The organism is Kribbella koreensis (assembly GCF_039525325.1).
GTDB lineage: Bacteria > Actinomycetota > Actinomycetes > Propionibacteriales > Kribbellaceae > Kribbella > Kribbella koreensis.
In genome coordinates this window covers 437,511-490,392 of sequence record NZ_BAAAHK010000001.1, presented here as the reverse complement: position 1 = coordinate 490,392, position 52,882 = coordinate 437,511, and the positions used below count along the sequence as shown (strand labels likewise).

Genomic DNA, 52,882 nt, shown 5'->3' with positions numbered 1-52,882 from the left:
CCCGGCCCGGCAGGACACTCGTCGTCCGCTGATGTGGCGCCCGGCCCGGCAGGACACTCGTCGTCCGCTGGCGCGGCGCCCGGCCCGGTAGGACACCCGCCAGCTGCCGATGCGGCGCTCGAAGTGGAAGCGCACCCGTCGGCTGCCGACGTCGTGCCAGGGGCGCGGGTGGATGCCGGCCCGGACAGCGGAGTGGGTGACGCCGATTCGTTGGCCGTCGGTGCCGGGATTGCGGGTGCTTCTGGGGTTGAGGCTGACGGTGGAGGGGATTCGCCGGATGGCGGTGCCGAGGTTGTAGTGGGGGCTCCTGTGGGCGGGGTGGCGACTGCTGAGGGTGTGACGGATGGTGCTGAGGCATTGGCTGCGGTGGGGGCTCCCGCGGTTGACGTCGCGACAGTTGAGGGTGTGGCGGGTGCTGCCGGCGCTGGGGCACCGAGGGCAGTGGGGGCTTCTGCGGTTGGTGTAGCGGGTGCTGGGAGTGAGGCTGGTGGTAGGGCGGCGGTCGCGGAGCCGGTGGTGGGGGCGAGTGGGGTTGGGGTGGGTGTTGCGGTGGCGGGGGCTGTCGGGGACGGCGGTGGGTTGTTGGTGGGGGAGTTGGTGGGGCGGGCTGTTGAGAAGGGGGGTCGGCGGTTGGGGAAGGCCGTGCGGATGGTGGAGCGGGGGGAGGAGGACGCGATTCATCAGGTGCGGGTTTCGTGCCGGCGGTTGCGGAGTGATTTGAAGTTGTTCAGGAAGGTGATCGCGGGGGATTGGGGGGAGAAGCTGCGGGTTGAGTTGGCTTGGTTGGCCAATAGTTGCGGGGAGGCTCGGGATCTTGAAGTGATAGCCGAGTTGGTGCGCGACGGGGTGACCAGCGAGGACGACGCGGAGCATGTGGCGACGATTCTGGGGACGTTGACTGCCGGGTTGGAGCGGGCGTCAGGGCAGTCGGCTGAGGTGGTTTTGGGGGAGCGGACCGCCTTGCTGGTCAGGGAATTGCAGGTGGTCGCGGCTGCGCCTGAGCTCAGCGGGTTGGCTGAGAAGACCAGTGGTGAGGTGTTGCCGAAGCTGCTGAAGGCGGCTCGGCGGAAGTTTGAAGCGTCGGCTGAGTTGCTGAAGCCGTGGTCGCCGGATGATGACTGGCATGAGGTGCGGTTGCTGGCCAAGCGGGTCCGGTATGCCGCGGATACGAGCGCGTCGGTGCTTGGTGACGAGGCGCGCGACATCGCAGTACAGGCGGCTAGGTTCCAGGAGTTGCTAGGGCAGCATCAGGACCACTGTGCGGCGGCGGATGCGCTGACGAGGCTCGCACAGGATGCGGCTGCTCAGGGTGATGCGGAGCTGTCGTTCACGCTCGGCCGACTGACCGAGCGGCACCGGGCGGCACGCAAGCCGCTTCGCGAGGAGTTCCTCAACCAGTACCACCGACCCTGAACGACCAGGGCGCTACTAGCTGAGCATCCGGAACAGGAGCCCCACGCGTGGCTTGGGGCCGAATGAGGTCGCCTTCTGGGGCAGTACGGCGCCACGCGCGGCTGAGTGCAGCACCTGGTCCATCCGGGGCGCCACAAGCTCCACAGCGGCCTGCTGCGGCCCGGCGAGGGCTACTGCGTCCGCCAGCGCGTGGTGGAAGGTGATCTCGTCCGCAGGTACTCCCCACGCCGGTAGCAGTTCGCGATGCAGCAGAGCGACTGTAGGAGTCACCTGCCCCTCAGTGGACTGCAGCGTCACCCAAGACGTCCCATCAGTGATCGCTATGCGGTCCGGTACGCCCTCCACGCGACCAGGCAGCACCTGCCAGCCACTCGGCGTACGGGAAGACACCAGGGCCAGGGTGAGCCCCGGTACGACGCGGTGGATCGGGTCCAGCGTCAGCGGGTGCCGGTCGTTGTCGACCAGCATGGCCAGGCCGACATCGGTGCCGTCGCGGTCAGGCTCGCGCCGGTTGCGTTCCAGGTACGCCGCGTAGCGGTGATGCCCGTCGGCGATCAACGCCTCGTGCGTCGCCAGTTCGTCGGCGATCTTGGCCAGGATGACCGGGTCGTCGATCCGCCAGATCCGGTGATGGGCCCCGTTCTCGGTGTCGGCGACCAGCCAGGGTTCACCCGAGCGGGCGTCGTCGACGGCGTCACTGGCCGCCCCACCACCGCCGTACGCGAGCAGGATCGGCTCCAGATCCGCGTCCGTCGCCTCCATCAGCTCGAACCGGTCGTCGACCCACTGCGGCATGACGTCCTCGTGCGGCAGTACCACCCGGCGGGCCGGGTCGAGCGCGAGTGAGCCGACCAGCCCACACAGTACGGCGCCCTGGAACTGCTGCTCGTACACGTAAAGAGCAGGCCGGTGGTCCTGGATCACCACGCCCTCGCGCTGCCACGTGGACAGCCTCCGCGCGGGCTCGTCGTACCGGCCGGGGCCCAGCTCGGGATCGCGTGGAAGGATGAGCCTCACCATGTTGTGGAGATCAGAGTCAGTCAGCCGCCGGACGATGGCGGGTTCCAGTACGTCGTACGGTGGCGAGGTCACCGCGCCGAGCGCGCTCACCTTGCCCGCGACGAACCGCCAGGCCCGCAGCGGGTCGAGCCGCAGGACGTTTGCGGACGCTTCTGACATGGCCGTGATCGTACGGGGGGAAGCATGACCAGGACACAGGAATCGCCCGCCCCACTGTCGGCTTGTGACGAACCGCTCGCCGGCCGGTACGACGTTGCGCTCCTCGATCTCGACGGGGTGGTCTACGTCGGCCCCGACCCCGTGCCGGACGCGCCGGAGAACCTGCGCAAAGCGGCCGCGGAGGGTATGCGGATCGGGTACATCACCAACAACGCGAGCCGGCCGGCCTCCGTGGTCGCCGAGCACCTGGCGTCGTTCGGGCTGGACGTGATCGGCGAGGACGTCGTCACGTCGGCGCAGGCGGCGGCGAAGCTGATCGCGAAGGAGTTCCCGAAGGGGTCGCCGGTGCTCGTGGTCGGTGGCGAGGGGCTGATCGCGGCGCTGGAGGAGTACGAGCTGAAGCCGGTCCGGAGCAGCGACGCGAACCCGGTGGCCGTCGTACAGGGGTTTCATCCCGACGTGAACTGGGTGATGCTCGCGGACGGTGCGCATGCGATCAACGAGGGCGCGAAGTGGTACGCGACGAATCTCGATCTGACGATTCCGACCGCGGGTGGCAAGGCGCCGGGCAACGGGACGCTGGTCCAGGCGGTGCGGGCGGCGGTCGAGGTGGATCCGATCGTGGCCGGCAAGCCGGAGGCGCCGCTGCTCGAGACGAGTATCGAGCGGTTGAAGGCTGAGCGGCCGTTGATGATCGGGGATCGGCTCGACTCGGACATCGCCGGGGCGCACAACGTCGGGATCGCGAGTCTTTGGGTCGCTACCGGCGTACATGATGCTTATGACCTGGCTGCGGCGCCGAAGAACGAGCGGCCGACGTACATCGGGGCCGGGCTGGGGGCTTTGCGGGAGAAGCATCCTGGGGTGACGGTCGACGGCGCGAAGCACAGCTGTGAAGGCTGGACGGCTTCGGTTGTTGACGGCGCAGTGGCTGTGACCGGTGAGGGCAAGCCGTACGACGGGTTGCGGGCGATCCTCTCGGCTGTCTGGGCGGCGGTGGACGCACCGGCCAAGCCGGTTGCGAAGACGGCGGCGAAGAGCGCTGCGCGCGGGCGGCGGCCGTTGCCGAAGCCGGCGCCGGAGCTGGGGTCGATCAAGATCGGCGAGGCGCTGCATCGGGTCGGGCTGGACAAGTAACGCTCGGTATGGGCGGAGGCGGGCTGGTATTGCGGGCTCGGCGCGATACCGTGGCTGGCAACTGAGCCTGACCGGGGCGACGGCGCCAGGACAGACGAGTACGGAGGTTTCTCATGGTGATGGATGCATTGCGCGGCTACGTACAGCTGGCGAACGGCCTGACCGAGGTGACGAAGCAGCGTGCGCAGCAGGCCGCGAAGGCGCTGTTGCAGCAGACCGGCGCGGACGCGCTGACGGCCGGCGTGACCACCAAGGTGAGCGACCTGGCCGAGGAGATCGTTGCTACCAGCAAGAGCAACCGGCAACTGCTGCAGGCGATCGTGGCGAACGAGGTCGAGGGTGCTGTTGCGCGGCTCGGGTTCGTACGGTCCGAGGAGGTCGCTGCGCTGAGCCGGCGCCTCGACGGGCTGGAGCGCGAGCTCGCCGAGGCGAACGACGCGCTGGTCGCCGCCGCTGCTGCGTCGGCTCCTGCTCCCGCGTCGGCTCCTGCGTCGTCGTCCGCGTCCAGGCCGGCGGCGAAGAAGTCTGCCGCGAAGAAGTCCGCGGTGAAGGCGCCGGCGGTCAAGAAGGCCGCGGCCAAGAAGACGTCGGCGGCGCCGGCGAAGAAGGCTGCGGTCAAGAAGACGGCCAAGAAGGCCCCGGCGAAGAAGGCGTGACGTGACCGACCACCCCGGCGAGCAGTTCCCTCCGGCAGTCGACCCCGACGTCGAGCCCGGCCATGACGCCGAGCCCGACGAACAGTCCCACCCCGACTACGACACCGAGCCGGCGCCGGAGTCCCGTACTGCTTGGGTGAACCCAACCCTCCAAGGGCGGCCCCACACGGACCCCTTGCTGGCAGGCTTCACCGTCTACGGCGACCCAACCCGGGAACCCGACCCGGACCCGGACCCGGTCGAAGACACCGAGCAGGCCTTCGAGGCCTCACTCGAGGAGCCGACCCAGCACTCCTACGTGGACGACGGCTCAGACGACTCGTACGACGAGCCGACCCAGTCGTACGAGCCGGATGAGCACCACACTGCCCCAGTACCTTCGCCCAGCGCGGGCCTCCCACAACCGGCCGCATCTTCGTCTGGCCCGGGTTTGCCGGGGCCGGATGCTGTGGCTGAGGAGCCGGCTTCGAATGGGCCCGTAGTACCTGCTGCGTCTGAGCAGCCGCCCCCGCGGCCTGCTGCTCCGGCACCTGGTCCGGCGTACCCGCGGCCGGCGGCTCCGGTGCCTGGGCAAGGTTTTGCTCGGCCTACCCCACCTGGCGAGGGTTTCCCACGACCGGCCGTGCCTTCGTCTGGCTCGGGTTTGCCGGGGCCGGATGCTGTGGCTGGGGAGGCCGCTCCTCGTCCGGGGGTGCCTGGGCAGCCGTTCTCGCGGCCGGCGGCTCCGGTGCCTGGTGCGGCGTATCCGCGGCCGGGGACTCCTGTGCCTGGGCCTGCGGGTGCTCGGCCTGCTGCTCCGGCGGCTGTTGTGCAGGCGGCTGGTGAGGAGCGGGGGGACGATGAGGTGCATCCGTTGGTTGAGGATGTGGTGGAGCGGCTGGAGGGGTTGGGGGAGTTGGCGGTGGGGGAGCATGCGGAGGTTTATGCGGAGCTGCATGAGCGGCTGCAGAGTGCTCTGGTGGAGGCGGACGCCGAGTATGGCGACCGGGGTTGAGTGATCGCGGGGACCGATGGCTAAGGGCGTGAAACGGTCCCGGCTGGATGCTGAGTTGGTGCGGCGTGGGCTGGCTCGGTCGCGGGAGCAGGCCAGTGAACTGGTGCTGGCCGGCAAGGTGAAGGTCGCGGGGACGGTGGCGACCAAGCCGGCGACGGGAGTCGGCGCGGATGCGGCGATCTTGGTCGACACGTCCGAGACCGACGATCCGGGCTATGCGAGTCGCGGTGCGCACAAGCTTGTCGGTGCGTTGGAGGCGTTCAGCGAAGTACAGGTGAAGGATCGGCGGTGCCTGGATGCAGGGGCATCGACCGGTGGATTCACCGATGTGCTGCTGAGGAACGGCGCGGCGAGTGTGATCGCCGTGGATGTCGGCTACGGGCAGCTCGTCTGGGCGTTGCAGACGGACGAGCGCGTGACCGTGATGGATCGGACCAACGTCCGCACACTGACTCTGGAGGACATCGGCGGCGAGCCGGTCGACCTCGTCGTCAGCGACCTCAGTTTCATCTCGCTGACGATCGTGATGCCGGCCCTGCTCACCGTGGTCAAGCCCGACGGCGACCTGGTACTGATGGTGAAGCCGCAGTTCGAGGTCGGCAAGGAGCGGCTGGGCAAGGGCGGCGTCGTCCGGGACCCGGTACTGCGCGCCGACGCGGTCCGCGGCGTGGCCCGGAAAGCGGCCGATCTCGGCTGGGGCGTGGCCGGTGTCGCGGCCAGTCCGTTGCCGGGTCCGTCAGGAAATGTCGAATACTTCCTGTGGATACGCCGTACGGCGCCGCCGCTCGATGAGACGATGCTCCGGACCGCTATCGAGAGCGGCCCGCAGTGACCGCTGCGTCGACAGTCGAAGGGCAGGTCCCCGTGGTCGAGCCGGAGCCCCGGCGCGTGCTGTTGGTGACGCACACCGGTCGCGACCTGGCCGTGGAGGTGGCCCGCGAGGCGCACCGCCTGCTGACCGGCGCCGGCCTGGTGGTCCGGTTGCTGTCCGAAGAGTTCGAGGCGATGAAGCTCGAACCGGTCGAGATCGCCGAGGATCCGGAGAAGGCGGCCCAGGACGTCGAGCTGATCATCGTGCTCGGCGGCGACGGCTCGATCCTGCGCGGCGCCGAACTCGCCCGCCCGCACGGTACGCCGGTGCTCGGCGTCAACCTCGGCCATGTCGGGTTCCTGGCCGAGGCCGAGCGCGACGACCTGGAGCGGATCGTCGACGTGGTCGTCGATCGTACGTACACGGTCGAGGAGCGGATGACGCTCGCGGTCGACGTGTGGCACGACGACGAGCTGATCTTCGACACCTGGGCGCTCAACGAGGCCAGCGTCGAGAAGGCCGCCCGGGAGAAGATGCTCGAGGTAATGGTCGAGGTCGACGGCCGGCCGCTGTCGCGGTGGGGCTGTGACGGGGTGGTGGTCGCGACGCCGACCGGCAGTACGGCGTACGCGTTCTCGGCGGGCGGGCCGATCGTCTGGCCTGAGGTCGAGGCGATCTTGATGGTGCCGCTCAGCGCGCACGCGTTGTTCTCGCGGCCGATCGTGGTGGCGCCGACGTCGCAGCTGTCGATCGAGCTGATCGCGGCCTGGCACGGACGCGGAGTGCTGTGGTGCGACGGGCGGCGGATGGTCGAGGTGCCGCCCGGCGCGCGCATCGTGGTGAGGCGGGGCAGGACGCCGGTCCGGCTGGCGAGGGCGCACGAGGCGTCCTTCACCGACCGGCTCGTCGCCAAGTTCGATCTACCGGTGCTCGGCTGGCGCGGACGCGCCGAGCGCGACCGCAACAGCAGTACATCAGAGGAGAACTAGACCATGCTCTCGGAGATCCGCATCACGGGCTTGGGCGTGATCGAGGACGCCACGCTGGAGCTCGATCCGGGGTTCACGGCAGTCACCGGCGAGACCGGCGCCGGTAAGACGATGGTCGTGACGGGCGTGAACATGCTGCTCGGCGGTCGCGCCGACAGCGGCCTGGTCCGGCACGGCGTCCGGCGGGCGCGGGTCGAGGGTCGGGCGAGCAAAGTACCGAAGTCGATCGTGCAGCAGGCCGAGGACCGTGGCGGCGAGCTGGACGACGACGAGTTGCTGATCGCACGCGAGCTGTCGTCGGAGGGTCGCTCGCGGGCGTTCCTCGGCGGCGCTTCGGTGCCGGTGTCGGTGCTGGCCGAGGTGTCCGGCGACCTGGTCGCGATCCACGGGCAGGCGGACCAATGGCGGTTGCTGCAGCCGGCCCGGCAGCGCGAGACGCTCGACACCTTTGCGGGGAAGCCGGTCCTGGTTCCGCTGGGGGAGTACAGCACGGCGTACCGGCGGCATCGGGAGATCGAGACCGAGCTGACCGAGCTGACGACGCGCGAGCGCGACCGGCTGGCCGAGGCGGATCTGCTGCGCTTCGGGCTCAACGAGATCGCCAAGGCGGAGCCGTTGCCGGGCGAGGATGTCGAGCTCGCGGCCGAGGAGGAGCGCCTCGCGTACGCCGATGGCCTCCGTACTGCGGCCACGACCGCCGCCGAGGCACTCGCGTCCGAGGACCTGGACTCGACGCGGCCGGCCGACGTGCTCGGCCTGCTGGCTCTGGCGAAGCAGGCGCTGGATGGCGAGCGCGAGCACGATGCGAAGCTGGCCGAACTGGCCGATCGCGCGAGCGAGCTCGGGTACCTGGCGGCTGACCTGGCCGGCGAGCTTTCGTCGTATGCGTCCGATGTGGACACTGATCCGGCCCGGCTCTCGGTGGTGAGCGAGCGACGTTCGTTGCTGACGACGCTTGTTCGTAAGCATGGTGGCGAAGAGGGCACAGTCGACGAGGTGCTGGAGTGGGCGAAGCGGTCCGCCGCGCGGCTGGCCGAGCTGGACGGCAGCGACGAGCGCGTCGAGCAGCTCACCGCCGAGCTGGCCGAGCTGCGGGCCCAGCTGAAGGATCTCGGCGACCAGGTCAGTACTGCGCGCCGCGAGGCGGCGGCCCGGCTGGGCGTCGCCGTGTCCGAGGAGCTGAGCGGGCTGGCGATGCCGCACGCGACCCTGACCGTCGAGATCCACGAGACGGCGCCCGGGCCCTATGGCGCCGACGAGATCGAGTTCTGCTTCGCGGCGAACCCGGGGAGCCCGGCGCGCCCGCTGCAGAAGGCGGCCTCGGGCGGTGAGCTGTCGCGGGTGATGCTGGCGCTCGAGGTGATCCTGTCGGACACGCACCCCGTGCCGACGCTGGTGTTCGACGAGATCGACGCCGGGATCGGCGGCCGGGCCGCGGTCGAGGTCGGCAAGCGGCTCGCGCGGCTGGCGGAGAAGGCACAGGTCATCGTGGTGACCCACCTCCCGCAGGTGGCCGCCTTCGCGGATCGTCACGCTGTGGTGCTGAAGAGCGACAACGGATCGGTCACCACGAGTGGTCTGGTCGCGCTCGACGACGATGCCCGGCTGAAGGAGCTCTCCCGGATGATGGCCGGTCTGGAGCACTCCGACGCGGCCCAGGCGCACGCCGAAGAACTGCTCGCTCTGGCGGCCGAAAGGCACAAGAAGCCGAAGAAGAAGACTGGTTCAAAAGGATGATTTAACGCACCGTCACCGGGGCACCGGCTGAAAAGGCGGGCGGAAGGCTCTTGACATGGCAGGATGAGTAAGCGATGAAGCTGCCCAGTCTGCGTCGAGCACGCCCACCTGAACTGCCCGGGACCGCCGGGGTGGTCCGGCTGGATCGCCGTACCAAGAATCTCACCAAACGGCTCAAGCCGGGCGAGATCGCGGTCATCGACCACGTCGACCTGGACCGGGTCAGCGCCGAGGCCCTGGTGGACTGCAAGGTCGCCGCGGTCGTCAACGTGGCCGACTCGATCTCCGGGCGCTACCCGAACCTCGGTCCCGAGATCCTGGTCGAGGCCGGCGTCCCGCTGGTCGACGGGATCGGCCGCGAGGTCTTCTCGGTCCTGCACGAGGGCGAGCGGGTCCGGCTGAACGACGGCATCCTGTACAGGGGTGAGGAAGTCGTCGCGAAGGGCGTGGTCCAGGACAGCGCGTCCGTCGCCCAGTTGATGGACGACGCCCGCGCGGGCCTGTCGACCCAGCTCGAGGCGTTCACGGCGAACACCCTGGAGTACTTGCGCCAGGAGCGCGACCTGCTGCTGGACGGCATCGGCGTACCGGACGTGCACACGGCGATGGACGGCAAGCACGTGCTGATCGTGGTCCGGGGCTACGACTACCGCGAGGACCTGGTGGCCCTGCGGCCGTACATCCGGGAGTACCGGCCGGTCCTGATCGGTGTCGACGGTGGCGCGGACGCCCTGGTGGAGAACGGCTACGTCCCCGACCTGATCGTCGGCGACATGGACTCGGTCAAGGACGAGACGCTCAAGTGCGGCGCGGAGGTCGTCGTGCACGCGTACCGCAACGGCCACGCGCCGGGATCGGAACGGCTGGAACGGCTCGGCGTCGAGTCGATCGAGTTCCCGGCCACCGGCACCAGCGAGGACGTCGCGATGCTGCTGGCCGATTCGAAGGGTGCCTCGCTGATCGTCGCGGTCGGCACCCACAACTCGCTGGTGGAGTTCCTCGACAAGGGACGCTCCGGCATGGCGAGCACCTTCATCACCCGGCTGCGAGTAGGTGCGAAGCTGGTGGACGCCAAGGGCGTCGGCCGGCTCTACCGAAGCCGCGTTTCGACCCTGCAGGTGGTCGCGCTGATCGCGGCCGGCCTGTTCGCGCTCGGCGTGGCGATGGTCGCCATCGGTGCCGACGACGTGGTCTGGTCGATCCTGCGGGCGCGCTGGAACGACTTCGTCTATTGGATCCGGGAGCTGTTCACGTGATCGACTTTCGCTACCACATCGTCTCCATCGTGGCGATCTTCTTCGCCCTCGGCGCCGGTGTGGTGCTAGGCGCCGGACCGCTCAAGGGCACCGGCAGCGACCTGGTCCAGGCCCAGGCCAACAAGGACCGGGCCACCGTCGAGGACCAGCGCGAGCAGCTGCTGCAGACCAAGGCGCTGGACAAGTACCGCGACGACTACATCGCCAAGGTGACCTCGAACCTGACGACCGGCAAGCTGATCGGCAAGCGGATCGTGGTGGTCACGATGCCGAACGCGGACAGCGACATGACGGACGCGATCCAGGCCGCGATCGAGAAGGCCGGCGGCCAGGTCACCACCAAGGTCTCGCTGGACAGCAAGCTGTTCGACCCCGGACAGCGCCAGCTGGTCGAGCCGCTGGTCAACGACCTGGTCACCAGCGACCTGCAGTTCCCGACCGAGAGCAACACCTACCAGCGCGCCGGGATGATCCTGGCCCGCGGGGTGGCCGCCAAGGAAGAGGCCAAGACGGTCGACACCGAGGCGGTCAAGATCATCAACGGGCTGAGCAGCGCGAAGCTGGTGTCGCTCAAGCCGACGCCGAAGGACCGCGGCAGTCTGATCGTCGTGGTGGCCGCCAAGCCGCCGACGCCGGCGCCGGACAACTCGTCGTACAACGAGGCAGTGGACTTCGCCGAGGGGCTCGACTCGGCCAGCGCTGGTGTCGTGGTCGCCGGGATGCCGGAGTCCGCGCAGAACGGCGGGTTCCTCAAGGCGCTGCGGAGCAACGCCGACGCGACCAAGGCGCTGTCGACGGTCGACGTCGCGAACCTGCCGAGCGGGCAGATGACGGTCGTGTTCGCGCTGGCCGAGCAGGCCGGCGGCAAGGCGGGACAGTACGGCGGGATCGATGCGAAGAACGGCGTCGCGCCGTCGGCTGACCAGGTGAAGGGCAACTGAGATGGGTTTGCTGGGTGCGGTGATCTCTGCTGCCGCGACGGCCGGGCTGGAACGCGCCGCGGCGAAGCTGCCGAAGGAGAGCCGGGCGCCGTTCGAGCGGACGAACCACCGGGGCGAGACGGTGACGTTGCTGGAGGGCCCGATCGCGGTGCTCGGCGCGCTGGCCGGAGTCGCTGCTAGCCGGTCAGACGGTCGCGTGAAGGCGGCTGCTTTGCTGGCCGGCTCGGTTTCGGGTGCTGTCGGTGCGTACGACGATCTTGCCGGAGCGACCGAAACCAAGGGGTTCCGTGGGCATCTGACCGCATTGCGCCGCGGCGAGGTGACCAGTGGGGCCGTGAAGATCCTCGGGGTCGGCGCGGCCGGTCTTGCTGCGGCCGCGTTGCTGCCTCGCCGGTCGAAGGGCTTCGGCGCTGTGGTCGAGGTCGTTGCCGATGGCGCCTTGATCGCCGGTACTGCGAACCTCGCGAACCTGCTGGATCTCCGCCCCGGCCGGGCGTTGAAGGGCATCACCGCGGTCAGCGCTCCGGTCGCTCTTGTGGCTGGTGGACCTGCCGGCGCAGTCGTCGGAGCCGCTGTTGCTTCCGCGCCGTCGGACCTCGGCGAGCGCTCGATGCTCGGTGACTGTGGGGCCAACGGGCTCGGCGCGATCACCGGTACTGCGCTCGCGTCCGCCCTGCCGCGTCCGCTGAAGGTGCTCGTGCTCGGTGCGGTCGTCGCGCTCAACCTGGCCAGCGAAAAGGTCAGCTTCACCAAAGTGATCGCGAACACCCCCGTCCTCGACAAGTTCGACCAGTGGGGCCGACGCCCCCGGTGAGCACAGGCGGACCGGATCGCCCGGCCGAGCCCGCCGGTTCGGGCGGAGCGAGTCGCCCAGGTGCGCGGATTGCGCAAGCCGCGCTGTTGGTTGCCGGTGTCACCGTGCTCGCGCGCGTTGTCGGGTTCGGCCGTTGGCTGGTTTTCTCCAAGACCGTTGGCGCCGGCTGCCTCGCCGACGCCTACGCGACGGCCAACCAGCTCCCCAATGTGGTTTTCGAAATCGTCGTTGGCGGAGCGCTTGCCGGTGCGGTCATCCCGGTGCTGGCCGGGCCGGTTGCTCGAGGCGATCGGGCAGCCCAAGGGCGGATCATCGGTGCGCTGCTGACCTGGTCGCTCGTACTGCTGACGCCTTTCGCCTTGCTGGCTTGGCTTTTCGCTTCGCGCTACACCTCCGCGATGCTCGACGCCGGCCCCGAGTGCGGCGGCTCCGGTTCCACCGCCACACGCATGCTGCTGATCTTCGTGCCCCAGGTCTTCGGCTATGCGATCACTGTGGTCGCAACAGCGGTTCTCCAATCCCACAAGCGTTTTGCCGCCGGTGCGGTAGCCCCACTCATCTCCAGCCTCGTAGTGGTCGCCACCTACTTCGCGTTCGCCGCCATGGCTCCCACTGCAGACAGGGCCTCGCAGGGCGCAGCCGACTTGCTTGCCTGGGGCACCACTGCCGGCGTGCTTGCCCTAGCCCTCACTGTCCTGGTCCCGATGCTCTTCCTGCGCCTGCCGATCAAACCGACCCTGCGCCTGGACCCCGGCGTCGGCCCGGTACTACGCAAGCTCGCCGCCGCAGGTCTTGCCGTGCTGGTCGCCCAGCAGCTGGCCTTCGTCGTCACGACCTACCTGGCCAACCATCGAGGCGCAGCAGGAAGCATTGCCGTCTACACGTGGGCCAACGCGGTCTACCTCCTGCCCTACGCAGTACTGGCCGTACCGATCACCACTGCGGTCTTCCCGCGCCTGGCGGCTGCCTACGAGTCAGGCTCAGCCACCTTCGACCTCTATGCCGCCACCTCGACGCGAGCCGTCATGCTCGCCGGGGGAGCCGGTGCCGCACTGCTGGTTGGTACTGCGGTCCCGGTCGCCCGCATCTTCGCCTACAACGACGGACAGGTGCAGGAGGCCCAGGCCACCTCACTCGGCGCAGGACTCGTCGCCTTCGCCCCCGCGATCATCGGCTTCGCAGTACTGATGCATGTCGGCCGGGTGCTCTATGCGCGTCACGCCGGACGCCAGGTCGCAGTAGTGACCGGGGGAGCCTGGCTGATCGTTGCGATCGCCGGGATCCTGCTAACGCTGCAGTGGGACGGTTCTGAGGCTGTAGGAGCACTAGCGGCTGCTATGTCGATCGGTATGGTCGCAGGGGCCGTCGTATTGCTCGTGGTCTTGCGGCGGCTGGCTGGACCTGGTGTGCTCGGTGGGCTGTCCCGCGCGACGCTTGCCGCGCTCGTCGGCGCAGTACTGGCCGGTGCGGCCGGGTGGCTCGTCGCGCTTCCGGCTGGTGACGGCGGCTGGGGCAGTGCGCTGGTGTTCTCGATACTCTCCGGCCTGGCGGTCGTGATCGTGTACGCCGCGGTCGCGGTCGCTCTGGATCGTCCGGACGCCCGAGCGCTCCTGCGCCGGGGTGTGCCAACCGTTGTGGAGGAGACGTCATGAGGATCGGCCTGCTGCTGGCGGAGTCCCGGGGTGGGATCGGGCAGCACGTCGCCTCGCTGGTGCCGCGTTTCCTCGAGGCCGGCCACGAGGTAGTGGTCTGCGCCCCGCCCGGTACTGCCGAGCACTTCGACTTCGGCGACGCGACTGTCGTAGTACAGGCCGCTGGATTGCGTGGCTGCGACGTGATCCATGCCCACGGCTACCGAGCCGGTACTGCGGCCCTGCGCGACCGGGCGAATCTCCGGCCGCTAGTGGTGACGTGGCACAACGCCATCCTGACCACTGGACCGCGCGGCCTCGTCATGCGGCTCGGGCAGCGACTGGTTGCTCGAGGAGCCGACCTGACTCTAGGAGCGTCTAGCGACCTCGTTGAGCTCGCCAAGTCGCTGGGCGCCCGGAAGGTGGAGTTGGCGCCGGTAGCGGCTCCCGCGTTGCCAGAGGCCCGTACGCCGGCTGCCGAGGTCCGCGAGTCTCTCGGGCTTGGGGACGGGCCGCTGGTGCTCTCGGTGGGGCGGCTGGCTCCGCAGAAGGATTACCCGACCCTGTTGTCGGTGGCGGCGGCGGTGGCGTCTGAGCGCCCAGACGTTGTTTTCGCGGTGGTGGGGGACGGGCCGCTCAAGGAGAACCTGCAGGCACGGATCGACGCCGAGGGGCTCCCGGTGCGACTACTTGGGCACCGGAGCGACGTGGCTGACCTGCTGGGGGCCGCTGACGTGTTCTTGCTGACCTCGCACTGGGAGGCGCGGGCGCTGGTGCTCCAGGAGGCAATCCTGGCAGGCGTACCGGTGGTGGCGACGGCGGTGGGCGGCGTACCGGAGTTGGTGGGCGACGCTGCGCTGCTGGCCGCGGCCGGGGATGCAGCGGGACTCGCCGCGGCGGTACAGGAAGTTTTTTCTGATCCGGACAAGGCGGCCGCTATGCGGACAGATGGCCTGAAATTAGCCGCGGAGTGGCCGGACGAAGACGAGGTTGCAAAGAATCTGCTCGACATCTACGCGGGTCTCGTCGCGACCACCGGCTGACAAGAGGTAGCCTTAAAGCCCGTGGACAGAGCTTCGTTCGGGCAGCAGACCAAGCACGTATTCGTCACCGGTGGCGTGGCCTCCAGTCTCGGCAAGGGGCTGACCGCGTCAAGCCTCGGCAGCCTGCTGACGGCACGGGGCATCCGGGTCACCATGCAGAAGCTGGATCCCTATCTCAATGTGGATCCCGGCACGATGAACCCGTTCCAGCACGGCGAGGTGTTCGTCACCAACGACGGCGCCGAGACCGACCTGGACATCGGGCACTACGAGCGGTTCCTCGACCGGGACCTGTCCCAGGTCGCCAACGTCACCACCGGCCAGGTCTACTCGTCGGTGATCGCGAAGGAACGCCGCGGCGAGTACCTGGGCGACACCGTCCAGGTGATCCCGCACATCACCAACGAGATCAAGGACCGGATGCTGGCGATGGCCGGCCCGGACGTCGACGTGGTGCTGCACGAGATCGGCGGCACCGTCGGCGACATCGAGTCGCTGCCGTTCCTCGAGGCCGCCCGCCAGGTCCGGCACGACGTCGGCCGCGACAACGTCTTCTTCCTGCACATCTCGCTGGTGCCCTACATGGCGCCGGCCGGCGAGCTGAAGACCAAGCCGACCCAGCACTCGGTCGCGGCACTGCGCTCGATCGGTATCCAGCCGGACGCCATCGTCTGCCGGGCCGACCGGCCGATCCCGGACAGCGTCAAGCGGAAGATCTCGCTGATGTGCGACGTCGACGTCGAGGCCGTGGTGGCCGCGGCGGACGCGCCGAGCATCTACGACATTCCCAAGGTCCTGCACTCCGAGGGGCTGGACGCGTTCGTCGTCCGCCGCCTCAACCTACCGTTCCGCGATGTCGACTGGACCCGCTGGGACGAGCTGCTGAAGGTCGTCCACAACCCCGCCGACCAGGTCACGGTCGCGCTGGTCGGCAAGTACATCGACCTGCCGGACGCCTACCTGTCGGTCGCCGAGGCGTTGCGGGCCGGCGGCTTCGACAACGACGCCAAGGTCAACCTGCGCTGGGTCCCCTCCGACGACTGCGCCACTCCCGAGGGTGCCCAGCGGCTGCTCGGTGACGTCGACGCGGTCTGCATCCCGGGTGGCTTCGGCGTCCGTGGCATCGAGGGCAAGATCGGCGCGATCCGGTACGCCCGCGAGCACGGCGTACCGATCCTCGGACTGTGTCTCGGCCTGCAGTGCATGGTGATCGAAGTGGCTCGGGACCTGGCCGGACTGACCGAGGCGAACTCGACGGAGTTCGACCCCGACGCGGAGCAGCCGGTCGTCGCGACGATGGAAGAGCAGAAGCACATCGTCGACGGCACGGGCGATCTCGGCGGCACCATGCGCCTCGGCCTCTACCCGGCGAACCTGACCGAAGGCTCGATCGTCCGCAGCCTGTACGGCGCTCCGTCGATCCAGGAGCGGCACCGGCACCGCTACGAGGTAAACAACGCTTACCGCGACAAGCTCGAGACGGCCGGCCTGATCTTCAGCGGCCTGTCCCCGGACCACGAACTGGTCGAGTTCATCGAGCTGGACCGCGCGAAGCACCCGTACTTCGTGGCGACCCAGGCTCACCCGGAGCTCCGCTCGCGCCCGACCAAGCCTCACCCGCTGTTCTCCGGCCTGATCGCTGCTGCCCTGGTCCGCCAGCGCGAGTCGCGCCTGCCGGTGGAGGACCTGACTGCAAAGCCCACTCCCAAGTCCAAGGGATCCAAGCCTGCGGTCGTAGAGACGGCCAAGGCGTGACCACCGACCACCCTGTACTCCGCTTCGGCGCAGGCCTGGCCGACGCGCAGGAGTCGTGGGAGGTCTCGTCGTCGGAGGTAGTGCACTCCACTGGTCGGGTGATCTCGGTCCGCCGCGACCAGATCGTCCCGCCGGGCGGTGGCGAGACCTTCACCCGCGACGTGGTCGTCCACCCCGGTGCTGTTGGGGTGGTGGCGCTGGACCGCGACAACCGCATGCTGCTGGTGCGTCAGTACCGGCATCCGGTGGGCTACCGGCTGCTGGAGCCACCGGCCGGGCTATTGGACGTCGCCGGTGAGGCGTATCAGCTTGGGGCCGAGCGGGAGCTGTGGGAAGAGGCGGCCACCAAGGCTGCTGACTGGCGGGTGCTGGTGGATGCCTTCACGTCCCCCGGGCTGACCAACGAGGCGGTGCGCATCTTCCTGGCGCGTGAGCTGTCGGAGGCGCCGGAGACTTATGACCGGCTTCACGAGGAAGCCGACATGGAGACCGTGTGGGCTCCGCTGGTCGATGTCGTCGGCGCAGTGCTGGCCGGGGATCTCCACAATCCCATCCTGGTGATGGGGGCGTTGTCTGCTTGGGCGGCGCTCAACGGGCCTGGGTTCGACAACCTGCGTCCGGCTGACTCTCCCTGGCCTGCCAAAGACCAGTAGGGCTTCAGGCCGGGGTGCGGAAGGTGCGGCGGTAGGTGTCCGGTGGGACGCCTACTACCCGCTTGAACTGGCGGCGAAGCGTTGTGGCCGTGCCCATCCCGGTAGCCGTGGCCACTGAGTCGATGCTGTCGGTGGTGGACTCCAGGAGCTCCTGAGCACGACGTACGCGTTGAGTCAGGAGCCACTGGAGTGGGGTTTGGCCGGTGACCGCGTGGAACTGGCGACCCAGGTTGCGGGTGCTCATGCTGGCTTGCTTGGCCAGGTCGGTGACCGTCAGCGGCTGATCGAGGCGTTGCTGCGCCCAGGCGATCACGCCGGCCAAGTGGTGATCGCCGGAAGGCTGCATGGGGGTGGCTACGAACTGGGCCTGGCCGCCGGGGCGATGGGGTGGCATGACCAGGCGGCGGGCGACCGTGTTGGCGATGATGGCGCCGTGGTCCAGGTGGATCAGGTGGATGCAGAGGTCGACCGCGGCTGCCTTGCCTGCTGCGGTGAGGACGCTGCCGTTGTCGGTGTAGAGGACGTCAGGGTCGACAGTGGCCTCGGGGTGGCGAGCGGTGAGCTCTGCTGTGTGCGCCCAGTGGGTGGTGGCCCGGCGGCCGTCCAGTAGGCCGGCGGCGCCGAGCGCGAAGGCCCCGGTGCAGAGGGACGCGATGCGGGCGCCTGCGTCGTGGGCTGCGCGGATGGCGTCGACCAGGTCGGCCCGGGGCGGTACATCGACGTCAGCGCAAGCCGGTACGAGCACTGTGTCGGCGGTCGCGAGCTGCTCCAGCCCGTACTCCGGGGCGAGGCTGAACGGCCCGATGTCGACGAGGCCTGGGCCGCAGAGCTGTACGTCGTACCAGTCCTCGCGCGCCAGCTCCTCCGGTGGCGTCCGGAAGATCTCGTAGGCCACTGCCAGCTCGAAATGCAGCAGGTGCCCGGCCGTCGCGATCGCGATCGTGTGCATGTCCGAAAGTGTACGCATGATGTCGTTTCGGACTCTCACTGATTGGGTCCGACCCCGGCCAGAGTGGAGGCATGCAGAACACAGTGGTGGTCTACGGCGCGACCGGTCACACCGGCCGCTTCATCGTCGCGGAGCTGGTCCAGCGCGGCTTCGTCCCGATCCTGTCCGGACGTGATGCCGGGCGGCTCGAAGTACTGGCCAAGGAGTACGACGGCCTGGCCGTCCGCCCGGCGACGGCGGACGACCCGGAGTCGCTGGACCGCGCGCTCGACGGCGCCGCCGCAGTCATCAACGCCGCCGGCCCCTTCGCCGTGACAGCAGGGCCAGTGGTCGAGGCCGCTTTGCGCGCAGGCATCCCGTACGTCGACGTCGCGGCGGAGATCGAGGCGAACACGGACATGTTCGCCGACTACTCAGAAGCAGCAAAGGCAGCCGGCGTTCCCGTAGTACCGGCGATGGCCTTCTACGGAGGCCTGGGCGACCTGCTCGTCTCAGCAGCCATGGGCGACTGGACCAGCGCCGACGAGGCCCACATCGCCTACGGCCTGACCAGCTGGCACCCCACCCCAGGCACTCGCAACGCTGGTGCCGTCTCCCACGGTCGTCGCGGGGGCCGCCGTCTGCGATTCAGCGATGGTCGGCTGCAGCACCACGATGACGAGGCGGTGCAGGAGGCGTGGAACTTCCCGGAGCCGCTGGGTCTGCGCCAGGTGATCGCCGAGTTCACCATGGCCGACGTAGTGACCGTCCCGAGTCACCTGGCGATCCCGCTGGTTCGTACCTACATGTCCGTCGAGGCTGCGAAGGACCTGTTCAACGAGGACACGCCTGAGCCGGTAGCGGTCGACACCGAGGGCCGCTCGGACCAGACCTTCGTAGTGGACGTCCGAGTCCGCGCAGGCAACGCAGAGCGCCGCCTGACCGCCCACGGCCAAGACATCTACGCCACCACAGCCCCACTGGCCGTAGAAGCGGTCGACCGCATCCTGACCGGCCGCACTCGGACCACCGGCGTCGCTTCAGCCGGCGCGATCTTTGATGCCGAGGGCTTCCTCCGGGCGCTCGCACCCACGCTGACCGTCAACTAGAACGCGGCCGCCGGGGGAGTCCCGGCGGCCGCGTCAGTAGCTGTTGTTCAGAAACTCAACCGGAGAGCCCGGAGGATGTCGGTTTTGCGGTTGGGGGTGCCGTCTACCGGTGCCGGGTCTTCCGGGGTGGGCTTGACGCCGGCGGCGGCTACCCGGTCGAGGGCCTTGAGACCGAGGCGGTCTACCGAGCCGAAGACGGTGTAGTTGGGGCGGAGGCGGGAGTCGGCGAAGACCAGGAAGAACTGGCTTCCGTTGGTGTCCGGGCCGGCGTTGGCCATCGCCAGGGTGCCGCGGGCGTAGACCTTGCGGGTGCCCGTGGTGTCGCCGGGCCACGGCGGCAGGTCGGTCGGGAGTTCGTCCTTGTACGAGTAGCCGGGGCCGCGTTCACCGGTGCCGGTCGGGTCGCCGCACTGGAGCACCTTGAGGGTGTCGTAGAGGGTGAGCCGGTGGCAGGTGGTGAAGTCGTAGAAGCGGCTCTTGGCCAGGTGCAGGAAGCTCTGCACCGTACAGGGCGCCTTGGCCCGGTCCAATGACAGCAGCATCGGGCCCTGGTTGGTGGCCAGCAGCACCTTGACGATGCCCTTGTCCGGCGTGTGCTGGGGGTCCGGCGGCAACGACACCGGCCGGGGCGACGGGTCGTCCGGAGTTGCCGTGTAGCCGCACGGGCCGGTGGTCGACGTGGTGACCGCTGTAGGTGCAGCAGAGGCCGCGGGCTGGGCCAGCGCGGTGGTGGTCGGGGCCAGCAGGCCCACGATGGTCAGCGCCGCGCCGGCGATGACTCTGGTGGCTCTCATCGATCGTTCTCCTTCAGGGCGTTCGGGATCAGCCGGTGGCCAGCGTGAAGATCCGCAGGTCGCGGTTCTTCGGCAGCGTCACGCTAACCGGTGTCTTGCCTGCCGGGAAGGTGAACGGCGCGGTGGCGAAGATGTGGGTGGTGACGTTGTCCTTGCCGCCGCCTGCTTCGTTGCGGTACGGCGTGGTCGCGACGATCAGGTTGCCGTAGTGGATCGTGTCGCCGCCCCCACCGAGGGTCCAGTCGCTGAACGACAGGTCGATCGGTGCCGTGCTGCCGTCGGAGTACGTGAGCGTGGCGGTCGTCTGCTGGTTGCCGTTCACCGCGCTGCCGACGAAGGACAGCTTGGTAGCACCCGCCGGGACACTCAGATTGAGCAGCTGCCCGTCCGCCGGCACGTTGTCGGGATCACCAGCCGGTACTGCGGGCCAGGTGAACGTCAGGCCCTCCTTGGTGACCGTGGCGCCCGGGACGAGTCCGGCCGCGGCGAGTGCCTGGCGGGAGTAGCTGACGCCACCACCGTCGTAGTCGGCCTCGTTGTGGTCGCCTGCGTCGTCAGAGGCCGCTACACCTTCCCGGAGTACGGAGAAGGAGTTCGGCTCGCCAACAACGACCGTGAAGCCCAGCCGGGGCAGGGCGGTGCCGTCTGCTGCTTGAAGGGCCACAGTGACCGAGTAGCGGCCGTCCGGAGTGCCTGCGGCCGCTGAGATGGTCACTGGTGCACTGCCAACGCCACTGACTGGGTCCACGGTGAATGTGCCACTTGCAGGTGACGCGGTGAGTCCGGCCGGCGTTGTCACGGTGTACTTGACGCTGCTCGCGTTGCCGTTCAGCCGGTGAGCAGTGATGGCCACTGGGCCGCTAGTGGAGCCGGGAGCGACCACTAGCCGGCTGGTGTCGGTAGAGGTCTGGTACGGGATCTCACCGGTACGCCACGAGCGGGGTGCGTCCTTGGCGGCGCTACCCCAGACAGTGTTGGGCGTAGTACCGAGGTGGAAGTCGAGTGTGCCGCCGTGCTTGACGAAGTCCTCGTCCAGCCACGCCTTGCTCGAGTTCTCGCCGTTGACGCTCAGGCTCTGGACGTACTGCGCCGGCGCCTCGGGTGCGGTGATCTCGATCGACTTGCCGTGGTCGCGGTGGATGATCGCGTGGGTGAACGTCGGTGCGCCCACCTGCAGGTCCGCGCGACTCGGTACGTCGGGGTAGAGGCCTAGTGCGGTCCACACGTACCAGGACGACATGGCGCCGAGGTCATCGTTGCCGGGGATGCCGCCCGTGGTGGTGTTCCACAGCTGCGTCATCGCCTGCCGAAGCGTCTCCTGCGTCTTGTACGGCTGGCCTGTGTAGTTGTAGATCCAGGGCGTGTTGATCGACGGCTCGTTGTCCATCTCGGCGTGCAGGTCACCCGAGTGGGTCAGCGCCCAGTTGCCGTTCGGATCCTTGAAGAACGCGTCGAGCCGCTGGCTGGCCTTCGCCTGCCCACCCATCGCGTCGAACAGCCCGGCGCGGTTGTGCGGGATCATCCAGGTGTACTGCGCGCTGCTGCCCTCGGCGAACCCGTCACCGGTCGCCGGCTCGAAGCCCGGCCAGGCGCCGTTCTCGTCGCGGTTCTGGATGTAGCCGCCGTTGTCCGGGTTGAACACGTTCTGCCAGTACTGCGACCGCTTGAGGAACTGGTCGTACGTCTTGCTGTCATTGGTCTTCAACGCCAGCTGTGCGATCGCGAAGTCCGCAGTGGTGTCCTCGAGCGTCTCGACCGCTCCGCCCCACGCGTTCGACTTGGTGGGGATGTAGTGCAGCGCCAGGTACTTGTCGAGCGACGGGCGCTGGCCGATCGACATGACCGGCTTGCCTGCGGAGCTGAGGTCCTTGGCGGTCGGTACGGTCGCAGCCTTCACCAGCGACTTCAGCGCGTCGCGGGCGTCGAAGTTGGTACCACCGAACGCGTAGATGCCTGCCACTGCAGGGGCGGCCGGGTCACCGGTCATTACCGCAGTACTGCCGGAGGCGTGCGTCCAGCGGTCCCAGATGCCGCCGTTCTGGTTGGCCTGGTTGAGCAGCGACTGGGCGATGTCCCCGGCCTTGCGCGGCTCGATCAGAGTCAGCAGCTGGACCTGCGACCGGTAGACATCCCAGCCGGAGAAGGTCGCGTACTGCGCTTGCTGCACGCCCTTGACCCGGTGCTTCTGCTGGTCGAAGCCCCAGTACTCGCCGTTGACGTCGCTGAAGAGGTTCGGGTGCAGCAGTGCGTGGTACAGCGCGGTGTAGAAGGTGGTGCGCGCTGCGGGCGTTCCGCCGTCAACCTGGATTTTGTTGAGCTGGTCGCGCCAGGCTTGCTTCGCCTGAGCCGCTGTGGCCTCCAGGGCCGTGCCGGTCGGGTTCTCCGCCGTCAGGTTGGCCTGCGCGTTCTCCTTGCTCACGTAGGAGATACCGATGCGCATGTTGACCGTCTTGGCGTCGAAGCCGACGTACCCGCCGGAGCCCTTGTTGGCGGGCATCCAGCCGTCCGGCCCGTACGTCGTACCGCCCTGGGCGCTCGTGCTGCCCGGGCTGACGGTGGTGTCCTTCCAGGTACCCGTCTTGGCGAAGGGCTGGTCGAACTGGGCGACGAAGTGCAATGTGTAGTAGCTGTGCCGTCCGACCGACGCCAGGTAGCCGCAGAAGTTGCCGGCGGTCACCGAGCCGGTGATGGTCCGGGTGGCCGGGTCGATCGAGATCTGGGCGTCGCTGCTGCCCACCTCGGAGTTGGAGGTCCGGAAGAGCAGCGATGAGGCCTTGTCGGCCGGGAAGGTGAACTTGGCCGAGCCGGTGCGCGGTGTCGCTGCCAATTCGGTAGTGATGCCCGAGTCGAGTCCCACTTTGTAGTAGCCGGGCTTGGCCACCTCGTTGGCGTGGGAGAACGTGCTGGCGTAGGTGGCGTCCGTCGCGTCCGATTGGGGAGAGGTGGTGACCTCACCGGCGTACGGGAAGATCGGGATGTCGCCGGAGCCGCCGGCGCACCCAGTGCCCGACATGTGGGTCAGGCTGAAGCCGCGGATCTTCGTGGCGGAGTACAGGTAGCCACCAGGCGCTGCGGTGCGGTACGCGTTGCCCCTGGTCGTCTCCGGGCTGAAGGAGAACATCCCCTGCGGAGTGACCGCGCCGGGGAAGACATTGCCCGCGTTGGTGGTGCCTATGAGCGGGTCGACATGGTCCGTCGGGTCCAGCGAGCTTGCGGTGATCCGCGACGACCCGATGACGTTGGGAGCGCGCAGGCCGGGTGGAGCGGTGTCAGGGGTGGCCGTGGTCGGCTGAGCCTTCTTGCCTGGACCAGGGCTTGGTGGCGCCGGACTAGGCCCGGCGAGTGCTGAGGTTGTCAGCGAGACGGCTGCGATCAAAGACCCAGCCAGTACTACGGACGCGCGGCGGCGCAGGGCGGATTTCTTCAAGGGGTTCCCCACCTTCGACGTCGATTCACGGGCGGCGTGACATCGTTGTCAGCAAGAAATACCCGAGCGGCCGACCACCGTCAAGGGATCGGCCCACTATCCGCGACAGTCCGACCCCGGAGCGCTACCTCCCGATCAGAGGTCGTAGGCGGGTTCGTGGTGCGGCTGGTACAGGCCGAGATCGCCGCCGCCGGGGAGGCGGATCGTGGTGAGGATGCCCCAGCGCGCTTCCTCCGGCGGGTCGGGGAACTCCACCCCGCGGGACTCCAGGTCGGCGATCGTCTCGGCGAGGTCGTCGCACATCAGGAACAGTTCGTGCGAGCCGCTGCCTTCTGCCGGATGGACGGCGACCTCGGCCGGCGGCAGTTTGAAGATCAGCCAGCCGTGCCCGGCGTCGACATGCGGATAGCCGAGGACGTCGCGCAGGAAGGCCCGGTCGGCCTCGGCGTCCTGGCTGTAGATGATGACGTGCGCTCCGTTGATCATTCCCCGACTGTAAGGCGGACCGGCATTCCCGTATGGTGCACGAGAATGTTCGGAATCGATGGTCGAGAGGGGCCGGATGCTGGGGAAGAAGTGGTTTGCGGTGGGTGCTGCGGCAGGGCTTGTGCTGGGGACGGTGCCTGGGACAGCGGTAGCGGCCGGGGCGCGGTGCAGGTCCGTCGAGGTGCCGGTGGCGATGAGTGCGGGGGAGCCGTTGACCGCGAAGATCGCGGGGACTCTGTGCCGGCCGCGGGGGCGGGATCGTGGCGTGCTGCAGGTGCTGCTCCCGGGCGGCGGGTATGACCGGACCTACTGGAGTTGGCGGGGTGACCCGCGCGGACCGTCGTACGTAGAGGCGATGAATCGGGCGGGGTACGCGACCCTCGCACTCGACCGGATCGGGACGGGGAAGAGCTCCGCGCCGCCGAGCACGGCCTTCGCGCCGGACAGCCAAACCTTCACGATTCACCAGGTACTACGGGCGTTCCGCCACCAGCGGATCGTCCTGGTCGGCAACTCGCTCGGATCCACGGTCGCCCGGATGATCGCGATCCACCATCCGGCCGACGTGGACGGTCTGATCCTGACCGGCGAATCGAGTACACCCAACTGGTCGGCCTTCGAGCAGCTCGGCGCCGACTACATCCCGGCTACGCAGCACCCGTTGCTGGCGGGGCGCCGGCTGGACGACGGGTACGGAGCATTGCGCCCTGGCGTGCGCCGGAGCTGGTTCTACTACGGCCCGGCCGCGGCCGACCAGGTGGTGGCTCGCGACGAGGCCAACCCCGAGCCCGACGTCTTTCCGACCGACCCGGAGTTCGGCTCGGTCCTACTCAACCGCAAGATCAAAGTCCCCGTACTGGTCGTCGTCGGCCGCCATGACCGCCTGATCTGCGACACGGGCGCTGGTGGCTCCGACTGCTCCAGCTCAGCCACCCTGCTGGCCGGCGAGCGCCCGTACTACGCGCCGAACGCCGACCTCCAAGCACTGGTCGTGCCCAACACAGGCCACGTCCTCAACCTCCATCGCACAGCACCAGCCCTCTACTCGTTGCTCGCCCAGTGGGCTCAGCGGCACCTCTAGGCGCTAGACGCCCTTGCCGAGCGGAGCACCTGACCGCTCGGCGAGGGCGGCCGCCACTGTGCGGGCGTTGGCCTGGAACTCGTCGGCCGGGATGGATGGGAGCAGGTCGTCCCAGGCGGCGATCATGGCGCCGCGGAGTTGCATCATGCCGAGCGGCCTGGCCAGGAACCAGACGTGGAAGTGTTCGCTGCCGTCGCCCCAGCGGTTGAAGTGGGTGCGGCCTACGCCGGGGATCTGGCGGATGGCGCCGGCCGTCCGCTGGATCATCGGGCCTAGTGTCGCGGTCAGCTCGTCAGGCAGGTTGTCCAGCCGGAAGTGCTCGCGGGGCACCATCAAGGCAACCATCGGCAGTCCGGTGGGCTGGAAGGCCTTCAGCACCCACTGGTGGTCAGCCCAGATCGCATCCTTCTCCGGGTCGACGCAGGTCGGGCAGGGGGTGCCGCCGGGCTCGCCGGCGCGTGGTGGCTCGGGGAGTACCGGGTCGGCGAGTGGAACTACTTGGAGATCGCCCTCGAACGGGAAGAACGGGCCGCCCAGCAGGGGATCGGCAGCCATGCGTTCGCCGTACGGGAGCCGGCGGTGATAGTCGCTTGGGTACTCGTTCATGCCCGAAGGCTACGGTCGGAGCATGTCAATTCCTGAGCTGGCTGAGGTCCTGGGGTTGGAGCGGCATCCGGAGGGTGGGTGGTTCCGGGAGACGTGGCGGTCAGAGGTGTCCTTCCAGCCCGACGGGTACGACGGGGAGCGGGCCAGCGCCACCGCCATCTACTTCCTGCTGGCGCCGGGGGAGGAGTCGCGCTGGCACCGGGTGCGGTCGGCCGAGATCTGGCTCTGGCACAGCGGTGGGCCGCTGACGCTGGACCTCGGCGGCACCGGTGAGGATCCGGGCGAGCCGGACCCGATCACGCTCGGGCCGGATGTGAAGGCCGGCCAGCACCCGCAGGCCGTAGTACCGGCGGGTGCTTGGCAAGCTGCGCGGCCGGCAGGAGATCAGCCCGTACTGGTCTCCTGCATCGTCTCGCCCGGCTTCGACTTCGCCGACTTCACCCTGCGTTAGATCAGTACGGTCGCCAGCGCCTCGTAGCCCGGCAGCAGGTCGGGGCCTTCCTTGCCGAGTTGCTGGATGACGACCTGGTCGGCACCGGCATCCAGGTGTGCCTTGAGGCCCTCAGCGATCTCCACTGCGGTCCCGTGCAGCACCAGTGCGTCGACCAGGTCGTCGCTGCCGCCGTCGGCCAGGTCGTGGTCGCTGAAGCCGAGTCGCTTGAGATTGCTCGTGTAGTTGCTCAGCTTGAGGTAGGTCGCCAGGTAGTCGCGAGCAACCGCCCGGGCGAGGTCGTCGTCGGTCTCCAGCACCACCTTCTGCTCGGGCGCGAGCAGTACGCCGGCGCCGAGCGTCTCCCGGGCCTGCCGGGTGTGCTCGGGGGTGGTCAGGTACGGGACTGCACCGGCGGTCCGCTCAGCGGAGACCTTCAGCACTCGCGGGCCGAGTGCGGCAAGCACTCGCCGGTCCACCGGGACCTTGCCGTCGTCCAGCGCGTCCAGGTAGTCGACGATGGTCTCGTAGGGCGTCTTGTACTCGCCTGTGTGCTCTCGGTGCCCGATCCCGACGCCCAGCACGAACCGTCCGGGGTGCTCGCTCTCGAGCCGGTGGTAGGACTCCGCCAGCACGGCCGGGTCCGCCTTCCACATGTTCACGATGCTGGTGCCGACCACCGCATTGGTGGTGGAGGCGAGTAGCACCTCGGCGTCCCGCAGGTCCTCCGTCGGGGAGCCACCGAGCCAGAGCGTGCCGTAGCCCGCCTGCTCGACCCCGGCTGCGAGCTCGGGTCCCCACTTGTGCGCTTGGTGCCAGACCCCGAACCGTCCCAGATCGACCGCCACGTCGTGCTCCTCTCGTCAGTACGTCTCAAACACAGGCGACTCGGGCGGGCCGTCGTCCCCAGCCTGGTTCTCCTCACCTGGCAACGATGGCAGGTCCAAGCCTACGGGTTTCCCGATCGGGTACCGGGAAGTAGCTGAACGGGTTAAGAAAAGCAGAGCTTCGAAAGAGCGCGGTAAAGATTTAACCGGACTGCCACGCGCGGCCACCGCGCGTCGTTCATCACTAAGACCAACCGGTCGAGTGGTATGAACCCGGCGGGCTTACACTCGGCAGCGACCTGGCGTTCCCAACCCCTCGAAACGCCCGGGCCGCGGACCACAGCGAGGTGGGCCGCCGGCGACTCGGACGCAACCGGCCGAGTCGTCACCTGGATACGGAAGAAGGGCAAGTTGTGAAGGTCGGAGTACCGAAGGAAGTCAAGAACCACGAGTACCGGGTGGCGATCACCCCGGCCGGCGTGCACGAGTTCGCGCGCTTCGGGCACGAGGTTCTGATCGAGCAGGGGGCCGGTACCGGTTCGCTGCTCCCCGATGAGGAATTCGTCGCGGCGGGCGCCCGGATCGTCCCCACTGCCGATGACGTCTGGGCCGAGGCCGAGCTGGTGCTGAAGGTCAAGGAGCCGGTGGCGGAGGAGTACCACCGGATGCGCAGGGACCAGGTGCTGTTCACCTACCTGCACCTGGCCGCCAGCCGCGAGACCACGACCGCGCTGATCGAGTCCGGGACCACCGCGATCGCCTACGAGACGGTCCAGCTCCCCGACGGTTCACTGCCGCTGCTGGCCCCGATGAGCGAGGTAGCGGGCCGTCTGGCGCCGCAGGCCGGCTCGTACCACCTGATGGCCAACGGCGGCGGCCGTGGCGTCCTGATGGGTGGTGTCTCCGGCGTGCACGCGGCCCGGGTCGTCATCATCGGCGCCGGTGTCGCGGGCATGAACGCGGCGGCGATCGCGCTCGGCATGCAGGCCGAGGTGCAGCTGTTCGACCGCAACATCCAGCGGCTGCGGGACGCTGACACGACCTACCAGGGCCACCTGCGCACGGTCGCGTCGAACGCGTTCGAGATCGAGAAGGCGGTCCTCCAGGCCGACCTGGTGATCGGGGCCGTGCTGGTCACCGGCGCGAAGGCGCCGAAGCTGATCAGCAACGAGCTGGTCTCGCGGATGAAGCCGGGCAGCGTGCTCGTCGACATCGCGATCGACCAGGGCGGCTGCTTCGAGGACTCGCACCCGACCACGCACGCCGACCCGGTCTACAAGGTCCACAACTCGCTGTTCTACTGCGTGGCGAACATGCCGGGCGCGGTGCCGAACACCTCGACGTACGCGCTCACCAACGTGACGCTGCCGTACGCCGTGGACCTGGCGAACCTCGGCTGGCGGGAGGCACTCAAGGCCGACCACAGCCTCGCGCTCGGCCTCAACACGCACGACGGCCACGTCACCTACGGCCCGGTCGCCGACGCGCACGACCTGCCGCAGCTGAAGCTCGACGAGGTGCTCGTCTGAGCCGGGAGATCACCCGTGCGGTCAGCTCGTACCTCGACCACCTGACGGTCGAGCGCGGGCTGGCCGCCAACACCCTGGCGTCGTACCGCCGCGACCTGCGCCGGTACGACGCCTACCTGGCGGGCGTGGAGATCGACAGTCTCGGCCGGATCTCCGAGGCGGTCATCAGCGAGTTCCTGATGCGCCTGCGCGAGGGGGACGCCGACAACCCGCCACTGACCGCGTCAAGTGCTGGGCGGACGGTCGTGGCCGTCCGTGGCTTCCACAAGTTCCTGCTGCGCGAGGGGCTGACCGCTGTCGACCCTGCGGCCGCAGTGAAGCCACCTGCTCCTCCGCAACGGTTGCCCAAGGCACTGTCCGTCGATGAGGTCACCCGCATCCTCGCTGCCGCGGCAGGGGCGGAGGCGGAGCCTGCAGTACTGGCTACGCGGGACGCTGCGCTGCTGGAGTTCCTGTACGGGACGGGTGCACGCATCTCGGAGGCTGTCGGGCTGGATGTGGATGAGGTCGACCTCGAGACCGGCACGGTGCTGCTGCGAGGCAAGGGCAGCAAGGAGCGGGTCGTACCGGTCGGGCGTTATGCGCGCGATGCGATTTCGGCGTACCAGGTCCGTGGCCGGCCTGACCTCGTGCAGCGGGGTCGTGGGTCGCATGCCCTGTTCCTCAACGCCCGCGGCGGCCGCCTGTCCCGCCAAAGCGCCTGGACCGTACTACGCCGCGCAGCGGAGCGAGCCGGCATCGCCAAGGACATCTCGCCACACACCTTGCGCCACTCATTCGCCACCCACCTACTGGACGGCGGCGCCGACGTACGAGTCGTCCAGGAACTCCTCGGCCACGCATCCGTCACCACCACCCAGGTCTACACCCTGGTCACCGTCGACAAACTCCGCGAGGTCTACGCAACCTCCCACCCGAGGGCCCTGTCTTCCTCTTAACTAGGCGCGTGGCAGAGCAGAAGACGGCGGACGAGCGGCATGCCAGTTGGTTGGAGTTGTTCTTCGATCTGACGGTGGTGGCGGCTGCTGCGCAGATTTCGCATCGGTTGCATGGGGCGGACAGTGTTGGGCAGGTGGCTGCCTGTGCTGCGATGTACTACGCGATCTGGAGCGTCTGGACTACCACCAGCATCTACGCGAACGTGGCGGGGGAGCGGACTCGGCGGCGCGCGGTACTGCGGACCATGCTCGGTATCGCCGTCATGGCGGCGACGGTGCCGGGGGTGTGGCCGGAGCTGGTTCCTGGTGAGCATGAGGAGCTGAAGGGGCGGACTGCTGTCTTCGTCGTCGCCTTCATCCTCTGCCGGGTTATCGCGTCCAGGTCTGCGGCTCGGGACGGGCAGGTGGTCGCGTTCTGGCCGGCCACTCAGAGCCTGATGGCCACGCCCTGGGTGGTCTCGATCTTCGTGTCGCATTCGGTCGCGTACTGGCTGTGGGGGTTCGCGATTGCAGTGGACATCGCCTTCTCGATGCTCGGCGCCAGCAACCCGCATGCGGTCGAGGAGATGACGGAGCGCGCCCGCAAGCGGCAGGAGCAGCAGGACCGGCAGCAGCAACGCAGACTGGCCCGGATGATCGAGCGCGGCGTCACCCCGGATCAGTTGCCGACCGTGCCGACGACGTACATCTCCGTAGCGCAGGTGGAGCGCGGACACCTGGACGAGCGGCTGGGGCTGTTCGTCATCATCGTGCTCGGCGAGGCGCTGGCCCAGGTGGTGGCCTCCAACACCGAGGAGGCCTGGACCTATGCGGTGATCGCTGCCTCCCTCGCTGCCTTCCTGGTGCTGGTCATGCTCTGGCAGTTGACCACCCTCTACGGCTTCACCCCTGCACCCCGGACCACTGCGCCACTCGAGCCGTGGCAATCCCTCCCGGCCCACCTAGGCGTCACCGCCTCGATCGTGGCCATCGCGACCGGCTTCGGCGCGCTGATCCCGGACGCGGCGCACCACGTCCACGACAAGGATCGCTGGTACCTCTTCGGCGGCATGGCGCTCTACTTCCTCACCAGCCTCTTCGCCGGCCTCGCAGGCAAGGCGCCCCTCTCCTGGTACCTGGGCTGGCTAGCACCCAGCCTGCTGGCCACAGCCGCCATCGCAGTCTTCGGCCATCCCCTGACGGGCTGGGGCCTTGCAGTCCTGGCCTGGCTCATCCTGGGCTGGTTCTCCACCTACAACAGCCGAGAGAGACTCACCCGTGTACTACGAAGACCACGGCCAAGGTGATGTCGTCCTGCTGCTCCCCGGCTGGGGCGGCAGCATCACCGACCTCAACCCGCTCCGGCAGGCGCTAGCGGACGGATTCCGGGTCATCGCTGCCGACCTGCCCGGTTGCGGCCGCTCGGAGCCCCGGACGTACACCGCCGACTTCTACTCCCAGGACGCTCGGGCGTACCTGGCACTACTCGACCAACTCGGCGTCGACGCCACACACCTGGTCGGCTTCAGCGACGGCGGAGAGACGGCGCTGCTGATGGCTGCGCTCGCCCCTGACCGGGCACTGTCGGTAGTGGCCTGGGGAGCCGCGGGCCAGGTCGTGAAGCCGGTCGACGGGTTCGGCCCGCTGATGCGGCTGCTGGACGAGCCGACTGAGCAGTTGCTGCCCCTGGCGGCGTACCTGGCTGAGGCCTACGGTCCCGACCGGGCCCGGGCGATGGCGGCTGGCTGGGGTGACGCACTGCAGGCCATTGCAGCTGTCGGTGGCGACATCAGTTTGTCCCGGGCTGGTGCGATCACCTGCGCGGTACTGCTGGTTATCGGCTCGAGCGACCCGTACTGTCCGCCCGCTGCCGTCCGTGAGCTGGCCGATGCCATCCCGCGGAGCCGGCTGCTCGAACTGGAGAGCGTCGGGCATGACGTTCACCTCGCCGCGCCCCGGCTGCTCACCACCGTCGTGCTCGACTGGCTGGGTGAGCACTGAAACTCGCCGGGACCCCGATGCACGAGAAGTAGGAGCAGTGTGCGATCATTCCGTCACGGTCGGTCACTCTGGCGGAGTGATCGACTCTGCCTGGAAGGTCGGCCGACCCCGCTGCGGAGTGGCTGGTTGAGAGTGCTTGAATGCACGCTTACAGTCGCTGGGATCGCCCGTATCGGTTGAAAGGTTTGACGAGTCATGAACGAGTCGACATTCCCGGGCACCCAGCACCTGTCGTCGTCGACGGAACCGATGTCGTCGACTCCTGACCCGGCGCCCGCCACGCCCCCCGTGACACCTGCACAGACACCCGCCCCGGTGCCGCACCGCACTGTCACACCACCCAGCAACTATGCGGAGATGCCCCGGCCGACGGCCAAGCTCACCGCGGAGGACATGCACCCTGTGAATGACGCGAACGGCGCGAGGGGCAAGATCGGGCCGACCGGACGTCCGCTGCCCGACCTGCCGGACGTCCTGCCGCCGACCCGGCGCGGCCCCGCGCAGGTGATCGCGATGTGCAACCAGAAGGGTGGCGTCGGCAAGACCACGACGACCATCAACCTGGGCGCCGCGATCGCCGAGACCGGGCGCAAGGTGCTGCTGATCGACTTCGACCCGCAGGGCTCGGCCTCGATCGGCCTCGGCGTGCAGCCGCACGACCTGGAGATCTCGGTCTACAACCTGCTGATGCAGCGCGACATCACCCCGGACGAGGTGATCCAGGCCACCAAGGTGCCGAACCTCGACCTGCTGCCGGCCAACATCGACCTGTCCGCGGCCGAGGTGCAGTTGGTCCAGGAGGTCGCCCGGGAGTACACGCTGTCGCGGGTGCTGGAGCCGATCATCCCGCTGTACGACGTGATCCTGATCGACTGCGCGCCGTCGCTGGGTCTGCTCACCGTGAACGCGCTGACCGCGTCGAACGGCATCGTCGTGCCGCTGGAGTGCGAGTTCTTCGCGCTCCGCGGACTGGCGATGCTGACCGACACGATCGGCAAGGTGCAGGACCGGCTGAACCCGAAGCTGGAGATCGTCGGCATCCTCGGCACCATGTTCGACGGCCGCACCACGCACGCCCGGGAGGTGCTCGACCGGGTCGTCCAGGCCTTCGACGAGCGGGTCTTCCACACCGTCATCCGGCGTACCGTCAAGTTCCCCGAGACCACGGTCGTCGGCGAACCGATCACGACGTACGCGCCGTCCTCATCTGCGGCTACCCAGTACCGCGACCTTGCCAAGGAGGTGCTCGCGCGTTGTCCCGCCGGGTAAGCCTGCCAGGTGCCAGTGAGCTCTTCGGGGGCGCGGCACCCAAGCAGACCAGACCCGAGAAGCGCACCACCACTGACGGATCGTCGCTGGCCGACGACCGCCCCGGTCCAAGCGGACGCGGCCGCACGGCCGTGGTCGAGGACCGCAAGTCCAGTGGACGGATCCGGCACGACACGAAGATCACCGTGTACGTGACGGAAGAAGAGCTGCTCGGACTTGAACAGACTCGGCTCGCGTTGCGGGCCGAGCACGGCTTGACCGCCGATCGCGGCCGGATCGTCCGGGAGGCGATCGACGTGCTGCTGGCCGATTTCGTCGATCACGGACCGGACTCCGTGCTGGTGCAGCGGCTTCGGGCCGCGGCTCCGGAGTGAGCCGGCGATGAGCGACGCCGTGGCTCCCGAGGCCTCCACGCCTGCCGTGGAGTCCCCGGAGCCACCGATCGACCTGCCGGGGGTGCCTGATCCGGAGTCGCCGGTGGTGGAGTCCGGCACGGGCTTCAACGTTCACCTGGTCAACTTCGAGGGTCCGTTCGACCTGCTGCTGCAGCTGATCAGCAAGCACAAGCTCGACATCACCGAGATCGCGTTGTCGGTGATCACGGACGAGTTCATCGCGCACATCAAGGCGCTGGGCTCGGAGTGGGATCTGGACCAGGCATCGGAGTTCCTGCTGATCGCGGCGACGTTGCTGGATCTGAAGGCGGCCCGGTTGCTGCCGCAGGGTGATGTCGAGGACGCGGAGGATCTGGCGCTGCTGGAGGCGCGGGATCTGCTGTTCGCGCGGCTGTTGCAGTACCGGGCGTTCAAGCAGATCGCGGCGTTGATGCAGTTGCGGATGGCTGAGGAGGCCAAGCGCTTCCCCCGGGCGGTGGGGATGGAGGCTCGGTTCGCCGATCTGCTGCCTGAGGTGTTGTTGGGGGTTGACCCGGCCGGGTTGGCGGCGCTGGCTGCGCGGGCGTTGGCGCCGAAGGCGGCCGTCGTACCGGAGGGTGTGTCGCTGGCGCACTTGCACGCGCCGGCCGTCACGGTGCGCGAGCAGGCTGTGGTGATCATTGACTGGTTGCGGCGGCAGCGCAGTATGACGTTCCGGATGATGGTGGCGGACTCGCCGGACACGGTGACGACGGTATGCCGGTTCCTGGCGCTGCTGGAGTTGTTCCGCGAGGCGGCGGTCACCTTCGATCAGGAGACGCCGCTGGGGGAGTTGACGATCGTGTGGACTGGTACGGACGAGGGCGACATCGCTGTCGGCGACGAGTTCGACGAGGTACCAGCGCCGGCCGACGAAGACGGCGAAGCCCCGATCGTCCCCGACGAAACCGACTTCCTAGAGCCCGGCGAAGTACTCACCGAGCCCGACGAGCCCGACTCCGACGAGCCCGGGTCCGGTGAGTCCGGGTCCGGTGAGTCCGGGTCCGGTGAGTCCGGGTCCGGTGAGTCCGGGTCCGGTGACGACGCCCGCCCGGAGCCCGTGGACCAGCATCAGCCTGTACCTGAGCCAGACACCGAGCCCGGTTCCGGGCCCGAGCAGCACGAGACGGTGGACCAGTGACCGACAACCAGACCCCGACCGACCTCCAGGCCCCCGCCGACGCCGCCACAGCCGACGCCCTGGACTCGGTCACCACCACCGAAACCGACACCCACCCCGAAGAAGACCCCACCCCAGCCGAACCGCCGCCCACGGACACCCCGTCCGCCGACGAGCCCGCCGACGAAGCACCAGCCGACCCCACGTCCGCCGAGGATGCACCGGCCGACCCCGCGTCCGCCGAGGATGCACCGGCCGACCCTGCGTCCGCCGAGGATGCACCGGCCGACCCTGCGTCCGCTGAGGGTGCGCCGGCCGGCTCCGCGTCTGCCGAGGGTGCGCCGGCTGGCTCTGCGTCTGCTGAGGGTGGGCCGGCCGAGGAGGCTGCCGCCGACGGCGTGCCTGTTGAGGGGGATGTTGGGGCGTTGCTGGATGAGGTGCTGGATGACGTGGTGGTGGGTGAGGATGCCATCGATGACGTCACCATGCGGCGGGCGCTGGAAGCGATTCTGATGGTGTCGGACGAGCCGTTGCCGGTGCTGGCGATGGCGAAGACGGTGGGACGTACGGTCGCCGACGTGTCGGCGGCGCTGGTCGGGCTGTCGGAGGAGTACACCGAGCAGGGGCGCGGGTTCGACCTGCGTGAGGTTGGTGGCGGGTGGCGGTACTACACCCGGGAGGACACCGCGCAGTACGTCGAGGGGTACGTGCTGGAGGGTCAGCAGGCGCGCCTCACCCAGGCGGCGCTCGAGACGCTGGCGGTGGTCGCGTACAAGCAACCGGTCAGCCGCGCACGAGTCTCCGCCATCCGCGGCGTCAACGTCGACGGCGTCATGCGCACCCTGATCAGCCGCGGCCTCCTCGAGGAAGCCGGCCCCGACACCGAGTCGCAGTCCACCCTCTACCGCACCACCTCGTACTTCCTCGAACGCATGGGCATGCAGTCTCTCGACGACCTTCCCGAACTGGCCCCCTACCTCCCTGAGATGGACGACATGGAGGAGGAGTTGGCCGCCCAATCAGCAGCCACCGCCGACCCCACCACCTCCGAGGACACCCCCGAAGACGACAACACCCCCCTCGAAAACGACCTGGCCCCACCCGCCCAACTCCCCATCGAGAACGACGCAGACGACGACTCCGACGACGAGCCGAACGCCGCCCCAGCAGAGTCCGAGCCAACCGACGAAGCTGACGCCGACCGCGCATCCGCCGAGGACGCCGCAAGCGACGTCGAGCTTGGCGACGATGCCGAGCCAGCCGACCAAAGCGGCCCGGCCGACGAAGCCGACACCGAGCGGGACGAGTCGCTCGACGACGAGTCGGTCGTGAAGGCGGAACCGCTTGGTGAAGCCGGCGTTGGTGAGGTCGAGCCTGACGGGTTCGCTGACGACGCTGACGCTGTCGACGGAGCGGGGGCTGCTGGTGACGAGGTCGACGGGGGCGATGCCGAGGGCCTCGCCGCCGAGGACGTTGCAGGCGACTCCGAGGCGGACGACGATGCTGAGCTGGTCGAGCAAGCCGGACGGGGCGACGAGGCGGAGCTGATTGGCGAAGCCGGGGCTGGTGAGGTGGAGCTGGACGATGAGTCGGCTGGCGCTGCTGATGGAGCGGAGATGGCCGGCGATGAGCTTGCTGACGAGGTCGACGGAGGCGGCGCGGCTGGGGCGATCGACGGAGGTGACGCTGAGCGAATCTCCGCTGAGGATGCCGCAAGCGGCGGTGAGCCGGTTGATGAGGTCGGGGCGACGGGCGGAGACCAGTCGGGCGGGGACGTAGCGGACGAGTCGGGCGGTGAAGGTGCGCCGGACGGCGTTGGGGCCGGTGAGCAGAGCGACCTTGACGAGGACCGGGACGGGGCTGGACTGGCCGGCGGAATCGGGGCTGCTGACGAGGTGGATGCGGCTGACGAACCCGCTGTTGAGGGGGCTGGGTCTGCTGCGGTTGGCGTGGGGGACGAGACTGTGGGTGGGCCCGGTTCGGGTGGTAGTGGTGCTAGTAAGAGTGGGTTGAATGACTGACGAGCAGGATCAGGGTGACGGCGTCTCCGAGAGTGGGGAGTCGGGGATCCGGTTGCAGAAGGCGCTGGCGCAGGCGGGGATCGCCAGCCGGCGTGGTTCGGAGATCTTGATCGAGCAACGCAGGGTCGAGGTGGACGGCCAGGTGGTGACCGAGTTCGGTACCCGGGTCGACCCGGCCGTCTCGGTGATCCGCGTGGACGGCGTACGGATTCCGCCGATCACCGCACACGTCTACCTGGTCCTCAACAAGCCGCGCGGCGTCGTCACCACGATGTCCGACCCGCAAGGCCGTCCGTGCGTCGCCGACTACGTGCACGACCGCCCTGAGCGGTTGTTCCACATCGGCCGGCTCGACACCGACACCGAAGGCCTGCTGCTGCTCACCAACCACGGTGAGTTCGCGCACCGGCTCGCGCACCCGTCGTACGAGGTCTCCAAGACCTACGTCGCCGAGGTCGAAGGCAACGTCAAGCCACAGGTACTACGCCGGCTCACCGACGGCCTCACGCTGGACGACGGCTTCGCCCAGGCCGACACCGTCCGCGAGATGACCAGCGTCAAGGGCCGCACGCTGATCCAGATGACCCTGCACGAGGGCCGCAACCGCATCGTCCGCCGGATGTTCGACGCCATCGGCCACCCGGTCAAGCGCCTCACCCGCACCGCGATCGGCCCGGTCCGCCGCGGCAACCTCCACACCGGCGAACTCCGCGAACTCGATGCCAAGGAACTGGGCCAACTCCTCGACCTAGTCGACCTCTGACGACACCCCGAACCGCCACCAAACACCAAAGGCGCCCTACTCCCGAGCACCGGGCGTAGGGCGCCTCTGTTCCGCCACCAGCTAGCGCCTTGGTGTGTGGCGGCGGTCCGGCCTCACTCGCCGTTCAAGTTGCCCGCTTCCGGGGTGTCGAGGAACTGGCGGGAGTAGAAGGCGTCGGAGAAGGTGCCGGTGACCTTGCCCAGCCCCTGGATGACAGTGGCCGTCCCCTTCGCATGGCCGACGGCGTACAGGTAGCCGGTCTTGGTGTCCTTGTCGATGCCGAGCAGCAGCGTCCCCTGCGACCCACACTTCTCCGACACCAGCGTCTCGAACCCCTGCCAGGTACTACCCCGGACGAGCTTCACGACCGGCTTCAGCGGCGAGGTGGTGGGCACTCGGACCGTGTAGAGCCCACCGGCCGCCGTGGTGGCCAGGAAGCTGTCGTACGTCCGGGTCTGGCTGATCAGCGTCATAGCCTTGATCCCGGCCGGCAGCGCCGTCGTGGTCTGGCGGTTATGCCAGCCGCCGGTCCAGCGGATGAGCTGGCCGCTGTCACGCAGGGCGTAGTAGGCGGAGCGGGAGTAGTTGAACCCCTCGGTGTAGTGCGACTGCTCGAAGTACACGTAGTCGACGCCCCAGCCACCGCCCACCTTGGTCAGGTTGACCGTGCCAGGCACGACGTCGCCTGCACCGTCGGTCCAATAGCTCGAGTAGTACATGTCGCTACCGAGCACCAGATGGCCTCCCACCTGCAGCCCAGCCGGTACTACGGGCTCGTACCCGACCGAACTGGCCAGCCTGGCCTTGCCATCCGGGTACAGACCGGCTGGGCCAACGATGGGCGCCCCAGCCGTCGGCGGCTTGGTGGCCTTGACCGAGAACTCCTTGTGGTCACCCCCTGCCGTCACCGTGCTGAGCCCCAGCCCGCAGACGGTTGCCGCGGATTGCGCATGAGCGGTGGCCGGTACCAGCGCGGCGCCCAGCATGGTCAGGCCTGCCAGTGCGGCAACGCCCTGCAAAGTCCTGCGAATCCACATCGATGCCCCCAGGTTCGTTGGTGAGTTCAGGTCTCAAGAGGCTTGATGCGCCTGTGGCGTGGAAGGTTGCGGGGCAACGAAGCGGTGACGGCGCGCCTGAGACGCGACCCGATTGTCGGAACGGGGTCGTAGGGTGGGGACTGTGAACCGGCGAATCTTCGGCCTGGAGAACGAGTACGGAGTCACCTGCACTTTTCGCGGTCAGCGCCGACTGACCCCCGATGAGGTGGCCCGGTACTTGTTTCGGCGCGTCGTGTCCTGGGGGCGGAGCAGCAACGTCTTCCTCCGCAACGGGGCGCGGCTCTACCTCGACGTGGGCTCCCACCCGGAGTACGCGACCGGCGAGTGCGACTCGGTCACCGACCTGATCGCGCACGACAAGGCAGGGGAGCGGATCCTCGAAGGGCTGCTCGTCGACGCGCAGAAGCGGCTGCACGACGAGGGCATCTTCGGCGACGTCTACCTGTTCAAGAACAACACCGACTCGGCCGGCAACAGCTACGGCTGCCACGAGAACTACCTGGTCAGCCGGCACGGTGACTTCGCCAAGCTCGCCGATGTGCTGATCCCGTTCCTGGTCACCAGGCAGCTGATCTGCGGCGCCGGCAAGGTGCTGCAGACGCCGCGCGGCGCGGTGTACTCCGTGAGCCAGCGCGCCGAGCACATCTGGGAGGGCGTCTCCAGCGCGACGACGCGGTCCCGCCCGATCATCAACACCCGCGACGAACCGCACGCGGACGCCGAGCGGTTCCGCCGGCTGCACGTGATCGTCGGCGACTCGAACATGTCCGAGACCACGATGCTGCTCAAGGTGGCCAGCACCGACCTGGTGCTGCGGATGATCGAGGCCGGCATCGTGATGCGCGACCTCACCCTGGACAACCCGATCCGGGCGATCCGCGAGATCAGCCACGACATGACCGGGCGGCGCGAGGTCCGGCTGGCCAACGGCCGCGAGGCGAGCGCCCTCGACATCCAGGGCGAGTACCTGACCAAGGCCCGCGACTTCGTCGACCGCCGCGAGCTGGGCACCCCGGCCGTCGAGCGGGCGCTGAACCTGTGGGAGCGCTGCCTCAAGGCGATCGAGTCCGGCGACCTGTCCGGGATCGAGCGCGAGATCGACTGGGTGATCAAGTACCGGCTGATCGAGCGGTACCGCCAGCAGAACAACCTCGGCCTGGCCAGCCCGCGGGTCGCCCAGCTCGACCTGGCTTACCACGACATCCACCGGCCCCGGGGCCTGTACTACCTGCTCGAGCGCAAGGGCGCCGTCACCCGGGTGGTCGACGACCTGCGGGTCTTCGAGGCCAAGTCGGTGCCGCCGCAGACGACCCGGGCGCGGTTGCGCGGTGAGTTCATCAAGCGGGCGCAGGAGCGCCGCCGTGACTTCACCGTCGACTGGGTGCACCTGAAGCTCAACGACCAGGCCCAACGGACGGTCCTGTGCAAGGACCCGTTCAAGTCCCACGACGAGCGCGTGGAAAAACTCATTGCGAGTATGTAAAAGAAGAGGCTGTGGTGGGGGCACGACGAGCGCGTCGAGAAGCTCATCGCGAGCATGTGAGCTGGCTGTACGGCGTACTCGGGCAACCTGTGAGGCCGCTGGGAGTCTGCTGGACAGCAGTTCGCGACGCTGCGTGACGTGATCGAACGGTGACTGAGGTGCCTGGTCTGCGGCTTGTCCGCGCAGGCTAGGGTGGGCGAGTTCATCTGGCCGTATATCCAGGCGGGCCCGCCGACGGCAGGGCCGTGCCGTGAGATTTCGAGGTGCTCGTTCGTGCGCAAGTTGTTGAGTCTGGTCGCGGTGCTGGCGCTGGGGACATCCCTGGCCGCCTGCGGTTCCGATGATTCCAAGGCCGGGTCCGGAGGCGACTTCGGCAAGATCGGGATCAAGGCGACCGAGGAGTTCGGCAAGAAGCCGACCGTCACCCACAAGGACGGGGATCCGGACAAGACCCTGCAGACCGAGGTCCTCAAGGAGGGCGACGGCCCCGAGGTCAAGAAGGGTGAGCTGCTCACCGCGAACTACCTCGGCCAGATCTGGCGCGACGGCAAGGTCTTCGACAACTCCTACGACCGGGGCGCGCCCTCGTCGTTCCCGATCGGGATCGGCGGCGTGATCGCCGGCTGGGACGAGGCACTGGTTGGCAAGAAGATCGGCAGCCGGGTGCTGATGTCGATCCCGTCCGACAAGGGCTACAAGGAGACCGGCAACGAGCAGGCCGGGATCAAGGGTGACGACACGCTGATCTTCGTCGTCGACCTGGTCGGCGTGGCCGGCAACGACACCAAGCTCGACGCCGACCCGGTCGCCGCTCCGGCGACGCCGTTCAAGGTCACCGGCGAGCTCAACGCGGCGCCGACGCTGGTCGTCCCGAAGGGCACGAAGGCTCCGGCCAAGCCCGGCAAGCCGGTCGTCATCGCCACCGGCAAGGGCAAGCCGATCGAGAAGGGCAGCCAGCTGATCGGCCGCTACGTCGTCTACGACTACGCCGGCAAGAAGCAGGCGAGCACCTGGGACCCGCAGCCGGCCTCGCAGACCGGACCGGCCCAGCCCGGCCTCCCGACCGACAAGCTCCAGGTCGGCCCCGGCCCGAACGGTCAGGCCGGCGCACTGGACGGCCTCGCTGGTATGCCGGTCGGCAGCCGCGTCCTGGTCGAGCTCCCTGCAGGCAAGGACGAGAAGGGCAAGGTCACCAGCCCTCCGGCGATCGCCATCCTCGACATCCTCAACGCCTTCCCGGCGCCGAAGCAGCAGTAGCTCCACCTCAACACCCAAGGCAAGGCCGTCGCCCACCGGGCGGCGGCCTTGTTTCGTCGCAGGTCGAGGAAATCGCGACGGTGACCGCCCGACTGCGAAGAGTTGCAGCAACGTGCAGAATCATTGTCCTGGCCAGAAGTTGCTAGCTAGCGTCAACCATCGCGGATTCGCCTGCCACCGCAGAAAGAATCCGGATGCAGTCCGCTCGCTGAATCGGAGTACGCATATGCGCAACAAACTGTCTGTCCTGGGCATGGTCGGTGCCCTCTTGATCGGTGTGCTGACGGTCGGGGTCGCCGCGCCGGCGAACGCCACGGTGACCGGTTGTACGGCCCGCCGGATCGCCGGATCGCCGTACCCGGGTGGCGAATCTCTTTGTACGGACCGATCCCACCAGGTTCTGCTGACCTGTAAGAAGGGCGCGTTCAACAACGACGAGGACAGCTGGCTGGGCCCTGTGGCCGCCAAGAACAAGACATCCCGCAAGTTCTGCACTTCCGAGTACCCGGTCTTCGTCAGCGCGGACGTGTGGTACCTGTAGTAGCAGTGATGGGGGTGGGGCGGCGGTACTTCGGTACCACCACCCCACCCCCATCCTTTTGCGTCAGGAGCGTTTGAACCAGCGGTTCGCGTCCGGCTGGTACATCAGGACGACTCCGGTGATGACCGCCATCACGTGGATGCTGCGGATCATCGCGAAGGCGACGAAGTCCGCGCTGACGTCGATCGCGTCGAAGTCGCCGTTGCTGACCAGCCAGTGGATCGGGCCGACGATCAGGGTCGCCATGCCGATCACGCCGAGCAGGACCGCCAGGAGATGGCGGGACCAGTTACGGCCGAGCCGGAAGTACCTGTCGATCACGACGAACACCCCGCCGTAGACGATGGCGCGGAACGCGATCTGGGCGACCAGCGCCGGCCACGCCATCGAGCCGGCGAGCGCGCCGATCACGCCCAGGACCGACTCGGCGACACCTGCGCCGACCGCCAGGAACCACGCGGCCGTCGCGGCCCGCACCGGGACCGGCGGTTCCATCCGGACGGTGTCGTGAATCGTGAGGTCGCGCTGCGTGGTTGCCATGCTTCCACTCTGGCGGCCATGGCCCGGGGTTTCAGGAGTACTGAGACCCCGACCCGGGTGGTGGTATGTCCACCAGCCCCGCGGCGTGGCGCCCGGCTGCAGCGGCCGCTTCGAAGTAGGCGCGGTCTGCGTCCAGGTCCCGGCCCATCGTCGACAGCTTGACCGGGGCGGTCGCCAGGGCGTCGTACAAGCCGTCCACAGAGACCCGTACGACCCGGTGCCGTCCCTTGAGGGGTTCGGCCGCGTCCCTGACGGCGTCGCCGAATTCTCCGTCCAGATCCGGTACTACGACGTCCGCCGGCTGCAGCGCCACCCGCCCGTACGCCGTGAGGCTGTGGTGCGAGATGCCTCGGTGCCGTGGTCGTGGGTCGGCCTCCGAGATGCGCAGCGACGCCACGGCCCGCCCGCCAAGCGTGCCGACCGCATTGACCGCCTCACCCGACTGCACTCCGGAGAAGCCCCAGCGAGTACCAGTGCCGAGGTTGCCAGGCCCCTGCGTCAGTACGACCACTTCGGCCGCCAGCACGTGTACTGCGGTCAGCAACCCGGTATGAACGGTCACTGCCTCCCGGTCGCCGCCATACGCCTGCCCGACCGTCACAGTCCCGCCAAGCCATCCGGCATCCCGCAGCGCCGAGACAGTCCGTGAGAACGCCAGCGGCAAGGCCCCGCCATCCGTCATCACGTAGACCACGCGAGTACCGGGTCGGGCCTCGAACACGCCGGCCAGTACTGCGGGCAGCGCCGAGTGGAGGTCAGCCACCACGACCGGCGTACCGAAGAGGTCGTCGGCATCTCGTAGTACTGCGTGGTCGGGCGAGTCCTGCTCGTCCGCACCGAGCACCATGGACTGCAGTGGCGTGTAGCGGGCCTTGACCAGGTGCCCGGTCTCGGGCGGGTCAGCTGGGAGCCGGTCGGGGATGGCGACGACCAGTGCATAGCCGCCGGTGCCCAGGCCTCGGTCGAGAGCGCCCACATTGAGCAGTACTCGGTCGCCGACGACAGGGGAGCCGACCAGGTCTGGGTAGGCCAGTGACCGCACATCCCGGTCACCGACCACCACAGTCAGCTCCTGCGCCCCGGTCCAGCTCCGCCCGAGCCCACTAACGATTCCTTCACGCCACCGCATCACACGGTGACTGTAGTAGTCAGGAGCCGCAGTCGAAGACGTGGTGATCCTCGTAGTAGACCCGGCCCGAGTCCGACAGGCCGATGGCATAGCCAGGACCGGCCGTGCGAACAGGCTGGCCACGCCGGATGAAGTCGGTGACCGCCGGGGCTGCGGACGGCGTCCTGGTGATCGTGAAGTCCCCGCCGGCGTTCACCTCGCCGGCCCTGGCCTCGGTCGCCGCTATGACCGTCTCGGTGTCCGTGGCCAGGTTCCAGCTGACGACGGACTGGCCGTCCTCGCCGATGGCGATGCCGTTGCGGACCGCGGACGGCCAGGTGTAGGCCTGATCCGTGGCAGGCAGTAGCCGGTAGCCGCCATCGGCCGGCCAGACGACCGGCTGACGGGTGAGCATGCCGAACTGGTCCTGTTTGCCGGCGAACCCGACGACCGTGCCGTCATCGTCGATGTCCTTGGCTTCCGCCGAGGTGAGCCCGTCGGGCACCGGCAGTGCCCGCGGCTCGTTGCTGGGCGACCACACGACCCCCTGGCTGCCCGAGGCGGTGGTGATCACACCGGCGACCTCGCCGGCAGCGTTGATCGCCACCGCTTTGGCGGAGTCGGCGCCGGCCGGCAGCGGGAGCGTGGTGCGCTGCGTCCCGCGAGCCCGCCAAGCGCCCACCGATTCGCCGCTGGCGTAGCCGAACCCCACGACCTCGGCCCGCACATTCACGTCGAGCGGCTCGATGTAGCCGTCGAGCAGCGGGATCATCGTCTCGGCGACACTGTTGCGCCAGATGCCGACACCGAGCCGCCCGGTCCGGTCGCCCAGCTGAGCCACCTGGTACCGGCCGGACGGATCGGCCGCGGTGATCGGGGACCGCTCCCAGGACGCCAGCGGGGTCAGGTACGAGTCGGAACAGGCTTCGGCGGCGGCTGCGGACTGCACCTGCAGGAGGGCGGTCGACGCGAGAGCCAGCACGGCGAACCCGGCGGAGGTTCTTCTCATGGCGAAACTCTGGCAGCGGCCGGGGGTCACGAAGAATCTTTTCCGGTGCCGTCGAAGGTTAGAACACATGTTCGCGCCGAACACCCCGTAAGGTGGTCGGGTGTCGGCGCGGAAGAGTGAGCGGCTGCTCAATGTGGTGATCTGCCTGCTGGTCGCGCGCACCTACGTGACCAAGGAGCGGATCCGCGAGGTCGTCGAGGGGTACGCCGGGCAGACCGACGACGCCTTCGAGAAGATGTTCGAGCGCGACAAGGACGAGTTGCGCGATCTGGGCATCCCGATCGAGATGGGCACCATCGACAAGTTCTTCTCCGACGACGTCGGCTACCGGATCCGCCGGGATGTCTTCGAGCTGCCCGAAGTGCACCTGGAGCCGGACGAGGCCGCCGTACTGGGGGTCGCCGCGCGGGTCTGGCAGCACGCCAGCCTGGCCGAGGCGACCACGTCGGCTGTGCTCAAGCTGAAGGCCGCCGGGATCCAGACCGACCAGTCCGCGCTGAGCGCGATCGAGCCGCACGTCGGCGCCTCCGAGCCGGCCTTCGACCCGCTGTGGTCGGCCGTCGTGAGCCGCACCGCCGTACGGTTCGAGCACACTCGCAGCGGTGGTTCGGCGCCGACCACCCGCACGCTCGAGCCATGGGGGATCGTCTCCTGGCACGGCCGCTGGTACGTCGTGGGTCGCGATCGCGACCGTCAGGCGACCCGGATGTTCCGGATGTCGCGGATCGGCGGCAACGTCAAGACGGTCGGCCCGCCGAACGCGTTCACCGTGCCCGAGGGCACCGACATCCGCTCGCTGGTCAGCGAGCTCGCGCCGCCACGGCCGACGTCGGAGGCGAAGGTCCGGGCGCGCACCGGCTCGGCCGTGAGCCTGCGTCGACGCGCGAACGCGATCGAGCCGTACGAGGAGGGCTGGGACCTGCTGCACGTCCCGTACGCCGACTCCGAGGTCCTCGCCGAGGAGATCGCGTCCCTCGGGCCGGATGCCGTGGTCGAAGGGCCGGGCGACGTGCTGGACGGCGTACTGCGACGCCTGCGTACCGTCGCCGGGGTGGCCGTATGAGCCGCCGAACCGACAACCGCAGCGAGGTCGCGGCATGAGCAATGCGCGTGACCAGGTGCAGCGGCTGCTCGCACTGGTGCCCTACCTGCGTGAGAACGACGGCGCCCGGGTGGACGACGTTGCGGCGGAGTTCGGCGTACGGCCGAAGCAGATCATCGCGGACCTGAAGGTGCTGTGGTTCTGCGGTCTGCCCGGCGCCCAGATGGGCGATCTGATCGAGATCGACATCGACGCGGCCGAGGGCGACGGGGTGATCCACCTCAACAACGCCGACTATCTGGCGCGCCCTCTGCGCCTGGCAGCCGACGAGGCGCTCGCCTTGCTGACCGCGCTGCGCACCCTGCGCGACGTGACAGCCGGCAATGACCGCGACGCCGTCGACCGGGCCATCGCGAAGCTGGAGACGGCCGCGGGGGAGGGGGCTGCTGCGATCGAGGGCTCCGCTGCCCACGTCCACGTCGAGCCCGCTGCGCCGGAGATCGCCGACCTGGTCAACCGGGCGCTGGCCGGCAAGCGACGCATGCACCTCACGTACGACGTACCGTCTCGCGACGAGACCACCGAGCGAGACGTCGATCCCATGCGTCTGGTGGTCTCCGAAGGCCGCAGCTACCTCGAGGCGTGGTGCCGCCTGGCGGAGGACGTCCGCCTCTTCCGCCTCGACCGAATCGCCGCGGCCAAGCTCCTGGACCTCCCCAGCGAGCCTCCACCCGAGGCGACTCCCCGCGACCTCTCCAACGGCATGTTCCAGCCCTCAGAGCAAGACCTACTCGCCACGGTCAAGCTCGAGCCCCCCGCACGCTGGGTCGCCGAGTACTACCCGATGGAGTCCGTCGAAGAGACCGCCGGCAACTCCCTGACCGTGAAACTCCGAGTAGCCGACACCGCCTGGCTCCAACGGCTCATCCTCCGCCTAGGCGGCACCGCCACAGTCCTGGACCCCCAAGACCTGGGCAAACAAATAGCCGCCACCGCCCGAGACGCCCTCTCCGCCTACGACGACCAACTCCAGTAGGCACCTCAGCGTTTCGAGAGTTCGTCCTCCAGCGGTGAGGGGCGGCGGCCGCGGGGAGTGATTCGGACGCCGGCTAGCCATTGGGTCCAGCGGTGGGCTTCGGATTCGATGGCGGTAGCTGTTTCGTGGTCTACGTCGTCGAGTAGTTGGTAGCGGACGTCGCCGGATTCTGGTTGGCTCCAGCCGCCGACTATGCGGCCGTTGGCCCAGACGGAGGGGCCGATGTTGCCGGTGGTGTCGAACATTCGGGATTTGTGGTCGCCCAGGTACCAGGAGCGGTCTTTCCAGCCCATGGGGGTGGGGTCCAGGGCGGGGAGGAACGCTACCCAGGGCTCTGGCTCCGGTGATGGCGCCTCGTCGCCGGGGAGTACGTAGCCGGTGGAGCCGTCCAGGTCGACCTCTACTGCTTCGACTGTGGTTAGGGCCTTGCGGGTCTGGCCTAGGGTCCAGCCGGCCCACCACTGGAGGTCTTCTACGGTGCCGGGGCCGAAGGAGGTCAGCCAGGCGCGCGCAAGAGTCGCCCGGGCTTCGTCGGCCGGTTGCTTGTCGCCGAAGCCGTCGGGGAGCCAGTTCTCGACCGGGGACCACTGGTGCTGGCCGCTCAGCCAGGTGCCGAGCGGGCGACCACGGACGATCCGGCCCTCGGCGGAGAGTTGGAAGAGGACGCGGCTCGTCACGTACGGCTGCGCGGCGTACGACTTGCCAGGCGCCATCACCAGCCGGCTGCGCAAGCGCGGCTCATCGGCCGACAACTCCGAAGCCGTCGCCGATCCGCGCAGCGCGAGGGCAGTAGCCGTCGACTCCTCGACCGACCGCAACCACTGAGCGCACGCCTCGGCATCGGCCGCGATCCCCGCCTCGGCCAGATGCTTGACGAGCAGTTTCCGCTGCTTCTCCGCGATGTCGTCAGTACAAGCAGCCTGTACTACGGGAGCGAACGCCGTCGGTACGACGAACACCGTTCGCCGCATCCCCAGCATCCGGATCAAGGTCCGATCGTCGTACAGCGCCCGCTCGGTCCCCGCCACCTCGCTGCCCGGCACCCGGGCGGCGATCGACAGGTGAACGGTCGCCGGATCCGTCCCGTGCAGCACCACCATCGACCGAGCCGCCTCGACCGGATCCCCCGCCTGTGCCGACCCAGCCAGCCGATGCCGCAGCCCGAGCCGGGCCCGCCGCTCCGCCACCGAAATCCGTTCCATCAAAACGCCCCCTGAGGTCTCTGCTTCCCCTGTTCTTACCATCACGTTCCGACACCGTTGTCCACCGCGACGGGCTGCGGGGAAGGGTCGTGACCGGGAACCGGATAGGCTCTTGGGCATGTATTGGCTCTTGCTCTTCCTGGGCGTGGTGGCGGTGTGGATCCTGGTCCTCGTGCTGCTCGCTCGGAAGCTGTGGGGTCAGGCCAAGGCACTGACACGTGAGTTGGTAACCGCCCAGTCCAAGCTCGAGGACGCGCAGTCTCAGGCGAGGTCCGCCCGGACCGCCGAGGACGCACAAGCTCGGGCGTAGTATCGGCGCTCACGGTTGAGCCACAAGTAGAAGTCGGTAGGGAGTTTCGTCATGGTTGCGTATCTCGGAATGCCTCAGGGCGCTGAGTGGCTCGTCATTCTCGCGATCGTCGTGCTGCTGTTCGGGTCGGCCAAGCTGCCGGCGCTGGTGAAGCAGCTCGGCAAGTCGAAGAAGATCTGGGAAGAGGAGGTCGGCCCGTCGTCCCGCAAGAAGGAGGGTGAGCTGACCGAGGGCACCCAGGCGCCGACCCAGCCGGTCAACCCGCCGGTGCAGGCCCCCAGCCAGCAGCCGAACGGCCAGGCCCCGGGCGACGGCTTGCCGCCGACCCACACGGCCAACTGAGCCGCGCGCTCCACCTGTGACAACGGTGAGGATCGGACGACGGAAAGAGCGTCGCCCGAAGGACGAAGAGGGTCGGATGACCCTCCGCGAGCACATCATCGAGCTGCGCAACCGGCTGCTCATCAGCGTGCTCGCGATCGTCATCGGGACGGTGGCGGCCTGGTTCTTCTACGACGAGGCGTTCAGGTTCCTGACGCATCCGTTCAGGACCAGCATCACGGAGCTGGCGCTGAAGAACGACCAGCCCAAGCCGCTGCTGACGTTCCCCGGCGTCGGTGATCCGCTGACCTTCCGGATCAAGATCTCCGCGCTGATGGGCGTCGTCGCCGCCGGTCCGATCTGGCTGTTCCAGTTGTGGGCGTTCATCGCGCCCGGGCTGCACCGCAACGAGAAGAAGTGGGCGGTACTGTTCGCGGCGATCGCCGCCCCGCTGTTCGCGGGCGGCATGGCGGTCGCGTACTGGACGCTGCCCAAGGGCATCGCGATCCTGATCAGCTTCACCCCGGAGCAGATCCAGAACCTGGTCGAGCTGCCGCACTACCTGGACTTCGTGATCCGGACGATGCTGGTCTTCGGTATCGCCTTCCTGATCCCGCTGATCGTCGTTCTGCTGAACATGCTCGGCGTGGTGCCGTCCTCGGTACTGGGCAAGTTCCGGCCGTACATCATCCTGGTCATCTTCATCTTCGCGGCGGTCGCGACCCCGAGCGGTGACCCGTTCACGATGTGTCTGCTGGCGATCCCGATGTGCCTGCTGTTCTTCATCGCCGAGGTGATTACCCGGGTGCTCGACAAACGCAAGGCCCGCCAGGCCGAAGAACTGCTGGCCGACTGATGACCCGCAAGATCGCGCTGGTGGTCAACCCCACCAGCGGCAGAGGGCTGGGCGCACGGGTCGCCCCGGTGGTCCGCGCGGAGCTGGAGGCCGGCGGCCTGACCGTCGACGAGTACACGACCACCTGCGCCGAGGACGTCGGCCGGATCAGCGCCGAGGTGATCGCCTCCGGTGCTGACGGCGTGGCGCTGGTCGGCGGCGACGGCACGATCCATCTCGGCGCCCAGGTGCTGGCCAGGTCGGGCATGCCGTTCGGCGTGATCCCGGCCGGCACCGGCAATGACTTCGCCCGCGGCATCGGCGTACCGCTGAAGGATCCGAAGGCCGCGGCCGCGCTGATCGTCAGGGGACAGACCCGGGCGGTCGACCTGGCGACGGCCAAGGACGAGTACATCACCACCGTCGTGGCCGGCGGCTTCGACTCGTTGGTGAACAAGCGCGCCAACGCGATGACGTGGCCGAAGGGCAACGCCCGCTACACGCTGGCCACCTTCGCCGAGCTGCGCACCTTCACGCCGATCTCGTACATCGTGACCGTCGACGGCGAGGTGCTGGAGACCGATGCGATGCTGGTGGCCGTCGGCACCGGTCCGACGTACGGCGGGGGACTGCAGATCTGCGCCGGCGCCGGGATCGACGACGGGCTGCTCGACGTCACGATCATCAAGCCGGTGTCACGGCTGACCCTGCTGCAGATGTTCCCGAAGCTGTCCAAGGGCTCCCACCTCGGCCACCCGGCGGTGCACACCCTGCGCGGCCGGTCGATCCGGCTCGAGTCGCCCGGCGTCACGGCGTACGCCGACGGCGAGATCCTCGGCCCGCTGCCGGTCGACATCGGCGTCGCCCCGGGCGCGCTGACCGTGTTCGCCTGAGTCAAACCAACGTTCGAACCGGTTAAGTTCGCGTCATCACTGAACGAATCTCACCGATCTCTGTTCGTCATCGGATTTGTCTGATAGGAAAGCTTCCTAACAGATAAACACCCCTCGACGCCCCTCGGAGGAGATTCGTGTTCAACGCCCCCGCGAACACCAAGAGCAGCACCCGCCGGCTCGCCGGCATCTTGCTGGGCCTCGCCGTCGCTGCCGCCCCGGCGACCGCGTACGCCTCGCCGCTGCTCGAGCACGGCACCACCGCCACGCACGCCCAGAGCAGCGTGCAGGCAGTCGGGCTGGACGACCCGGCGAAGAAGGAGATCGCGATGAAGATCGTCTCCAGCGCGGAGAACTCCTCGCTGGACTGGAAGGCGCAGTACAAGTACATCGAGGACATCGACGACGGCCGCGGCTACACGGCCGGCATCATCGGGTTCTGCTCCGGTACCGGCGACATGCTGGACCTGGTCAAGCTGTACAAGCAGAAGAAGCCGGGCAACGTCCTGCAGAAGTACCTGCCGGCGCTGGAGAACGTGGACGGGACCGACTCGCACGAGGGTCTCGACCCGAACTACACCAGAGACTGGAAGACCGCCGCGAACGACTCGGTCTTCAAGGCCGCGCAGGACAGCGAGCGCGACCGGGTGTACTTCAACCCGGCCGTCAGCCGGGGCAAGTCCGACGGCGTCGGCGTGCTCGGCCAGTTCATGTACTACGACGCGATCGTCATGCACGGCGACGGCAGTGACGGCACCAGCTTCGGTGGCATCCGCAAGCGCGCACTGACCAAGGCCAAGCCGCCGGCCCAGGGCGGTAACGAGACCACTTGGCTGAACGCCTTCCTCGACGCCCGTGTCTGGGCGATGAAGCAGGAGGAGGCGCACAGCGACACCAGCCGGGTCGACACCGCCCAGCGCGTGTTCCTCCGCAACGGCAACCTCAACCTCAACACCCCCCTCGACTGGAAGGTCTACGGAGACTCCTTCCACATCAGCTGACCCTGACCAGCTGAAGACAGCCCCTGCCGCCCGAGTGTCCCCGGGCGGAAGGGGCTGTCTGCTATTTCCAGGCAGAGCACTTGTGCGCCACGGCCAGGTCGACCTGCCCGATCCGCCCGGGCGCCAGCGACTGCGTGGTCGGCCCGCCGGCGAAGGCCGGCCACCTGGGCAGCCCTGGACCGTTCGGGTCGCCAGACCGGGCGAAGTTCGTCCAGTAGCGAATCATCTGACCGGACAGCCCCCGCTGAGTGGCCGTCATCGGCGCGGCCGGCCCGAAGTCGAACAGGTACGCCACTTCCGAGCCGTGGTACGCCCCTGCCGGGTAGCCCGCCGGAAAGGTACCTTCCAGGACCGCTGCGTGCGGATCATCGAAGGAGAAGCTGTAGACCGGCGTACGCCGGGCCAGCAGCCGCGAGGCCTCAGCGGTCGGGCAGACCCAACTGCTGTCCGTGGTGACCGTCGCCCACGCGATCAACGGCGACGGGTACGCCCGTACCGGATAGCGCTTCTCGATCTGGGCCGCCATCGCCCGGCCGAAGCTCTTGACGAGATTCGCCCGGTACTCCGCCGCCGTCATCGGTGCGTCGTCTTCGAAGAACCGAGCGAAGTACCGGTGTTCGTCGCGGGTGTTGCCCTGCAGCACCGGCACCCGGTGGACGAGACCGGCCTTCAGGGCGCGACGTGGGTCGACCGGCAGGATCGGCGTCCCGTACGCCGGGGTGCCGAACAACGCGTTGTGGTTCAGCAATCCCTCGACATCGGGCGTGCCACGCAGACAGGCGAGGTCCGCGCAGCCGAGCTCGGTGCCGGTGGTCCGGCCGTTGCGCGCGAGTTCGGAGCGCGGTGCCCAGTACTCGATCGCGTCGTTGTCGGGGACCATCACGTTCGGCGCCCAGTGCTGCAGGCAGGAGCCGCTCTCGATGACGGCTCGCTGGAACAGCCCGGCCGAGCGCGGCGAGACCAGTTGCGCGCAGACCGAGGCGCCGCCGGACGACTCGCCCATGATCGTCACGTTCGCCGGATCGCCGCCGAACGCACGGGCGTTGGCGCGCACCCAGCGCAGCGACGCCTGCTGGTCGGCCAGGCCGAACGTCCCGCCGTCGGTCAGCCCCGGGTAGCCGAAGAAGCCGAAGATCCCGAGTCGCGAGTTGACCGTGACGACGACCGCGTCGCCGATCCGGCTGAGCGATCGCGCCTCGTAGTCGGCACCGTTGCCGGAGGCCCAGCCACCGCCGTGGAACCAGACGATGACGGGACGCCGGCCGGCCCCGCGACCGGCCGGCGTGGTGACGTTCAGGAACAGGCAGTCCTCCGACGACCGCGGATCAACCTTGCCCTCGGCATCCAACTGGCTGCACATCGGCCCGGGCCTCGAGGCGTCCCGTACGCCGGTCCAGGCCGCCGCCGGCCGAGGCAGCGTCCACCGTTCGGGTCTGGCCGCGTACGGGATGCCCTGGAACACCCGCGTGCTCGCGTCGGCGGTTCCCCGCACGAGCCCCTTGCCGGTCCGTACCACGACGTCGGCCGAAGCCGCCGGCAGTGCGGAGATCCCCAGTGTGACAGCTGATCCGGCAGCAAGCGCCGCGGCCCATCGAATCCCTCGAACAGTCATCTCCGCAGACTAGGAACCCGCGACCCCCGACCGCGATCAGGCGAAGGTATCGACCGCGGCGACTTCTGGTTGACCCTCGCTGCTTCCTTCGTCCGGCCGATCCAGCACCGGCAGCAAGCGATCGAGCCAGCCCGGGAGCCACCAGTTCGCGGCGCCCAGCAGCTTCATTGCCGCTGGCACCAGAAGCATCCGGACGATCGTCGCGTCGATGAAGATCGCGACGGCCAGCCCGAGCCCGAACATCTTCGCGGACGGGTCGTTGCTCAGCACGAAGCCGAGGAAGACCGACACCATGATCAACGCCGCCGAGGTGATCAGCCGCCCGGTGGTCGCGATCCCGTGCACGACCGAGCCGTCGCTGTCGCCGCTGCGCAGATACTCCTCCCTGACCCGCGACAGCAGGAACACCTCGTAGTCCATCGACAGCCCGAACAGGATCGCGAACATGAACATCGGGATGAACGGCACGATCGGCACCGTCGACTCCAGCCCGATCAGGTCCGCGCCCCAACCCCACTGGAACACCATCACCATGACGCCGAACGAAGCGCCGATGCTGAGCAGATTCATCACGGCCGCCTTGAGCGGCACCACGACCGACCGGAAGACGACGGTCAGCAACAGGATCGACAGCACGATCACGGCCCCCACGAAGAGCGGCAGCCGATCGTTGACCTTGGCACCGACATCGGCGAAGCTCGCCGTCTGCCCACCGACATGAGCCGACGCCGGGCTGTCTCGCAGTACCGAAGGAAAGACGTCTGTACGCAGGCGCCTGACCGTCTCCAGCGTCGCATCGTCCTGCGGCCCGGTGGTCGGGAAGGCGACGAGCGTCGCGACCCCGGCCTTCACCTCAGGCGGAGCGACCCCGGCGATGCCCTTGTCAGCCTTGACGGCGTCGCGC

Annotated in this window: 50 protein-coding genes (1 of these 50 running past the window's edge); 36 read left to right on the top strand and 14 right to left on the bottom strand. The window is 68.5% G+C overall.

The window, feature by feature from the left end:
- Window positions 1-33: 33 nt before the first annotated feature.
- Window positions 34-1,413 (top strand): CHAD domain-containing protein, encoded by a 1,380-nt coding sequence (locus ABD116_RS41755; RefSeq protein ID WP_425552044.1) that lies wholly within the window; start codon window positions 34-36, stop codon window positions 1,411-1,413.
- Between the two features lie 15 nt (window positions 1,414-1,428).
- Here the strand turns inward: ABD116_RS41755 and ABD116_RS02260 are convergent, their stop codons facing one another.
- On the bottom strand, window positions 1,429-2,592 hold the full coding sequence (locus ABD116_RS02260; RefSeq protein WP_343964212.1) for a DUF1015 domain-containing protein: 1,164 nt from the start codon (window positions 2,590-2,592) through the stop codon (window positions 1,429-1,431).
- Window positions 2,593-2,616: 24 nt separating this feature from the next.
- Here ABD116_RS02260 and ABD116_RS02255 point away from each other — a divergent pair, with 24 nt between their 5' ends.
- The 13 genes from ABD116_RS02255 to ABD116_RS02195 all read left to right on the top strand — a co-directional run bounded on the left by ABD116_RS02255 (window position 2,617) and on the right by ABD116_RS02195 (window position 17,009).
- Window positions 2,617-3,729, top strand: coding sequence for an HAD-IIA family hydrolase (locus tag ABD116_RS02255; protein WP_343964210.1), 1,113 nt, complete (start codon window positions 2,617-2,619; stop codon window positions 3,727-3,729).
- A gap of 119 nt (window positions 3,730-3,848) precedes the next feature.
- Window positions 3,849-4,385, top strand: coding sequence for a phasin family protein (locus tag ABD116_RS02250; protein WP_343964208.1), 537 nt, complete (start codon window positions 3,849-3,851; stop codon window positions 4,383-4,385).
- A 1-nt stretch (window position 4,386) separates the two neighbouring features.
- Window positions 4,387-5,379, top strand: coding sequence for a hypothetical protein (locus ABD116_RS02245; protein ID WP_343964206.1), 993 nt, complete (start codon window positions 4,387-4,389; stop codon window positions 5,377-5,379).
- 16 nt (window positions 5,380-5,395) lie between these two features.
- Window positions 5,396-6,211, top strand: a complete 816-nt coding sequence (locus ABD116_RS02240; protein WP_343964204.1) for a TlyA family RNA methyltransferase — start codon at window positions 5,396-5,398, stop codon at window positions 6,209-6,211.
- Window positions 6,208-7,179, top strand: coding sequence for an NAD kinase (locus ABD116_RS02235; RefSeq protein ID WP_343964202.1), 972 nt, complete (start codon window positions 6,208-6,210; stop codon window positions 7,177-7,179). Before ABD116_RS02240 ends, ABD116_RS02235 begins: the two co-directional genes overlap by 4 nt.
- Before the next feature lie 3 nt (window positions 7,180-7,182).
- Complete coding sequence (recN, locus tag ABD116_RS02230; protein WP_343964200.1) at window positions 7,183-8,916, top strand: DNA repair protein RecN; 1,734 nt, start codon at window positions 7,183-7,185, stop codon at window positions 8,914-8,916.
- Between the two features lie 74 nt (window positions 8,917-8,990).
- Entirely contained in the window at window positions 8,991-10,172 is a 1,182-nt protein-coding gene (gene steA, locus ABD116_RS02225) for a putative cytokinetic ring protein SteA (protein ID WP_343964198.1), read from the top strand.
- On the top strand, window positions 10,169-11,113 hold the full coding sequence (locus ABD116_RS02220; RefSeq protein ID WP_343964196.1) for a copper transporter: 945 nt from the start codon (window positions 10,169-10,171) through the stop codon (window positions 11,111-11,113). The genes steA and ABD116_RS02220 overlap by 4 nt, the downstream gene beginning before the upstream one ends.
- A 1-nt stretch (window position 11,114) precedes the next feature.
- Window positions 11,115-11,927, top strand: a complete 813-nt coding sequence (locus ABD116_RS02215; protein ID WP_343964194.1) for a hypothetical protein — start codon at window positions 11,115-11,117, stop codon at window positions 11,925-11,927.
- Window positions 11,928-12,031: 104 nt separating this feature from the next.
- Window positions 12,032-13,579 (top strand): murein biosynthesis integral membrane protein MurJ, encoded by a 1,548-nt coding sequence (murJ, locus tag ABD116_RS02210; protein WP_343964192.1) that lies wholly within the window; start codon window positions 12,032-12,034, stop codon window positions 13,577-13,579.
- The gene (locus tag ABD116_RS02205; RefSeq protein WP_343964190.1) at window positions 13,576-14,601 is read left to right on the top strand and encodes a glycosyltransferase family 4 protein; all 1,026 of its coding nucleotides are present in this window, start codon (window positions 13,576-13,578) and stop codon (window positions 14,599-14,601) included. The genes murJ and ABD116_RS02205 overlap by 4 nt, the downstream gene beginning before the upstream one ends.
- Before the next feature lie 21 nt (window positions 14,602-14,622).
- Entirely contained in the window at window positions 14,623-16,356 is a 1,734-nt protein-coding gene (gene pyrG, locus ABD116_RS02200; RefSeq protein WP_343964188.1) for a CTP synthase, read from the top strand.
- Window positions 16,353-17,009: an NUDIX domain-containing protein gene (locus ABD116_RS02195; protein WP_343964186.1), complete on the top strand. Its 657-nt coding sequence runs from the start codon at window positions 16,353-16,355 to the stop codon at window positions 17,007-17,009. The genes pyrG and ABD116_RS02195 overlap by 4 nt, the downstream gene beginning before the upstream one ends.
- 4 nt (window positions 17,010-17,013) lie before the next feature.
- Here the strand turns inward: ABD116_RS02195 and ABD116_RS02190 are convergent, their stop codons facing one another.
- Window positions 17,014-17,958 carry a helix-turn-helix domain-containing protein gene (locus ABD116_RS02190; RefSeq protein ID WP_343964184.1) on the bottom strand — a complete coding sequence of 315 codons (945 nt, stop codon included), beginning with the start codon at window positions 17,956-17,958 and terminating at the stop codon, window positions 17,014-17,016.
- Window positions 17,959-18,029: 71 nt separating this feature from the next.
- On the opposite strand from ABD116_RS02190, the gene ABD116_RS02185 reads away from it, so the two are divergent.
- Window positions 18,030-19,046 (top strand): saccharopine dehydrogenase family protein, encoded by a 1,017-nt coding sequence (locus tag ABD116_RS02185; protein ID WP_343964182.1) that lies wholly within the window; start codon window positions 18,030-18,032, stop codon window positions 19,044-19,046.
- A gap of 47 nt (window positions 19,047-19,093) precedes the next feature.
- Here ABD116_RS02185 and ABD116_RS02180 read toward each other — a convergent pair whose 3' ends face one another.
- The 3 genes from ABD116_RS02180 to ABD116_RS02170 form a co-directional block, all read right to left on the bottom strand.
- On the bottom strand, window positions 19,094-19,840 hold the full coding sequence (locus ABD116_RS02180; protein ID WP_343964180.1) for a peptidylprolyl isomerase: 747 nt from the start codon (window positions 19,838-19,840) through the stop codon (window positions 19,094-19,096).
- Window positions 19,841-19,868: 28 nt separating this feature from the next.
- Entirely contained in the window at window positions 19,869-23,267 is a 3,399-nt protein-coding gene (locus ABD116_RS02175; RefSeq protein ID WP_343964178.1) for a GH92 family glycosyl hydrolase, read from the bottom strand.
- 135 nt (window positions 23,268-23,402) lie between these two features.
- Entirely contained in the window at window positions 23,403-23,753 is a 351-nt protein-coding gene (locus ABD116_RS02170) for a VOC family protein (protein ID WP_343964176.1), read from the bottom strand.
- Window positions 23,754-23,946: 193 nt separating this feature from the next.
- Between ABD116_RS02170 and ABD116_RS02165 the strand changes: the two genes are divergently transcribed.
- The gene (locus ABD116_RS02165) at window positions 23,947-24,834 is read left to right on the top strand and encodes an alpha/beta fold hydrolase (RefSeq protein WP_343964174.1); all 888 of its coding nucleotides are present in this window, start codon (window positions 23,947-23,949) and stop codon (window positions 24,832-24,834) included.
- A gap of 3 nt (window positions 24,835-24,837) precedes the next feature.
- On the opposite strand, the gene ABD116_RS02160 is transcribed toward ABD116_RS02165, so the two are convergent.
- A complete protein-coding gene (locus ABD116_RS02160) occupies window positions 24,838-25,440 on the bottom strand; it encodes an HIT family protein (protein WP_343964172.1) in 603 nt (200 codons plus the stop codon).
- Between the two features lie 22 nt (window positions 25,441-25,462).
- Here ABD116_RS02160 and ABD116_RS02155 point away from each other — a divergent pair, with 22 nt between their 5' ends.
- Entirely contained in the window at window positions 25,463-25,891 is a 429-nt protein-coding gene (locus ABD116_RS02155; RefSeq protein ID WP_343964171.1) for a cupin domain-containing protein, read from the top strand.
- Here the strand turns inward: ABD116_RS02155 and ABD116_RS02150 are convergent.
- Complete coding sequence (locus ABD116_RS02150) at window positions 25,888-26,718, bottom strand: LLM class F420-dependent oxidoreductase (RefSeq protein WP_343964169.1); 831 nt, start codon at window positions 26,716-26,718, stop codon at window positions 25,888-25,890. The two genes, ABD116_RS02155 and ABD116_RS02150, sit on opposite strands and share 4 nt — an antisense overlap.
- A gap of 392 nt (window positions 26,719-27,110) precedes the next feature.
- Between ABD116_RS02150 and ald the strand changes: the two genes are divergently transcribed.
- The 9 genes from ald (at window position 27,111) to ABD116_RS02105 (ending at window position 36,730) form a co-directional block, all read left to right on the top strand.
- Window positions 27,111-28,226, top strand: coding sequence for an alanine dehydrogenase (ald, locus tag ABD116_RS02145; protein WP_343964167.1), 1,116 nt, complete (start codon window positions 27,111-27,113; stop codon window positions 28,224-28,226).
- The gene (gene xerD / locus ABD116_RS02140) at window positions 28,223-29,164 is read left to right on the top strand and encodes a site-specific tyrosine recombinase XerD (RefSeq protein ID WP_343964237.1); all 942 of its coding nucleotides are present in this window, start codon (window positions 28,223-28,225) and stop codon (window positions 29,162-29,164) included. The genes ald and xerD overlap by 4 nt, the downstream gene beginning before the upstream one ends.
- Before the next feature lie 8 nt (window positions 29,165-29,172).
- On the top strand, window positions 29,173-30,450 hold the full coding sequence (locus tag ABD116_RS02135) for a low temperature requirement protein A (RefSeq protein ID WP_343964165.1): 1,278 nt from the start codon (window positions 29,173-29,175) through the stop codon (window positions 30,448-30,450).
- Entirely contained in the window at window positions 30,422-31,144 is a 723-nt protein-coding gene (locus ABD116_RS02130) for an alpha/beta fold hydrolase (protein ID WP_343964163.1), read from the top strand. The genes ABD116_RS02135 and ABD116_RS02130 overlap by 29 nt, the downstream gene beginning before the upstream one ends.
- Before the next feature lie 393 nt (window positions 31,145-31,537).
- Window positions 31,538-32,413, top strand: a complete 876-nt coding sequence (locus tag ABD116_RS02125) for a ParA family protein (protein WP_328335319.1) — start codon at window positions 31,538-31,540, stop codon at window positions 32,411-32,413.
- Window positions 32,398-32,787, top strand: coding sequence for a hypothetical protein (locus tag ABD116_RS02120; RefSeq protein WP_343964161.1), 390 nt, complete (start codon window positions 32,398-32,400; stop codon window positions 32,785-32,787). Before ABD116_RS02125 ends, ABD116_RS02120 begins: the two co-directional genes overlap by 16 nt.
- A 7-nt stretch (window positions 32,788-32,794) precedes the next feature.
- Complete coding sequence (locus ABD116_RS02115) at window positions 32,795-33,967, top strand: segregation and condensation protein A (RefSeq protein ID WP_343964160.1); 1,173 nt, start codon at window positions 32,795-32,797, stop codon at window positions 33,965-33,967.
- Window positions 33,964-35,967, top strand: coding sequence for an SMC-Scp complex subunit ScpB (scpB, locus tag ABD116_RS02110; RefSeq protein WP_343964158.1), 2,004 nt, complete (start codon window positions 33,964-33,966; stop codon window positions 35,965-35,967). Before ABD116_RS02115 ends, scpB begins: the two co-directional genes overlap by 4 nt.
- The gene (locus ABD116_RS02105; RefSeq protein WP_343964156.1) at window positions 35,960-36,730 is read left to right on the top strand and encodes a pseudouridine synthase; all 771 of its coding nucleotides are present in this window, start codon (window positions 35,960-35,962) and stop codon (window positions 36,728-36,730) included. The genes scpB and ABD116_RS02105 overlap by 8 nt, the downstream gene beginning before the upstream one ends.
- A gap of 113 nt (window positions 36,731-36,843) precedes the next feature.
- Here ABD116_RS02105 and ABD116_RS02100 read toward each other — a convergent pair whose 3' ends face one another.
- Window positions 36,844-37,767, bottom strand: a complete 924-nt coding sequence (locus ABD116_RS02100; protein ID WP_343964154.1) for a hypothetical protein — start codon at window positions 37,765-37,767, stop codon at window positions 36,844-36,846.
- 142 nt (window positions 37,768-37,909) lie between these two features.
- On the opposite strand from ABD116_RS02100, the gene pafA reads away from it, so the two are divergent.
- From pafA to ABD116_RS02085, 3 genes are all read left to right on the top strand, one after another.
- Entirely contained in the window at window positions 37,910-39,271 is a 1,362-nt protein-coding gene (gene pafA / locus ABD116_RS02095; protein ID WP_020386528.1) for a Pup--protein ligase, read from the top strand.
- Window positions 39,272-39,544: 273 nt separating this feature from the next.
- Complete coding sequence (locus tag ABD116_RS02090) at window positions 39,545-40,528, top strand: FKBP-type peptidyl-prolyl cis-trans isomerase (RefSeq protein WP_343964151.1); 984 nt, start codon at window positions 39,545-39,547, stop codon at window positions 40,526-40,528.
- Between the two features lie 226 nt (window positions 40,529-40,754).
- Entirely contained in the window at window positions 40,755-41,069 is a 315-nt protein-coding gene (locus ABD116_RS02085) for a hypothetical protein (RefSeq protein ID WP_343964149.1), read from the top strand.
- 63 nt (window positions 41,070-41,132) lie between these two features.
- Here ABD116_RS02085 and ABD116_RS02080 read toward each other — a convergent pair whose 3' ends face one another.
- The 3 genes from ABD116_RS02080 to ABD116_RS02070 are packed head-to-tail and all read right to left on the bottom strand — an operon-like array spanning window position 41,133 to window position 43,726.
- Entirely contained in the window at window positions 41,133-41,609 is a 477-nt protein-coding gene (locus ABD116_RS02080; RefSeq protein ID WP_343964148.1) for a hypothetical protein, read from the bottom strand.
- Window positions 41,610-41,640: 31 nt separating this feature from the next.
- A complete protein-coding gene (locus ABD116_RS02075; protein WP_343964235.1) occupies window positions 41,641-42,738 on the bottom strand; it encodes a DUF3866 family protein in 1,098 nt (365 codons plus the stop codon).
- Window positions 42,739-42,757: 19 nt separating this feature from the next.
- Window positions 42,758-43,726 carry a hypothetical protein gene (locus tag ABD116_RS02070; RefSeq protein ID WP_343964147.1) on the bottom strand — a complete coding sequence of 323 codons (969 nt, stop codon included), beginning with the start codon at window positions 43,724-43,726 and terminating at the stop codon, window positions 42,758-42,760.
- Between the two features lie 100 nt (window positions 43,727-43,826).
- On the opposite strand from ABD116_RS02070, the gene ABD116_RS02065 reads away from it, so the two are divergent.
- Together ABD116_RS02065 and ABD116_RS02060 are read left to right on the top strand one after the other, a co-directional pair.
- Window positions 43,827-44,789, top strand: coding sequence for a helix-turn-helix transcriptional regulator (locus ABD116_RS02065; RefSeq protein ID WP_343964145.1), 963 nt, complete (start codon window positions 43,827-43,829; stop codon window positions 44,787-44,789).
- A 34-nt stretch (window positions 44,790-44,823) separates the two neighbouring features.
- Window positions 44,824-45,804 (top strand): helix-turn-helix transcriptional regulator, encoded by a 981-nt coding sequence (locus ABD116_RS02060; protein WP_343964143.1) that lies wholly within the window; start codon window positions 44,824-44,826, stop codon window positions 45,802-45,804.
- A gap of 5 nt (window positions 45,805-45,809) precedes the next feature.
- On the opposite strand, the gene ABD116_RS02055 is transcribed toward ABD116_RS02060, so the two are convergent.
- Window positions 45,810-47,006 carry a winged helix DNA-binding domain-containing protein gene (locus tag ABD116_RS02055; protein ID WP_343964141.1) on the bottom strand — a complete coding sequence of 399 codons (1,197 nt, stop codon included), beginning with the start codon at window positions 47,004-47,006 and terminating at the stop codon, window positions 45,810-45,812.
- Between the two features lie 118 nt (window positions 47,007-47,124).
- On the opposite strand from ABD116_RS02055, the gene ABD116_RS02050 reads away from it, so the two are divergent.
- The 5 genes from ABD116_RS02050 to ABD116_RS02030 all read left to right on the top strand — a co-directional run bounded on the left by ABD116_RS02050 (window position 47,125) and on the right by ABD116_RS02030 (window position 50,366).
- Window positions 47,125-47,316 (top strand): hypothetical protein, encoded by a 192-nt coding sequence (locus ABD116_RS02050; protein ID WP_343964139.1) that lies wholly within the window; start codon window positions 47,125-47,127, stop codon window positions 47,314-47,316.
- 51 nt (window positions 47,317-47,367) lie between these two features.
- Window positions 47,368-47,658: a twin-arginine translocase TatA/TatE family subunit gene (locus tag ABD116_RS02045; protein ID WP_343964137.1), complete on the top strand. Its 291-nt coding sequence runs from the start codon at window positions 47,368-47,370 to the stop codon at window positions 47,656-47,658.
- A gap of 76 nt (window positions 47,659-47,734) precedes the next feature.
- Entirely contained in the window at window positions 47,735-48,493 is a 759-nt protein-coding gene (gene tatC / locus ABD116_RS02040) for a twin-arginine translocase subunit TatC (protein WP_343964135.1), read from the top strand.
- The gene (locus tag ABD116_RS02035) at window positions 48,493-49,365 is read left to right on the top strand and encodes a diacylglycerol/lipid kinase family protein (RefSeq protein WP_343964133.1); all 873 of its coding nucleotides are present in this window, start codon (window positions 48,493-48,495) and stop codon (window positions 49,363-49,365) included. The genes tatC and ABD116_RS02035 overlap by 1 nt, the downstream gene beginning before the upstream one ends.
- A gap of 137 nt (window positions 49,366-49,502) precedes the next feature.
- On the top strand, window positions 49,503-50,366 hold the full coding sequence (locus ABD116_RS02030; protein WP_343964131.1) for a chitosanase: 864 nt from the start codon (window positions 49,503-49,505) through the stop codon (window positions 50,364-50,366).
- A gap of 61 nt (window positions 50,367-50,427) precedes the next feature.
- Here ABD116_RS02030 and ABD116_RS02025 read toward each other — a convergent pair whose 3' ends face one another.
- Both ABD116_RS02025 and ABD116_RS02020 read right to left on the bottom strand, forming a co-directional pair.
- Window positions 50,428-51,978, bottom strand: a complete 1,551-nt coding sequence (locus ABD116_RS02025) for a carboxylesterase/lipase family protein (RefSeq protein ID WP_343964129.1) — start codon at window positions 51,976-51,978, stop codon at window positions 50,428-50,430.
- A 36-nt stretch (window positions 51,979-52,014) separates the two neighbouring features.
- Window positions 52,015-52,882: the final stretch of an MMPL family transporter gene (locus tag ABD116_RS02020; protein WP_343964127.1), read on the bottom strand. 1,274 nt of this gene lie beyond the right edge of the window; 868 of the gene's 2,142 nt are visible here — the last part of the coding sequence; its start codon lies off the right edge, out of view; the stop codon is at window positions 52,015-52,017.

Bases quoted from the DNA above. Each gene is read 5' to 3' on its own strand.
- tatC (WP_343964135.1), top strand. From the start codon at position 47,735: ATGACCCTCCGCGAGCACATCATCGAGCTGCGCAACCGGCTGCTCATC.
- ABD116_RS02105 (WP_343964156.1), top strand. From the start codon at position 35,960: ATGACTGACGAGCAGGATCAGGGTGACGGCGTCTCCGAGAGTGGGGAG.
- ABD116_RS02075 (WP_343964235.1), bottom strand. From the start codon at position 42,738: ATGCGGTGGCGTGAAGGAATCGTTAGTGGGCTCGGGCGGAGCTGGACC.
- ABD116_RS02205 (WP_343964190.1), top strand. From the start codon at position 13,576: ATGAGGATCGGCCTGCTGCTGGCGGAGTCCCGGGGTGGGATCGGGCAG.
- ABD116_RS02025 (WP_343964129.1), bottom strand. From the start codon at position 51,978: ATGACTGTTCGAGGGATTCGATGGGCCGCGGCGCTTGCTGCCGGATCA.
- ABD116_RS02050 (WP_343964139.1), top strand. From the start codon at position 47,125: ATGTATTGGCTCTTGCTCTTCCTGGGCGTGGTGGCGGTGTGGATCCTG.
- ABD116_RS02260 (WP_343964212.1), bottom strand. From the start codon at position 2,592: ATGTCAGAAGCGTCCGCAAACGTCCTGCGGCTCGACCCGCTGCGGGCC.
- ABD116_RS02160 (WP_343964172.1), bottom strand. From the start codon at position 25,440: ATGAACGAGTACCCAAGCGACTATCACCGCCGGCTCCCGTACGGCGAA.
- ABD116_RS02180 (WP_343964180.1), bottom strand. From the start codon at position 19,840: ATGAGAGCCACCAGAGTCATCGCCGGCGCGGCGCTGACCATCGTGGGC.
- ABD116_RS02125 (WP_328335319.1), top strand. From the start codon at position 31,538: ATGCACCCTGTGAATGACGCGAACGGCGCGAGGGGCAAGATCGGGCCG.
- ABD116_RS02155 (WP_343964171.1), top strand. From the start codon at position 25,463: ATGTCAATTCCTGAGCTGGCTGAGGTCCTGGGGTTGGAGCGGCATCCG.
- ABD116_RS02250 (WP_343964208.1), top strand. From the start codon at position 3,849: ATGGATGCATTGCGCGGCTACGTACAGCTGGCGAACGGCCTGACCGAG.
- steA (WP_343964198.1), top strand. From the start codon at position 8,991: ATGAAGCTGCCCAGTCTGCGTCGAGCACGCCCACCTGAACTGCCCGGG.
- ABD116_RS02070 (WP_343964147.1), bottom strand. From the start codon at position 43,726: ATGAGAAGAACCTCCGCCGGGTTCGCCGTGCTGGCTCTCGCGTCGACC.
- ABD116_RS02170 (WP_343964176.1), bottom strand. From the start codon at position 23,753: ATGATCAACGGAGCGCACGTCATCATCTACAGCCAGGACGCCGAGGCC.
- ABD116_RS02080 (WP_343964148.1), bottom strand. From the start codon at position 41,609: ATGGCAACCACGCAGCGCGACCTCACGATTCACGACACCGTCCGGATG.
- ABD116_RS02190 (WP_343964184.1), bottom strand. From the start codon at position 17,958: ATGCACACGATCGCGATCGCGACGGCCGGGCACCTGCTGCATTTCGAG.
- ABD116_RS02100 (WP_343964154.1), bottom strand. From the start codon at position 37,767: ATGTGGATTCGCAGGACTTTGCAGGGCGTTGCCGCACTGGCAGGCCTG.
- ABD116_RS02240 (WP_343964204.1), top strand. From the start codon at position 5,396: ATGGCTAAGGGCGTGAAACGGTCCCGGCTGGATGCTGAGTTGGTGCGG.
- recN (WP_343964200.1), top strand. From the start codon at position 7,183: ATGCTCTCGGAGATCCGCATCACGGGCTTGGGCGTGATCGAGGACGCC.
- ABD116_RS02035 (WP_343964133.1), top strand. From the start codon at position 48,493: ATGACCCGCAAGATCGCGCTGGTGGTCAACCCCACCAGCGGCAGAGGG.
- ABD116_RS02215 (WP_343964194.1), top strand. From the start codon at position 11,115: ATGGGTTTGCTGGGTGCGGTGATCTCTGCTGCCGCGACGGCCGGGCTG.
- ABD116_RS02085 (WP_343964149.1), top strand. From the start codon at position 40,755: ATGCGCAACAAACTGTCTGTCCTGGGCATGGTCGGTGCCCTCTTGATC.
- ABD116_RS02165 (WP_343964174.1), top strand. From the start codon at position 23,947: ATGAGTGCGGGGGAGCCGTTGACCGCGAAGATCGCGGGGACTCTGTGC.
- ABD116_RS02055 (WP_343964141.1), bottom strand. From the start codon at position 47,006: ATGGAACGGATTTCGGTGGCGGAGCGGCGGGCCCGGCTCGGGCTGCGG.
- ABD116_RS02115 (WP_343964160.1), top strand. From the start codon at position 32,795: ATGAGCGACGCCGTGGCTCCCGAGGCCTCCACGCCTGCCGTGGAGTCC.
- ABD116_RS02185 (WP_343964182.1), top strand. From the start codon at position 18,030: ATGCAGAACACAGTGGTGGTCTACGGCGCGACCGGTCACACCGGCCGC.
- ABD116_RS02255 (WP_343964210.1), top strand. From the start codon at position 2,617: ATGACCAGGACACAGGAATCGCCCGCCCCACTGTCGGCTTGTGACGAA.
- ABD116_RS02045 (WP_343964137.1), top strand. From the start codon at position 47,368: ATGGTTGCGTATCTCGGAATGCCTCAGGGCGCTGAGTGGCTCGTCATT.
- ABD116_RS02060 (WP_343964143.1), top strand. From the start codon at position 44,824: ATGAGCAATGCGCGTGACCAGGTGCAGCGGCTGCTCGCACTGGTGCCC.